The 46899-nt window shown below is 69.3% G+C and carries 38 protein-coding genes; 19 read left to right on the forward strand and 19 right to left on the reverse strand.

Annotation, left to right across the window (positions count from 1 at the left end; translation table 11 throughout):
• From EJK15_RS36055 to EJK15_RS36080, 6 genes are all read right to left on the reverse strand, one after another.
• Entirely contained in the window at nucleotides 1-1116 is a 1116-nt protein-coding gene (locus EJK15_RS36055; RefSeq protein WP_138714961.1) for a hypothetical protein, read from the reverse strand.
• On the reverse strand, nucleotides 1113-2426 hold the full coding sequence (locus EJK15_RS36060) for a tetratricopeptide repeat protein (protein WP_138714962.1): 1314 nt from the start codon (nucleotides 2424-2426) through the stop codon (nucleotides 1113-1115). The genes EJK15_RS36055 and EJK15_RS36060 overlap by 4 nt, the downstream gene beginning before the upstream one ends.
• A gap of 13 nt (nucleotides 2427-2439) precedes the next feature.
• Nucleotides 2440-3825, reverse strand: coding sequence for a DUF4331 domain-containing protein (locus EJK15_RS36065; RefSeq protein ID WP_138714963.1), 1386 nt, complete (start codon nucleotides 3823-3825; stop codon nucleotides 2440-2442).
• Between the two features lie 81 nt (nucleotides 3826-3906).
• On the reverse strand, nucleotides 3907-4566 hold the full coding sequence (locus EJK15_RS36070; protein ID WP_138714964.1) for a hypothetical protein: 660 nt from the start codon (nucleotides 4564-4566) through the stop codon (nucleotides 3907-3909).
• 124 nt (nucleotides 4567-4690) lie between these two features.
• Nucleotides 4691-5470, reverse strand: coding sequence for a hypothetical protein (locus tag EJK15_RS36075; RefSeq protein WP_138714965.1), 780 nt, complete (start codon nucleotides 5468-5470; stop codon nucleotides 4691-4693).
• 276 nt (nucleotides 5471-5746) lie between these two features.
• The gene (locus tag EJK15_RS36080) at nucleotides 5747-6322 is read right to left on the reverse strand and encodes a TetR/AcrR family transcriptional regulator (RefSeq protein ID WP_171074717.1); all 576 of its coding nucleotides are present in this window, start codon (nucleotides 6320-6322) and stop codon (nucleotides 5747-5749) included.
• 56 nt (nucleotides 6323-6378) lie between these two features.
• Between EJK15_RS36080 and EJK15_RS36085 the strand changes: the two genes are divergently transcribed.
• From EJK15_RS36085 to EJK15_RS36100, 4 genes are all read left to right on the forward strand, one after another.
• A complete protein-coding gene (locus EJK15_RS36085; protein WP_138714967.1) occupies nucleotides 6379-7209 on the forward strand; it encodes an SDR family NAD(P)-dependent oxidoreductase in 831 nt (276 codons plus the stop codon).
• A 23-nt stretch (nucleotides 7210-7232) separates the two neighbouring features.
• Nucleotides 7233-7649 (forward strand): nitroreductase family deazaflavin-dependent oxidoreductase, encoded by a 417-nt coding sequence (locus tag EJK15_RS36090; protein ID WP_138714968.1) that lies wholly within the window; start codon nucleotides 7233-7235, stop codon nucleotides 7647-7649.
• A 27-nt stretch (nucleotides 7650-7676) separates the two neighbouring features.
• Nucleotides 7677-8135 (forward strand): SRPBCC domain-containing protein, encoded by a 459-nt coding sequence (locus tag EJK15_RS36095; protein ID WP_138714969.1) that lies wholly within the window; start codon nucleotides 7677-7679, stop codon nucleotides 8133-8135.
• An 85-nt stretch (nucleotides 8136-8220) separates the two neighbouring features.
• Nucleotides 8221-8910 carry a peroxiredoxin-like family protein gene (locus EJK15_RS36100; RefSeq protein ID WP_138714970.1) on the forward strand — a complete coding sequence of 230 codons (690 nt, stop codon included), beginning with the start codon at nucleotides 8221-8223 and terminating at the stop codon, nucleotides 8908-8910.
• 110 nt (nucleotides 8911-9020) lie between these two features.
• On the opposite strand, the gene EJK15_RS36105 is transcribed toward EJK15_RS36100, so the two are convergent.
• Nucleotides 9021-10205 (reverse strand): beta propeller repeat protein, encoded by a 1185-nt coding sequence (locus tag EJK15_RS36105; protein ID WP_138714971.1) that lies wholly within the window; start codon nucleotides 10203-10205, stop codon nucleotides 9021-9023.
• Between the two features lie 145 nt (nucleotides 10206-10350).
• Between EJK15_RS36105 and EJK15_RS36110 the strand changes: the two genes are divergently transcribed.
• On the forward strand, nucleotides 10351-10830 hold the full coding sequence (locus tag EJK15_RS36110) for a TetR family transcriptional regulator C-terminal domain-containing protein (RefSeq protein WP_138714972.1): 480 nt from the start codon (nucleotides 10351-10353) through the stop codon (nucleotides 10828-10830).
• Between the two features lie 287 nt (nucleotides 10831-11117).
• Complete coding sequence (locus tag EJK15_RS36115) at nucleotides 11118-13871, forward strand: LuxR family transcriptional regulator (protein ID WP_138714973.1); 2754 nt, start codon at nucleotides 11118-11120, stop codon at nucleotides 13869-13871.
• Here the strand turns inward: EJK15_RS36115 and EJK15_RS36120 are convergent.
• Nucleotides 13859-18271: an RHS repeat protein gene (locus tag EJK15_RS36120; RefSeq protein ID WP_138714974.1), complete on the reverse strand. Its 4413-nt coding sequence runs from the start codon at nucleotides 18269-18271 to the stop codon at nucleotides 13859-13861. The two genes, EJK15_RS36115 and EJK15_RS36120, sit on opposite strands and share 13 nt — an antisense overlap.
• 259 nt (nucleotides 18272-18530) lie before the next feature.
• Entirely contained in the window at nucleotides 18531-19757 is a 1227-nt protein-coding gene (locus tag EJK15_RS36125) for an ROK family protein (protein ID WP_138714975.1), read from the reverse strand.
• 63 nt (nucleotides 19758-19820) lie between these two features.
• On the opposite strand from EJK15_RS36125, the gene EJK15_RS36130 reads away from it, so the two are divergent.
• Nucleotides 19821-21509: a cellulase family glycosylhydrolase gene (locus tag EJK15_RS36130; protein ID WP_206061302.1), complete on the forward strand. Its 1689-nt coding sequence runs from the start codon at nucleotides 19821-19823 to the stop codon at nucleotides 21507-21509.
• A gap of 322 nt (nucleotides 21510-21831) precedes the next feature.
• Nucleotides 21832-23820 carry an oxidoreductase gene (locus EJK15_RS36135; RefSeq protein ID WP_206061303.1) on the forward strand — a complete coding sequence of 663 codons (1989 nt, stop codon included), beginning with the start codon at nucleotides 21832-21834 and terminating at the stop codon, nucleotides 23818-23820.
• Nucleotides 23821-23825: 5 nt separating this feature from the next.
• Here EJK15_RS36135 and EJK15_RS36140 read toward each other — a convergent pair whose 3' ends face one another.
• Nucleotides 23826-26597 carry a TIM barrel protein gene (locus EJK15_RS36140; RefSeq protein WP_138714976.1) on the reverse strand — a complete coding sequence of 924 codons (2772 nt, stop codon included), beginning with the start codon at nucleotides 26595-26597 and terminating at the stop codon, nucleotides 23826-23828.
• Nucleotides 26598-26820: 223 nt separating this feature from the next.
• On the opposite strand from EJK15_RS36140, the gene EJK15_RS36145 reads away from it, so the two are divergent.
• Both EJK15_RS36145 and EJK15_RS36150 read left to right on the forward strand, forming a co-directional pair.
• Nucleotides 26821-28278: an alpha/beta hydrolase domain-containing protein gene (locus EJK15_RS36145; RefSeq protein WP_138714977.1), complete on the forward strand. Its 1458-nt coding sequence runs from the start codon at nucleotides 26821-26823 to the stop codon at nucleotides 28276-28278.
• Nucleotides 28279-28638: 360 nt separating this feature from the next.
• The gene (locus EJK15_RS36150) at nucleotides 28639-29118 is read left to right on the forward strand and encodes a DUF1801 domain-containing protein (RefSeq protein ID WP_138714978.1); all 480 of its coding nucleotides are present in this window, start codon (nucleotides 28639-28641) and stop codon (nucleotides 29116-29118) included.
• Between the two features lie 431 nt (nucleotides 29119-29549).
• Here the strand turns inward: EJK15_RS36150 and EJK15_RS36155 are convergent, their stop codons facing one another.
• From EJK15_RS36155 to EJK15_RS36180, 6 genes are all read right to left on the reverse strand, one after another.
• Nucleotides 29550-29888, reverse strand: coding sequence for a hypothetical protein (locus EJK15_RS36155; RefSeq protein ID WP_138714979.1), 339 nt, complete (start codon nucleotides 29886-29888; stop codon nucleotides 29550-29552).
• A gap of 213 nt (nucleotides 29889-30101) precedes the next feature.
• A complete protein-coding gene (locus EJK15_RS36165) occupies nucleotides 30102-30506 on the reverse strand; it encodes a hypothetical protein (RefSeq protein WP_138714981.1) in 405 nt (134 codons plus the stop codon).
• A 105-nt stretch (nucleotides 30507-30611) separates the two neighbouring features.
• Nucleotides 30612-31064, reverse strand: coding sequence for a hypothetical protein (locus EJK15_RS36170; protein ID WP_138714982.1), 453 nt, complete (start codon nucleotides 31062-31064; stop codon nucleotides 30612-30614).
• Nucleotides 31065-32082: 1018 nt separating this feature from the next.
• The gene (locus tag EJK15_RS36175; protein ID WP_206061304.1) at nucleotides 32083-32988 is read right to left on the reverse strand and encodes a helix-turn-helix domain-containing protein; all 906 of its coding nucleotides are present in this window, start codon (nucleotides 32986-32988) and stop codon (nucleotides 32083-32085) included.
• 13 nt (nucleotides 32989-33001) lie between these two features.
• Entirely contained in the window at nucleotides 33002-33136 is a 135-nt protein-coding gene (locus tag EJK15_RS76555; RefSeq protein ID WP_276615460.1) for a hypothetical protein, read from the reverse strand.
• A gap of 114 nt (nucleotides 33137-33250) precedes the next feature.
• The gene (locus EJK15_RS36180) at nucleotides 33251-33355 is read right to left on the reverse strand and encodes a helix-turn-helix domain-containing protein (RefSeq protein ID WP_138714984.1); all 105 of its coding nucleotides are present in this window, start codon (nucleotides 33353-33355) and stop codon (nucleotides 33251-33253) included.
• 166 nt (nucleotides 33356-33521) lie between these two features.
• Here EJK15_RS36180 and EJK15_RS36185 point away from each other — a divergent pair, with 166 nt between their 5' ends.
• Nucleotides 33522-34730 (forward strand): MFS transporter, encoded by a 1209-nt coding sequence (locus EJK15_RS36185; protein ID WP_138714985.1) that lies wholly within the window; start codon nucleotides 33522-33524, stop codon nucleotides 34728-34730.
• Nucleotides 34731-34989: 259 nt separating this feature from the next.
• Here EJK15_RS36185 and EJK15_RS36190 read toward each other — a convergent pair whose 3' ends face one another.
• On the reverse strand, nucleotides 34990-35616 hold the full coding sequence (locus EJK15_RS36190; protein WP_138714986.1) for a TetR/AcrR family transcriptional regulator: 627 nt from the start codon (nucleotides 35614-35616) through the stop codon (nucleotides 34990-34992).
• Nucleotides 35617-36260: 644 nt separating this feature from the next.
• Here EJK15_RS36190 and EJK15_RS36195 point away from each other — a divergent pair.
• The 6 genes from EJK15_RS36195 (at nucleotide 36261) to EJK15_RS36220 (ending at nucleotide 42525) form a co-directional block, all read left to right on the forward strand.
• The gene (locus EJK15_RS36195) at nucleotides 36261-37058 is read left to right on the forward strand and encodes an SGNH/GDSL hydrolase family protein (RefSeq protein WP_138714987.1); all 798 of its coding nucleotides are present in this window, start codon (nucleotides 36261-36263) and stop codon (nucleotides 37056-37058) included.
• A gap of 433 nt (nucleotides 37059-37491) precedes the next feature.
• The gene (locus EJK15_RS36200; RefSeq protein WP_138714988.1) at nucleotides 37492-38646 is read left to right on the forward strand and encodes a serine hydrolase domain-containing protein; all 1155 of its coding nucleotides are present in this window, start codon (nucleotides 37492-37494) and stop codon (nucleotides 38644-38646) included.
• A 79-nt stretch (nucleotides 38647-38725) separates the two neighbouring features.
• Nucleotides 38726-39952, forward strand: a complete 1227-nt coding sequence (locus EJK15_RS36205; protein WP_138714989.1) for an MFS transporter — start codon at nucleotides 38726-38728, stop codon at nucleotides 39950-39952.
• Complete coding sequence (locus tag EJK15_RS36210) at nucleotides 39934-40158, forward strand: MFS transporter (RefSeq protein WP_138714990.1); 225 nt, start codon at nucleotides 39934-39936, stop codon at nucleotides 40156-40158. Before EJK15_RS36205 ends, EJK15_RS36210 begins: the two co-directional genes overlap by 19 nt.
• Complete coding sequence (locus EJK15_RS36215; protein WP_240777436.1) at nucleotides 40159-41430, forward strand: glycoside hydrolase family 1 protein; 1272 nt, start codon at nucleotides 40159-40161, stop codon at nucleotides 41428-41430.
• A gap of 108 nt (nucleotides 41431-41538) precedes the next feature.
• The gene (locus tag EJK15_RS36220; RefSeq protein WP_171074718.1) at nucleotides 41539-42525 is read left to right on the forward strand and encodes a LacI family DNA-binding transcriptional regulator; all 987 of its coding nucleotides are present in this window, start codon (nucleotides 41539-41541) and stop codon (nucleotides 42523-42525) included.
• A gap of 24 nt (nucleotides 42526-42549) precedes the next feature.
• Here EJK15_RS36220 and EJK15_RS36225 read toward each other — a convergent pair whose 3' ends face one another.
• Nucleotides 42550-43977, reverse strand: coding sequence for a hypothetical protein (locus EJK15_RS36225; RefSeq protein WP_206061306.1), 1428 nt, complete (start codon nucleotides 43975-43977; stop codon nucleotides 42550-42552).
• A 36-nt stretch (nucleotides 43978-44013) separates the two neighbouring features.
• On the reverse strand, nucleotides 44014-45591 hold the full coding sequence (locus EJK15_RS36230) for an AMP-binding protein (protein ID WP_138714992.1): 1578 nt from the start codon (nucleotides 45589-45591) through the stop codon (nucleotides 44014-44016).
• Between the two features lie 55 nt (nucleotides 45592-45646).
• Here EJK15_RS36230 and EJK15_RS36235 point away from each other — a divergent pair, with 55 nt between their 5' ends.
• Both EJK15_RS36235 and EJK15_RS36240 read left to right on the forward strand, forming a co-directional pair.
• Nucleotides 45647-46492 carry a helix-turn-helix transcriptional regulator gene (locus EJK15_RS36235; RefSeq protein ID WP_138714993.1) on the forward strand — a complete coding sequence of 282 codons (846 nt, stop codon included), beginning with the start codon at nucleotides 45647-45649 and terminating at the stop codon, nucleotides 46490-46492.
• Between the two features lie 168 nt (nucleotides 46493-46660).
• Nucleotides 46661-46899, forward strand: a 239-nt coding sequence (locus tag EJK15_RS36240) for a serine hydrolase domain-containing protein (RefSeq protein WP_138714994.1), incomplete at its 3' end; no start/stop codon positions are given.

Raw genomic sequence — 46899 nt, forward strand, 5'->3', positions numbered from 1 at the left:
TCACCCTCTGTCGTGTATCAGAGACAGGAGCAAGGCGGTGCCGGTCAGGGCGATGATGATGCCGCTGATCAACCCTAGCCAGCCCAGCACCACGTCCCCTGCGATCGACGCGGTCACCGTGACCAGCACGCCGAGCACCAGCACCCCTGCCGTGTGGGTCAGCGTGACCGTGGCCGCCACCGTGCAGGCGTCCCGGAGCCGCCCGTCGCGCCCGGCCAGGTACGCGGCCATGACCGTCTTGCCGTGGCCCGGCATGGCGGCGTGCACGGCGCCGAGCACCAGCGACAGCAGCAGGGCCAGCAGTCCGAGCGGCACGGTCAGCCGGTCGGTTCTCAGCAGCCCGTTGAGCCGGTCGGCCAGCATGCCGGTGTAGCGGGTGACTATGTCCACGCCCGGCACGCTCACGGCCGTCTCCTCTTTTCCGGTGCCCGGTTCCGCCGTGAACCGTGCCTGCCTGATGTCGAGCGGCGAGCTGAGCAGGTCGGCCGGGTAGTGGCGCAGCCCGCCCGACACGCTCCGCGCGGGCACGTCGGACTGGCTGATCCGGACACCCTGGCCGCTCGCGGTGATCTCCCGCCAGCCGACGGTGTCGTCTCTGTAGTGATTGGCGAAGGTGAGGGCGAGCGGCCGGTCCACCCGGACGGACGCGGCCAGGCGGCACGTCAGCCTGCTGGTCTGTAGTCCTGCCGCCCCTGGCTGATAGGCGAAGGACGTCTCGGTGACACGCCAGGCCAGCGGCTGCCCGCCGGCCTCCGCGCGGACCGCGCCGCTCAGCTCGGCACAGGCGCGCCGCGCGTACGCGCTCGCCGGCTCGCCCGGCCGGGCGTTCTGCCGCTGCTGCAGGGTGGGGATCTCGGCGCTGTCCACGATCGCGGCGTCCTCGATCCGGTCCTGGTAGACCACCAGCGCGTCGTAGCGATTGACGCTGAAGTTCCCCAGCGGATGCGCCAATCGGCCGACGACGGCCCTGGAGGCGGCGGCTTGGCCGACGTCGGCATCAGAGGCGGCGGGAACGGCGAAAACTGCGGCGCCCAAGGCGATGACGGCCAGGACTGTGCCAGTGCGGGCGCCATTGGCCAGAACCGTGGCGGCGCGGACGCGCTGAGAGGCGATCATGCCGCGTGAGCCGATCCGGCGAACGCCGGGTGGGTCGATTCGGCGAGGGCTGCGCGGGTGCGGGCCGCTCCGATCGGCGAGAAGTGCGGGTTGATGGACAGGGCCTCGGTCAGATAGGCGTGCGCGGCGTCCCGGTGCCCGAGCGCCCGCTCGATCTCGCCCCGGTGATAGGCGAACAGCGCGTTGCGCCCGCCAAGCCGGGCGGCGCGCTCGGCGTACGTGGCGGCCTCGGCGTGGCGGCCCGCGCGGTGCAGTGCCCAGCCGAGGGCGTCGGCCACCTCCACGCTCTGCCGCCGTTTCCACTCCGCCCGCAAGCGCCGCACGGCAACGGCCGGATCACCGTGGTCGGCCTCGAACCGCCCCACGGCCAGGTCGTCGCCCACCCCACGCGCAGCCAGCAACTTCTCCTGCGCGGCGAACACCGCGTACTGCCGCCCCGCCCCGGCCCGGTCACCGAGGTGTTCCAGCAGTTCGCCGTATTCGACCACGTAGGAAGGTGCGCGGGCCACGGCGGCGGCGTAGTCGCGCAGTGCCTCGGCGGTACGGCCCAGCGCGGCCAGGGCGCGGCCCCGGCCCGCCAGCGACGGCGCATGCTGAGGCGAGGCGGCAAGGGCCTGGTCGTAGGCGGCGACGGCGCCGTGCGCGTCCCCCGAGCTCCAAGCCAGCTCGCCCAGTTGCCACAGGCAGAAGGCGTATTCGACGGAGTTCGCGGCGATCTCGCGGGCCCGCTCCAGCGCGAGCCGCGCGCGGCCGTCGTGCCCACGCAGGTGTTCGACGTGGGCGACGCGGGTGAAGGAGGCGAGGTCGGGCCGCCCGTCGAGCATGCGCCGGAGGCTGGCCTCGGCCCGTTCGTAGTCGCCCAGCTCCAGGTAGGCGTCGGTGAGCACGCCGTACAAAGGCCACCGGTACGGCGCCGCCGCCCGGGCCCGCGAACCCCAGCGCAGTCCCCCGGCGAAGTCGTGCCTGGCATTGGCCAGCGCCCCCATCCCGATCATGGCGTCGACGTCGCCGGGGGACAGGCGTAGGGAGCGTTCGAAGGCCCCTTGTGCCTTGCCGTGGTAGGCGGTGTCCCCGCTGCCGCGCGCCTGCTCCAGGTAGGTGTGGCCGAGGCTCGCCCAGGTCGCCGCGTCGTCCGGGTGGCGGCGCAGGTGCTCCTGGGCGAGGTCGATGTACGCCTCCGGAGACCGCCCCGCGGGCCGGCGCGGCGGCTCGTTTCCGCGCAGCAGGCCGCCGGGAGCGAACAGGGCCAGCAACGCGCCGCCCAGCAGCGCGCAGGCCAGCAGGGGCAGGAGTCTCCGTATGCGTGTCATGGGATCGTTCCGTTTAGACGATGACGCCCGGGAGTGCCAGGTACGGGAAGGCGTCGGTGATGGGCTGGGTGAGGAAAGTGGGATTGTCCTCGTCCACCACGTCAGGCTTGCCCCGTCCGGCTGGCTCGCCGAGCAGCATCCGCAGGTTGATGGTCACCACGTCGTCGGTGAGGCGGCGGCCGTTTGGATAGCCCTGCTTGTCGCCCCCGAGGTAGCCGTACTGGTTGGGCTTGGCGGCGACGGGGGTGCTCATGTTGAGCCGCAGTTCCTCGGCCCGCTGGATGCCCGACACGTCCCGGTTGAGGAGCTGGGAGTTGAGGTCGTCATCGATCGGCCCATTACGCCCGGTGCTCAGGCCGGTGAGATAGATCTCTTCCAGGTCCTTGCGCGGTGTGGCCGGAGTCGACGCGCCGGCCCTGGGGGCGACGACCTTGGCCTGCTCCGGGTCGAGCGTGGCGGGGACGACCGTGCCGCCGTTCTCGTCGCCCTCTGGCATGGTGCCGTTGAAGCGGTCGCGGGAGTTCTTGGGGATGATGACCTCGTTGTAGTTGGGGTTCCCCAGCCTTGAGACCTGCTTGTAGGCCCCAGAGCCGGAGCCGAGCAGGCCGGTGGACTTGCGCGCGGCCGTCGTCCAGACGCCGATGACCGGGTTGGCCGCCGGGTCGCCGCCGAGCGCCAGCTCCGACTTGGGCAGTTGCAGGGCGATGGAGTTGACGTTCATCGGCACGCCGGTCTTGATGTCGGGGAACGGCAGGCCGAAGCGCAGCAGCATGACCGCCTTGTTGTCGCCGAAGAACGGGTCGGCTGCGGCGCCGGTGAACACCTTCCCGCCGCCGGGCAGGTCGAGCACGGCCTTGCGGCGCATCGTCCCGTAGTTGGGCGTGACCAGGGAGCCCATGTTGGTGGGGGCCACGTACCCGTCCTTGATCAGGGTCTCCTCCGGCCGGCCGGGCCGCAGCCTGGTCAGCGTGAAGCCCTGCTCGACCAGGGAGTCCAACGGCCCGGCCTGGTGCTCGCGCTTGCGGACGAACGAGGGCACCGGCAGGCCCTTGTTGCGGAAGGTCCACCGGTAGGTGACGGCGGGCTTGCCGGTGCCGGTGTTGTCGACGTGGATCTCGTAACGGGCGTTCGTGTCGAACTGGTAGGGCTTGTGATCGAACTGGAACGGGACGTAGTTCGCGATGACGGTGACGGTGTCGGGCTTCTCGGGGCTGGTGAAGGCGTACAGGTCGGCGGCGTCGATCTGCTTGTTCGCCATCGTGTAGGGGGCGTCCCAGTGGCTGGTCGCCGTGCCGGGGGCCATGGCGGGCCCGAGCAGCACGGTGGCCGCCAGCACGGCCGTCGAGGCGGCGGCGACGGCGAGCCACGTCCACCTGCCGGGGTTTCCGGTGTGGCGCATCGTGTTCCTCTCTTCAGGGGGCGCGCCCGCAGCGCGGGCGGCGGGCGCGTGGTTCTCAGGGGACTGTGGGCGTCCGCAGGGTCACGGCACGTACTGGACGACCGCGTCGAGGTTGGCGAGGTAGTCACCCTCGTTCAGCTGGATGCCGGTGAGCTCCCTGACCTTCTCCGACAGGTAGGCGCTGACGTAGAAGGGCCAGTACTTGGGCCCGATGCCGCCTTCGAATGGACGGGGCGTGGGAACGTTCCAAGCGAACTCATGCAGCTTGTACGTGGCCACGAGCTGCTCGCCCTGCCCCTGGCCGTCGATCTCGACCTGCGCGTGGGCGCCGTCGGGGCGCAGGTAGACATCGTGGATGGCGACCCGGTGGCCGCTCTTGTCGTCGACCAGTGTGAATCCGCCCGGGTAGTAGACGCCGTTGCACGGGTCGATGTGGTCCTGCTTCCAGCCGATGGGCATGTAGACGCCCCTGTTGCCGGGCTTGGCCTGCATCGGCGCGATGCCTTCGACGCGCACGCCGCGCTCGTTCATCAGCCTGACGATCTCGTCGCCGAAGTCGAAGTCCGCGTGCCCCTTCGGCCCGAAGTACGGCAGCCTGAAGCATCCGGCGGTGGGCGGGTCGATGGATGGGGCTCCCGTAATCGGGGGGAACGGCCCGGCGGCGGCAGGGGAGGCCGGCGCCGCGAGGAAGAGCGCCGAGCCGAGGGCGAGCATGTGGGCGAGGCGTACGAGGACACGCATGCCTGATCACCTTTCCTGGGTGGAGGATTTGCAGGCCAACTCTGACCTGCGATGATTCACCCGCGATTGTGCGGGCGTGCCGAGCGGGCACCCCCTCGTGAGAGGCGCCCGCGGAAGGCGCGGGTCAGAACACGCTGCGCGGGTCCGGGAACCACGACGCGGGCCCGCCGCGCTGGATCGCGTTGGCGACGACGTTGAGCCCCACCATGCCGAGCGAGGTGCCGGACGGGATGGGCCTGCTCGGCGCTCCCCGCCACGCGATGTCCAGGTCAGCCCAGTGCAGGCCGCCGTGGAAGTCCGTGCCGAGCGTGCTGTTGAGGTCGTCGGCCCACACGGCGTCCATGGACAGGACGACCTTGAGCGGACCGATGCCGCCGTTGTGCGGGACGAAGTTCCCCGGGGCGAGCGCCGGCGGGACGCGGAAGTTGACCATGGTGAGCTCACCGCCCGGGCGGGGATTCCCGTTGACGAACGGGGTGGCGAGGAACTTGCTGTCGGCCACGGCCGCGAACAGCACCCAGAATGTGTCGATCTCGTAGACCGTGCCGGTCGACTCCTTGATGAACCGGAAGCCGCCGGGGTAACAGACCCGGCCGCTGGGCGTCTCGATGTTGTCGTAGCGCTCGCCGACCGGCAGCCAGGCGGCCGTGCCGCCGTCGACCATCCTGATGGGCTCGATCGCCTCCATCGTGACGCCTGCCCGTTTCAGCCCATCGAGGAATTCGCTGGAGAAGCCTGCCTTCGCACTGCCCTCCTTGGACAGGTAGCGGCCGATCTCGCCTTCGGCCAGGCACCCGCCTCCGGGAGTGCCGGGTGGGGGAGCCGCGGCGAGCGCCGCCTGACCGGACAGCAGCAGCGCGGCCATGGCGCCGCCGGCGACGAGTGAGACGCGCTTCAAGCGCATTCTTCTGCTCCTTCACGGAGGTTGCGGGGGACAAGCGCTGGCCAGCACCTCCATAAATACCTAGAGTAGTCATCCAACTACAAGAGGTAAGTGAAGAAAAATGCAAGACAGGGACCAGGCCCATCTCGGCCTCCGCGACATCGAACTCTTCACCAGCCTTCACCGGCCATCCCGCCTTCTCCGGGGCGGGCGGCCAGATCGGTGCACAGGCCGCGGGCGGAGATGATGGCTAGCTCGCCGGCACGCTTGCGTAGTAGCCAGAGCGTTACATACGGATCAGCGGGTGAGGATGCCGCGGATCGTCTGTTCGGTGAGCTGGTGACGGAAGGTGGCGTCGGTGGCGTCGGCTCCGGCCATCGACCGGCCGAGGACCGCCAGGAGAAGGCCGCCGAGCACGGCGTTGGCCGCGTCGGTGATGTCGTCGACGGCGAAGGCGCCGGCCTTTCGGCCCTCGGCGAGTAGATCGCGTAGCGGGCCGGCGATCCAGGTGTCGTTGGCCGCGAGGACCTCGCTCATGCGTCCACTGGCCCCCAGGGCACCGAGCAGGCCGGCGCATGTTCCGGGGTGGTGGCCGAGGTATTCGGCCAGTGCGGAGACCATGGCCCGTAGCTGCGGCTCGGGCGGCTCGCTGGGTGTCATCGCGGCCTGCACCGCCTGGGCTCCTCGCTTGGCGTGTGCGGTGAGCAGGAAGGTCAGCAGGTCTTCGCGGCCGGAGAAGTAGTAGTACAGCGTCGCACGCGACGCGCCCACCAGCTGTGCGACGTCCTCCAGTCGAGGCGGCGGGTCGTTGTGCAGCACGTGTTCGCTGACATCCAGCAGGCGTTGGGCCAGATCCGCGGGTGGGTTCTTCACGCCGAGAAAGCCTATCGTCTTGAGTTTCGACCTAAGTCTAGATTACAGTCTAAAACATGGTTGAAATCTTGTCCTATGGGCCGTGGGCAGTGATCACAGGAGCGTCCTCCGGCATCGGCAAAGCCTTCGCCGAACATCTCGCCGCAGCCGGTCTGGATCTGGTCCTGGCCGCTCGTTCCACCGACAAGCTCCAAGCAGTGGGCGAAACGCTGTCCCGCCGCTACGGCATCGCGCACCGGGTGGTCACCGTCGACCTCAGCCAACCGGCCGGAGCCTCGACCATCGTGGAGGCGACCGAAGACCTCGACGTCGGGCTGCTGGTCTCCAACGCCGGAGGCGGCCGCCCGGGGCGGCTGCTCGATCAATCACTGCCCGACCTGCACGACCGTCTCACCCTCAACGCCGTCACCCATCTGGACCTGGTCCACGCCTTCGCACCCCGGCTGATGGCCCGCGGCCACGTCCATCGCCGGGGCGGCATCGTGCTGGTCTCCGCGCACGGCGCGCTGCAGGGCCTGCCGAACATGGCACACGAGAGCGCGGCCAAGGCTTACGTGCTCAACCTGGGCGAGGCTCTGCACCACGAGCTCGCGCCCGCCGGCGTGAGCGTCACCGTGATGCTGCCCGGCAATGTCGACACCCCGATCATCGACGCCTTCGGCCTGGACCGCTCGACCCTTCCGATCCGCCCCCAGCCTGCCGACAGGGCCGTCGCCGAGTTCATGACGGCCTTCCTCAAAGGGCGGACCACGCACATCCCCGGCAGGTTGATGCGGGTGATGACCCGGCTCATGCCGCGCGCCCGAGCCGTGCGGATGAACGGCCGCATGCTCGGCCGGGCCGCCCGCAACCTCACCGACCGCGGCTCGGCCCGGGCCGAGCCGTGACCACCCCCAGCCTCTCGCCGCGGATGATCCGCCTCAGCCGCATCCCGCACCTGCTTCTCACCTGTGGCCTCCCCGTGGGACCGCTGGTACTGCTGCGCACCCGCGGCAGACACAGCGGACTACCCCGCACCGTCCCGGTCGCCACGCTGCGCCACGACGGCCACCAGTGGCTGGTCTCCCCCTTCGGCGACACCCACTGGGTTCGCAACCTCCGCGCCGACGGCCGAGCCGAACTCGGCCGCGGACACCGATTCCGCCCGGTACGGCTCGTCGAAGTAGATGACGACCGCAAGCCCGAGATCCTGCGCGCCTACCGCCGCGCCTTCGGCCTGGTGCCCTTCGTCCGAGACGCCTTCGACGCCGGTGCCGACGACCGGCCCCAGGTCTTCGCCATCGAGGTGCACCGCCACCCGGCCTTCCTCATCCAGCCCGCCGGCTGAGCCGTCTCAACACCAAGGAGCAGCCCCGTGACCACGACAGCCGCACCCGCTACGCAGACCTACCACCTCTTCATCCGGGCCACCCCACAGCAGATCTGGGACGCCGTCACCAAGCCCGAATACACCACCGGATACCTGTTCGGTGCCCTGGTCGAGACGACGGGCGACATCGGCTCACCGTTTCGCTACCACTCGCCGGATCGATCCAGCCTCTGGGGCGACGAGACCGTCCTGGACGCCGACCCGCCCCACCGGCTCGTCGTCGGCTACCGCGGCCTGTACAACCCCGAGCTGGCAGCCGAACCGGCCAGCCGGGTGTCCTGGCAGATCGAGCCCGGCGACAACGGCGTATGCCTGCTCACCGTCGTGCACGACCGGCTCGAAGCCGCCCCCAAGACGGCCGCCCAAGTGGACGGCCCCAGCTGGATGCGCGTACTGAGCGGCCTGAAGACCCTGCTCGAGACCGGCGAGCCCCTCAACGCCTAGCAGATCTCAACACTCCACCCTGGCAGCGTGCCGGCGCCCCGCGCCCGGCAGTCATGCGCCATGCACGATTACCGAAGGGGATCACGTGAACACGACAGATCAGACGTATGCCGAGCGACGTGCCACCTTCATCGCCGAACACGCAGACACGATTCCGCCGGATGTACGCGCCGCCCTGCTCGCCGAGCAGGCGGACCTGGACGCGGCCGATGTGCCCAGCACAGTTCTCCGCCCAGGTTCTGCCATGCCCGACGGTGACCTGCTGGACGTCCACGGCAAGACGACCACGCTGGAGCAGACGCGCGCCGGCCGGGCCGCCGTCGTCGTCTTCTACCGCGGCGACTGGTGCCCCTACTGCAACCTCGTGCTCCGCACCTACCAGCAGCAACTAGTGCCGTCCCTGGCCGCCCTCGACATCCCCCTGATTGCGATCAGCCCGCAAAAACCCGACCGCTCGATGTCGATGCGCCAGGTCAACGACCTGACCTTCACCGTGCTGTCCGACCCCGGCAACCAGATCGCACGGCAACTGGGGATCATCACCGCACCCAGCCGTGACGCCCGCGCCGCACAGCTCGCCATGGGCATCGACGTGGCCGCCGGAAACGCCGACGGCACCGCATCCATGCCCATGCCCACGATCGTCCTCACCAACGCCGACGGCGCCATCGCCTGGATCGACGTACATCCCGACTACAGCACCCGCACCGAACCCGCCGACATCCTCACCGCCATCACCACGGTCCTCGACCGACCCGTACCGGCCGCAGGCTGATCTTCGAAGTTCTTCGGGACATGTGAGGTGATCCGTACCACATGCATGGTGGTCAGGGCAGTTCGCGGGTGAGTGGTCACAAACGGGCCCGGTCACGGCCGGTGTTCAGGTCAGGAGAGCGCCGCTGATCGTTCAGCGTAGGTGCGCGAGTTGACGTTGTCGTTCGAAGGCATGTAGGAGCCGACCATCCAGACCCGGTTCCCGGTGATCGTCAGCCCTTCATGAGCCGGCCCTGCCCAGACCGACGGGTCCGCGCCCGCGATGAGCTGCCACGTGCCACCGGACAGCCGGGCGAAGCCCTCGCCAGTACGGCTGGAGCCGGTCAACCATACCTCGCCGTCCGGAGCGATGGCGACATCCCTCACGCTGGTGCCCTCGATGTCGAAGGAGGGCACGTTGACGTAGGCCCATCGGGTGCCGTCGTAGCGCATGACCGCGGCCTTGGCTGTCAGGCTGCCTGCCCAGGTGCGCCAGCGCCAGGCGCCGGTGGCGTAGACCTGGCCGGACGGGCCGACCGCCACGTCGGTCAGCCAGGTGCCGTTGGCACCGCCGTTCGGGGTGTCCACACGGGTCCACGACCGGCCGTCCCAGTGCACGACGTACGGCTCGATCTGGTGGCCGCTGATGCGGCTGGGCGCGTACCCGACCGCCCACACATCGTCGGAGGCACGCACGGCCACCCCCGACAGCACGCTGTGACCCGCTCCCGGCGAGGGCAGCGGCAGCAGCGTCCACGAGCGGCCGTCCCAATGCTGGGCGATGGGTCTGCTCACGGCGTTCTGGTGGGCGTAGCCGACCGCCCACACGTCGTCCGGCCCGGCGGCGGCGACCGCGGTCAGATGGTTGGGCGTGTTCTCATCGCCCACGTTCGGGCTCGGGGCGATCTTCCAGGAGGCGCCGTCCCAGTGGGTGATCAGGGTGGCGATGCGCAGATCGTACGTCGTGCCGGCGGTGCCGACCGCCCACGCGTCGTCCGGCGCGATCACGGCGACTCCAGCGAGGTCCACGTCGTTCTTGCCCGCGGGTATCGGGACGTCGACGTTGCGCCATGTGGCGCCGTCCCAGTGCGCGGCGAGCGCGTAGCGGGGCACGTGCGGCTTGACCTCGTACTGTCCGACCGCCCAGACATCATTGCCGGAGGTGCCGGACACGTCCAAGAAGACATTGTGCCCGGTGCCCGGATTCGGGGTGGACTGCGTCTCCCAGCCCGGCGTTCCAGCAACGGCCCGGCCGGGCGTCAGCATGATAAGAGCCGTCAAAGTCAAGCCGACGGCCACGCGTTTCCGTCCCGCCATCCGTGTCTCCTTCGCTTCGCGCACCAGTGATCTAGTTCCGCGCATGGAGCGTAGATCGCGTTCGCCTGCCAAGGGACATTCATGGTCATTACGGACCCCTTACGGAGGAGCGAATGTGGGACCGAAGGCCGGTCCTGCTTGACACATGACCACGGCTCCTCCTCTGCGGCCCGCGGCCGGTGCGAATCCGTTGCCTTCTCTGGCCGACATCGCCGAGGTGGTGCAGGCGGCGGCGCTGCGCCGCTATCTGGAACGGCAGTCGCGGCCGGTGTTCGACGCGCTGGCCGCCGACCGCCGTGGCCTTCCCGCCATCGCCGGCTTCTTCGAGCGGCTGGTGGCGGCACGCTGCACCGGCGAGCATGCCCGCTGGGGATGCCTGGTCACCAACACGCACGCCTCGGCCAGCCGGGGCCTGCCCGAGGTCGAGCAGACGTTGCAGGCTCACCATGACGCCCTGCGCGCGGCGATGCGCGCAGGGCTGGAGCCGGCGCGCGAGCGCGGCCACCTGCGGCCCGGGTTGGACGTGGAGGCAGCCGCGGACACGCTCGCACTGCCGGCCTACAGGTCGTTCGAACGGCTGCGGGAGCGGCTGTCCGGCGTGGCGCCGTGGACGCGTCAACGATGAAGAAGCCGCTGAGGGCTGGTGGGGCCCAATTGGCGGTCCGACGGCACTGAACTCCCCGCTGGCCGAAGATCTCCGCGATGAACCCCAGCTGCTGCCGGGTCGGCTTGTCGGGCAGTGGCACCCGCAGCCGCGCCGCCACCCGCCGCACATCGACCATGACGGCCGGCAGCAGGCCCTTGGTGACGTGTATGTTCCCGATCGAGTCGCGGCCGTGGCCGGTCGCGGACCGCTTGCCGTAATCACGCCGCCGTTGCAGGATGTGCTGCAAGTGAAGGCGAGGGCCTTGCGTGCTGCACGGGAGATCTCGGGAGACGGCGACCATCCAGCGGCTCCTCGCACAAGCACGAGCTGGCCGGAGCGGAGCCCTGGTGATCAGGGGGCGGCCGGGCAGCGGCAAGTCGGCGCTGCTCGACTACGCCGCCCACGCGGCCACCGGCGTGCTGCGGCTGTCCGCCGTAGGTGCCGAAGCGGAGGCCGGGCTGCCGTTCGCGGCCGCGCACCTGCTGCTACGGCCCGCGCTCGGGCATCTCCGCGCGCTGCCCGCCGTGCAGGCCGAGGCGATCAGGGGCGCGTTCGGGCAGTCGCACAGCCCGCGCAGGGACCGTTTCCTCATCGGGCTGGCCGCACTCAGCCTGCTGGCGGAGTACGCGGCGGCGGGGCCGCTGCTGTGCCTGGTGGACGACGCCCACTGGCTCGACCACGCCTCGGCCGACATGCTGCTGTTCGTGGCGCGCCGGCTCGATCAGGAGGGGATCACGCTGATCTGTGCGGCTCGTGACGGCGATCCCGTACTCGCCGGCCTGCCCGACCTGACCCTCGGCGCGCTTTCTGGTGCCGACGCCGCGAGCCTGCTCGACGAGCGGGTAGGGCCGCTGCCGGCACGGGCGCGCGAGCGGATCGTGGCGGAGTCAGAGGGCAACCCGCTGGCGCTGATCGAGCTCGCCGGGCACATGGACCCCGCGCAGCGGGCAGGCCGGATCACCCCGCTGCCCCTGTACGTCGCGGGTGGCGTGGAAAACAGGGTGCTGGCCGCCTTCCAGAAAAGGTTGCGCCGCCTGGCCGCGCCCACCCGGCTGTTGCTGCTGGTGGCCGCGGCCGACAGCACCCGCGATCTCAGCACCATCCTGCTGGCCGCCGCGCGGCTCGGCGCGTCGATGGACGACCTGGAGCCGGCCGAGCGGCAGGGGCTGGTGGAGGTCGCCGGCGCGGCGCTCACGTTCCGGCATCCGCTGATCAGGACCGCGGCCTATCGCTCCATGCCGTCCTCGCGGCGGGTGGCGGCGCACCTGGCGCTGGCCGAGATCCTGTCGTCCGACCCCGAGCGCCGCGCGTGGCACCTGGCAGCGACCGCCACGGGCCCGGACGAGCGGGTGGCCGCGGAGCTGCACGCGGCCGCGGAGCTGGCCGGGGCGCGCGACGGGCACGCGGACGCGGCCATCGCCTACGAGCGGGCGGCCGAGCTGACGCCCGACCCGGCGGCGCGGTCGAGGCGGCTGGGCACGGCGGCCGGCTCCGCGCGGACGGCCGGGCGGCTGGCCGGCGCGGCGGACCTGGCGGTCAGGGCCGCGGCCCTGACCTGCGATCCGGTCGAACTGGCCCGGCTTGCGCGCATTCAAGCGGATGTCGAGTTCGAGCAATCCTCGCCGCGGCTGGCCTGCCGCCATCTGCTGGACGGCGTGCGCCCGCTGGCGGCCAGCAACCCGCCGAGGGCGCTGCCCGTGCTGGTGGAGGCCGCCTGGCGGGTGTGGCTGGCCGGCGACCCGGAGATCGCGGAAGAGGTGGGAACCATGATCGCGGGGCTGGGCCTGCCCGCCGACCTCATGGCCCAGCCGCAGGTGCGGGTGGCGGCCGACCTGATCGACCTCACCACGGGGCGCAGCACGGCGGGCCTGCGCTCGCTGCACCTGGCCGTGCGCGGGACGCGGGAGGCGACCGCGCCGCCCGGGGAGTCGCTGCTGGCGGCGAGCATCATGGCGATGATGGTGGGCGACGACGTGGCCGCCGCGGAGCTGGCTGGGCGGCTCGCGGCCGGTCTGCGCGCCCGTGGCGGCATCGGCATGCTGCCGCACGCATTACAGGCGCTGGCGATGTCCCAGATCTTTCTGGGGGAGTATCTCGACGCGGTGACCAGCGCCAGCGAGGGCGTACGGCTGGCCAGGGACACCGGCCAGGGCCACCGGGAGGCGCACTGCGTCGCCCTGCTCGCCTGGCTGGCCGCCGTCCAGGGCGACGAGGCCCGCTGCAGGGAGCTCGCCACCGAGTCGACGGCGTACGGCCTCGCCCACGACATTCCGCCCACGGGAGCGCTGGCCGTCTGGGCACTGGCCATGCTGGAGCTCGGCGCCGACCGCTACGCGAAGGCGCTGCCGATGTTCGAGCAGTGGCCGTTGCAGGCGTTCCGGCCTGCGCTGGCGGCCATGGCCGCGCCCGACCACGTGGAGGCCGCGGTCCGCACCGGCCGGGCGGGGCTCGCCGCGGAGCCGATGGCCAGGTTCGCCGACTGGTCGGAGGAGAGCGGGCAGAGCTGGGCGAGCGCCGTACTGCTCCGCTGCCGGGCGCTGACCAGTGGTGGCGGCGCCGCGGAAGGCCACTACCTGGAGGCGACGCGACTGCACGAGGAGGGCGGCCGGCCGTTCGAGCGGGCCAGGACCGAGCTGCTGTTCGGCGAGTGGTTACGGCGGGCCCGGCGGCGCGCCGACGCCCGCACCCACCTGTGCGTGGCGCTGCGGATCTTCGACCAGCTCGGCGCCGCCCCGTGGAGCAGCCGGGCCAGGTCGGAGTTGGCCGCCACGGGCGGCTCCGAAGCCGGGCCGGAGAGGTCTCTCGCCGGCGGCCTGACCCCGCAGGAGCTCCAGATCGTCCGGCTGGCGGCGGCGGGCGCCTCCACCCGGGAGATCGCCGCCCAGCTCTTCCTCAGCCCGCGCACGGTCAGCTACCACCTCTACAAGGCGTATCCGAAGCTGGGCGTGACCTCCAGGGGTGAGCTGGCCCGGCTGGACCTCGGGGGAGGTCCGGCCGGGCCGTCCGATCACTTGCAGTAGCCACCGTGGTAGATCGAGGCGTTCATCCAGCCCCAGACGTAGGCGACGGCCGTGACGCAGCCCTTGGTCCGCACCGCGGTCCTCGCCAGGTAATGGACATGCCAGGCGAACGCGGCCAGCGACTCCCCCAACCCCCACGAGAACGGGATGAAGCGCCAGTAGTCCGTAAGCAGCTCCTGGAAGGCATCCCAGAAGTCACGCATCCGCTTGGTCTCGCGCCTGTTCCACCAGACCTGGAGCTTGTAGCGGACGAACCACTTCTTCGACCACTTGCGCTTGGCCAGACCGGAGATGTCCGCCTTGGTCAGCGGATCCTGGCCGGCGTAGTCGTAGGCGTTGTCGCTGCCACCGCGGATCGGGTCGGTCTGCAGGAACCTGCCGATCCGCGGCGCGTACAGCCGGGCGCCCATCACCATCGTCTGGCCGGGCGTCTCGGCCGAGCGCTGCTGCCCGCCCAGCCAGCCATACCTGCCGGCCGACGTGCCCGTGGCGTTGCCGTACTCGTCGAAGGCGTAGTGCTGGACGGTGCCGCCGGAGACGGCGAAGCTGCCGCCCACGTCGCCGTGCAGGTCGGTGAGCAGGAGCTCGACGGAGCCCGTCGCGCCGGTGCTCGCGGCCACGTCCCCTTCGAGCCCGGTCACGAACCTGGTGACCGTGCCTGAGCCGTTCTCGGCGATCCAGCTCGGCCGGTCGCCCTCGGCCCCGTAGTGGCCTGCCTTGGCGCCGCTCTGCTGCCACACGCCGTCGGCGCCGCGCGTCTCCGTGGTCCAGCCGGCCAGCCTGCCCGCGGCGTCGAGGCTCCACGTCTGCCTGGCCGAGCCCGTGGTCTGGCGGTTGACCAGGTTGTTGGCGTAGTAGTCGAACGTCGAGTCCGGCGTGGCCGTGGTGCGGCCGAAGCCGTCGTAGACGTAGCCGGTGGCGGTCAGCCGGTCGGCGGCGTCATAGGCGTAGGCGGTCGTGGCGCCGCTGCTTGCGCAGGACCCGGCCGTGGCGCTCGACGTGCGGTTGGAGTTGCGGTCGTAGGTGTAGTCGCGCCGCGCGCAGGTCGTGTCGGTGGAGTCCTGGGCCATGGTCAGGCGTCCGGCGGCGTCGTAGGTGTAGTCCTGCCAGCCGCCGCCGGTGCCGGTCCTGCTGACCCATTGGTCATGGATGGAGGCGTCCACCCAGTCGTAGAGCAGCAGTTCGCCGCCGGTGCGGCGGTAGTCGCGTTCGACGAGGTTACCCGCCTCGTCCCAGAACGACGTGTAGGTGACGCCACCCGGCAGCGTCTGCTTGTCCACCATGCCGTCGGAGTCGTATGTGGCGGTGAACGTGCCCGCCACCGAGTCCGTCATGGATATGGGCAGGCCGCGGGGCTCCTCGTCCACGTCGTAGACGTAGGTGGTCGAGGACGGCACATTGTCGCTCACCTTGACCGGGCGATCCAGCGCGTCGTACTCGGTCGTGGTGACACCGCCCCGTCCGTCGTCGTACCTGGTCCGGCGGCCGAGCGCGTCGAGCTCGGTGGTGATCGCGGAGCCGCCGCCGCTCACCTTGGCCGTCCTGCCGGTCGCCTGGTCGTAGGTCACCGTCTGGGTGGGCACCGCCGTCCCGAGCCCGCCGGTGATCGCCAGGGTCGCGGCCCGGCCCGCGGCATCGTAGCCGAACGTGCTGGTCCTGGTGGTGGTCCCGGAGGTCTCGGTGATCTTGGCTGGCTGGCCGTACCGGTTATACTCGGTGATCTTCACCGGCGCGCCTGCCGGGCTGACCCGGCAGGCCAGGTCGGCCCACTCCGGCAGGCCCGCGCACATGCCAGTGCCGGTGGCGCTCCAGTACGTGGTGGTCGTGGCGGCGCCGCTGGGCAGCTTCGTCTCGGTGACCCGGCCCTGGCCGTCGTAGGCGGTGGTGCGGACGATGTTCAGGCCGGCGGGGTCCTGGGCGGTGCTCGTCGCCTGGCCGGTGGACCAGTTGTACGCGGTGGTGGTGGTACGGGTGTCTCGGTCCCCGTCCTCGCCCGGCACGGCGGCGCCGACGGTGACCTTCGTGGGCAGGCCGCTCACCTTGGCCGTGTCCGGTCGGCCCGCGTCGTACTCGGTGACGGTGTGCTCACGCGCGGCCAGCCAGGCGCCGCCGGGCACGGAGACGGCGTGCAGGGGGCCGAAACGCTCGAGCTCGCGCTGGCCGTCGTCGCTGTAGACGTAGACGGTGGACAGCAGATCGGCGCGGACGGCCTGGTTGACGTCGGCCAGACCGAGATGGACGAGCCTGGGCTCCTCCTCGGGAGTACTGGTGGCCAGCTCGCGGTTGCGGGCGGTCAGGTTGCGGACCGGGTTGCCCCGGCTGTCGTACTCGGTGACGGACAGGTTGTAACCGGGCGCGAGGTTGTTGACCTCGTGGCCGGCGGCGTTCAGGTAGGAGACGCCGGCGTACCAGTAGTCCCCTTTGAACTCGACCTGGGTGCCGTCATGCGTGTCGGGATGCGGCCCCGACGGGAAGATCGCCGTGCCGGTCACGGCGGCGTCCACCTGTCCCCAGGCGTCCACGTCGTCGGCGCCCAGCTGGTACGGGGCGGTGTCCCCGGTGAGCGGCACGTCGTAGACCAGCCAGATGTCGGCGACGCCGGCCGTCTCCGTCCTGCTGCCCTGCTTCAGGGTGGGCCTGGACGCCTTGAGCAGCGCTCCGTCGGCGTCGTAGGTGAAAGTGAAGGGCAGCTCGCCGGGCGGCGTCAGCTGGGAGACCCGCCCTGCGGCGTCGTAGGCGTAGGCGGTCCGCAACGAGGGAGTGATCCGCGGGTCCCAGTGCGTGACCAGCCGTCCCGACGTGTCGTAGGCGTAGGCGGCCACGACGACCGCCGTGGCGGCGGCGGCCCCGGGGTCGGTGGCCCACTGCCGGAGCTGCTTGACCCGTCCCGTGTAGTCGCCCGGCACGCTCGACGTCGCGGTGGTCGCCGTGGCGTACACGAACTCCAGGACCCGGCAGCCCTTCGTCTGCGGCGCGGTTTCGCAGGTGGCGGTGGGGACGGCGGTGGTCGGGCCGATGATCAGGCGAGGCCGCACCAGGCCGCTGGAGGTCTCGCTGACGACCTTGGTGGCGGAGTTGTCCGAGGGCAGGTACGTCGCCGAGACCTGCCAGCCCGTGGCGCCCTTGGCGAACGTGGTCGTCGCGGCGTCGGCCGTGGTCAGCGTCAGCGCGCCGGTGAGCGTGCCGGTCAAGGTCAGGTACTCCGAGCCGGGCTGCGCCGTCCACGTTCCGTCGGCGTTCCTGGTGAAGTCGACCCAGCCGCCGTCCACCCGGGTGAGCTGCACGGACGTCGCGGAGGTCTGCCTGGCGCCGGTGTAGTCGGACAGCGTCTGCTGGGTGACCACGCCGCTGGACCACTGCGGCCCGAAGATCGGCGCCTGGCCCGCCTGCGTGCCCGCCAGGTCGGGGTGGCGAGAGGAGGCCGCGCGGGTGACGACGGCGCCGAACGCGGAGACGTCCTGGGCGTCGAGAGCGTAGTCGCCGGTCAGCAGGTTCACCTGGCCCGGCCCGGCCGAGGACGTGGTGGCCGCGCCGGCATCGCGGTCGAGGACCATCTCGACGGGATCTGAGTAGATCGAGCCGGTGTAGACGCCCCTGACCGAGATCGTGCCGTCCTCTGCGAGGCTCTTGGCGGCGTTCCAGACGACGGGGGTGGAGGAGCCGTTCGTCACCGCGACGGGCCAGGTGACGGCTGTGCCGTCGGTCCTGGTCACGTCGGCCGCGGGAACGGCCTTCCAGGTGTCACTCTCGCCGCGACGGTACTGGAAGGTGGCTCCGGCGGGGCCGGCGGTGCCCTTCGCGGCCAGGGTGACACGGTTGGTGACCTGCGCGCCGTCCTGCGGCGAGGTCACCGCCACGGGGGCGGCGGCGGTCACGGTGGCTTCGGCGGTGGCGGTGGTCGTGGTCGTGGCTGCTGCGGCGGTCTGCGGTCGTGCGGCGGACTTCACCAGGTCTGCGGTCGTGATGGTGCCCGCCGTCACCTCGGCCGCGCCCGACCAGGGTGAGACGCGCTCGCCGGCCCGCAAGCGGGCCCGGAAGGAGTACCCCGCACCCGCCTCCAGCCGGTCCAGGCCGAAGTCGGCCGGCAGCACGGTCACGGCCGCGCCGCTCCTGACCGTCCTGGTGAGCGTCAGCGCAGCCCGGCCCGTACGCCGTAGTTCGAAGTCGGCCTTGACCTCGGCCAGGTCGGGGACGGCGGCCACGGCGCGGAAGGCGGGGGTGAGGGTCGTGGTGCGGCGTGGCATACCCGAGGTGGTGGGCCCGACCTCGGCCCGGGGCGCGGGCAGCGGGCCCGGCGCCGTCGTGCCCTGCCACGCGCGCGTCGTCTCGGCCACCGCGGCCTGCTGGACGACGAGTAAGAGGGTGAGGGTGGAAACGATGGCGCCTGTAAGACGTCTCATGCATGCTCCTGCCCAGGAAATGAGTGTCCTGCGAGCAGTCCAGGCGAGCGCGATCTTGAGGTCAAGGGATCATCGCAGAGACCGGAAACGCGTGCCTAAGCCGTACCGGCGGGGTGGGCCGGCGATGCCTATCCAGCGGCCCGGGGATGCTGATCCGGGCGGCGATCGGCGGATGCGATGGAGGCGCGACCTCGATGGGGACCTTCACCCCGGTCAACGCCACGACGGCGGCCGTACCGGTCCGGACGAGCGGGCGACGTCACACGGCGGTTGCGTCCGCCGCCTCGCCCTCGGGGGACAGTGGTTGGGCGCTGTCGGTCGGACGGCCGTGGCCGAGAGTCAACTCGCTTTGCAGGACGAGGACCGCCCCACCGATCGCCGCGGCGTCCGACCCGCTGACCGATGGCACGACCCGCACCCGGTGAGCCCGCCGCGCGAAGGTGCGGCGGTCCACCTCCTCCTGGATCACCGACTGGTAGATCGAACCGGCGACCGCGAAACTCGGCCCGGCGAGGACGACTGTGTCGAGGTCGAACAGGGTGGTCATGGTGACCGCGGCATAACCCAGATAGCGGGCCGACCGTTCGACCAGGCCTCGGGCGGCCGGGTCGCCGGCGTTCGCCGCGGCTGCGAGCCGCGTGAACTCGGTGAGGAAGTCGTCTCCGGTCGTATCGAGCGCCAGCCGCTGGCCAAGCCCGGGCGTCGTCAGCGCCTGCTTGACCAACGCGGCCGGGCCGGCGTAGTTCTCCAGGCAACCGCGGTTGCCACAAGGACACTCGTCCCCGTTGACGTCGATGGAGATGTGGCCGATCTCCACGCTGTTCGAAGAGCTGCCGCGATAGACCTCTCCTGCGATCACCACGCCACCGCCGATCCCGGTGGCCATGTAGATGCAGCCGTAGGTGCTGCGTGGCTCTACCGCACCCATCCAGTACTCACCGATCGCGGCCGCCGCCGCGTCGTTGTCCAACAGGACCGGCAGACCGAGGCTCTCGGCGAGACGGTCCGCGATCGGGTAACCGAACCACTCCTCGGTGGGCTGCGGGGTCAGCAACACACCAGTCCGCCGATCCTGCGGCCCATAGCTGACCAAGCCGACTCCCAGCACCTTGTCACGATCGACGGCCGCCGTGTCGAGCAGCGCGTTTACCTGCGTGGCCACCGACGACAGACCGCGCTCCGGCGGCATCGACGACACTCCGCTGAACGACATCCTCGCGATCTGCCGGCCGGCCAGATCAACCACAACGATCACGCACGTATTGCGTTCCAGCTGCACCCCGACGCTGTAGCGGGCCGAAGGATTGAGCTGGACGAGCATCGGTCGCTTGCCACCCGTCGACGCCCCCAGCCCCGCCTCGACGACCAGACCGTCGACCATGAGCTCACGCACGACCTCGGAGATCGTCGGTGCAGTCAAACCGGTCGCCCCCACGAGCTCCACCCGGCTGATCGCCCGCGCCGCCCGGATCAAGTCGAGCACCATTCCGCGGGTCTTCGTCCGAGTTGCCCAGATGGGGCTCGTCACCGTGCCACCTCCCACACCCTGATGTACAAAAGCTACCTTATTTTCACCCACCCACCGGACGAGCAGCTCCACCGCCAAGCCCTTGAGCTGGGGTCCTATCCCGACCTCCAGGTGCTCTTCTTCCTGGATATACCTTCGCAATTGACTTTCATAACTTTGCTAACTAAGCATGCTGGAGCAGCTGTCCGCATCTATCTCGAACAGAGGGATCAGATGAAACATCGTCATGCGCTGCTCACGTTCGGCGCCGTCGGAGTCCTGGCACTGGGCAGCATGGCAGCGACCACGCTCCCCTCGTCGGCTGCCGCCACTGGCTGCTCCGTCACGTACACCGTCCAGAGCCAGTGGCCCAGCGGGTTCACCGCCGACGTGGCCATCACCAACCTCGGCTCCGCCGTCACGGGGTGGACCTTAACGTTCGACTTCCCCGACGCCGACCAGAAGGTCACCCAAGGCTGGAGCGCCACCTGGACGCAGTCCGGGGCTCACGTATCCGCCGCCGGCCTGAATTGGAACGGGTCACTGGACACCGGCGCGTCCGCCTCCATCGGCTTCGCCGGAGCATGGAAGGGCGCCAACCCGGTACCCACCTCGTTCGCGCTCAACGGCACAACCTGTACCGGCTCGGTGACCACGCCGACCCCCACCACAACCACCAGTCCCTCCCCCAGCCCCAGTGGTCCGGCACCACGCCTGCGGGTGTCCGGCAACAAGATCGTCACATCGGACGGCAAGCCTTACCGCCTGCTCGGCGTGGACCGCTCAAGCGGCGAATACGCCTGCGTGCAAGGCAAAGGCCAATGGGACAGCGGCCCGGTCGACCAAGCCTCGGTCGATGCCATGAAGAGCTGGAACATCCACGCGGTGCGCCTGCCGTTGAACGAAGAATGCTGGCTCGGCGTCAACGGCTCGCCCAGCGGCGCCACCTACCAGCAGGGCGTGAAGGCCTACGTCAACCTGCTGGTCGCCAACGGCATCACCCCGATCCTCGACCTGCACTGGACCTCGGGCGCCTACAGCAACGGGCCGGACTGGCACTGCAAGGACGCCACCGCGACGTGCCAGAAGCCGATGCCGGACGCGCAGTACGCCCCCCAGTTCTGGACCGGCGTCGCGAACACCTTCAAAGGCAACGACTCTGTCGTCTTCGATCTGTTCAACGAGCCGTACCCGGAGATCGGCAGCGACTGGAACAAGACCTTGGGCTGGCAGTGCCTGCGAGACGGCGGCACCTGCACCGGCATTCCCTATGAGGTGGCCGGCATGCAGGACCTGGTCGACGCGGTCCGGGCAACCGGCGCGACCAACGTCCTCATGGTGGGCGGCCTGGAGTGGGCCAACGACATGCGGGAGTGGCTGGCATACAAGCCGAACGACCCGCTGAACAACATCGCCGCGTCCTGGCATGCGTACAGCTTCAACGCCTGCGCCACCGCGTCCTGCTGGGACACCCAAATCGCCCCGCTCGCCCAGCAGGTACCTGTAGTGATCGGCGAGTTTGGCCAGGACAACTGCGGCTACGACTACATGGACACGCTGATGGACTGGGCCACCGCACACGGCCTGTCCCACCTGGCATGGACCTGGAACCCGTGGGGCTGCAGCACCGGCGGCGTCCTTATCAAGGACTGGAACGGTACCCCCGAACCCGGCGTCGGCGAAGGCTACAAGGCCCACTTGCTCACCCAAAATCCCTACACAACCCCGTAACCGACCACCCAATGCCAGGGCTGTCGAAATGCTGTGAGCAGAACGCTCGGCCGAGGCGCCGCCCCACCGCCCTGCCCCCACGGCAGCCTCCGGCGGGGCGGGCGCTGATCACATCCGCGCCCGCCCCGCCTTCTTATCTGAGTCACTCCACCGTCCTGCTTAACCCTGTTGCAGGTACGCGCGAAAGTGATCTACCCCTTGACTTCAACAGCATTACTGGCGCAGCTTATGCACTAACTAGTCCGTACTTTTTCGAACCGAGTCCACATCAGGACCATCCGCGACGCCGAACGCTCCGGCGTGGGCAGGTAAGAAGGTGTCCTTGCGGCGAAAGGGAGCGGTGGGGGCCGCGATCACGAGCGGGGACGGGCCGGCCGTGGGCCAGCCTCTGGCTCTGGGCCCCGCACGCCTGCGCAACCGATTCGTCTCGGCGCCAATGGAACGCAACTACTGCGAGATCGACGGCACCGTGACCCACCGCTACATCGAGTACTTGACCCGGCGGGCACGCGGCGGCGCGGCCCTGGTGTTCGCCGAGGCCGCCTACGTACGCGCGGACGGCAGGGGCCGGCTGCGCCAGATGGGCGTCGACGTCGACGCGCGCATCCCCGGCGTCGCCCGGCTGGCCGCCGCCGTGCACGCCGAGGGCGCTCTGTTCGGTGTCGAGCTGAACCACGGGGGCCGTACGGCCCAGGGCGCGGTCAGCGGGTTCCGGCCGGTCGCGCCTTCCCCCATGCCATGTCTGCCGGCCGGTGGCGAGATGCCACGAGAACTGGCCACCGCGGAGGTGCACGAGCTGGTCGAGGCCTACGCGGAAGGCGCCCGCCGCTGCCGCGAAGCGGACGTGGATGTGATCTCGATCCACGGCGCGCACGGCTACCTCGTGCACCAGTTCCTCTCCCCCGCATTCAACCTGCGTACCGACGAGTTCGCCGGCCCTCTCCGCTTCCTCGGCCTTGTCATCGAGGCGGTCCGGCAGCAGGCAGGAACCGATGTGGCCGTCGGTTTGAGGCTCTCCGCACACGAGGGATTCGAGGGTGGCCTGACAACAGAGCACACCTTCGAGCTGATCTCGCGCACCCGCCTGGACCTGCTGGACTTCCTCGACGTCTCGGCCGGGTCCTACGAGGCAGGGCAATGGATCATCCAGCCCGGCGAATGGGAGCGCGGCCTGCTCGCCCCGTACGCGGAGCGCTACCGCGCGCTGGGGCTGCCGGTCGGCGTCGCCGGCCGGATCAGCACCCCAGAGAGCGCCGAGGCGATCGTGGCCGGTGGCCGGGCCGACTTCGTCTCCCTGGCCCGTACGCTCCATGCCGACCCCGATTTTCCCCGCCACGCTCTCACCGGCGGCCTCTACCGGCCGTGCATCGCCTGCAATCACTGCATCGATCAGCTCGGCACCGGAGAGCCGATCCCCTGCTCGGTCAACCCTCTGGCGGGCCGCGAGTACCTCGGCGCGCCGAGCGCCCCCTCGAAGAAGGCGTCGGTGGTAGTGATCGGCGCGGGTCCGGCCGGCCTCGAAGCAGCACGGCAGTTGGCCCAGCAAGGTCAGAGTGTGCAGGTGCTGGAACGCGCGGGGCATGTCGGTGGCCAGTTCGCGCTCGCCGGCCGCCTCCATGCTTATCCGGAATATCACCGCATCCTGAGGTGGTGCACCGCCGAACTTGACCGGCTCGGTGTCACCGTCCGCACCAGCGTCCCCGTCACCGCGGAGGTGCTGGCACAACACGAGGCGGACGCCATCGTGCTGGCCACCGGCGGCACTGGCCGCATGCCGGACATCCCGGGCGTCCGCCTGCCCCATGTCTTCGACGTACGCCACTGGCTCGCCCTCGACGAGGACGTCCCCCATGCCTGTGTCGTCTGGGGCGCCGACCGCGAGGGCGTCGCCGTAGCCGACCACCTGGCCGCCGGCGGGGCCGAGGTGCTGCTCATCGGTTCTCAGCCGAGCCTCGCCCCCGACGTCGGCCGCCGCGCCAAGATTCTCATGGTGCCGAGGCTTACCGGGAATCCGAAGGTGCGCATCCTCCGGGCGTCTGCGATCTCGTCCATCGAACCCGATCGCCTGCTTGTCCGGTCCGACGGCCACGAAGAATGGCAGCCCGTGTCCGGACCTCTGCTGATTTCCCATGGTGTCGCCCCGCGCACCGACCTGCTCGCGGCCTGCGGGGCTCGGCGGCCGCGGCTCGGTGTCCACGTGATTGGAGACGCCGGGGGAAGCGGCGGCTCGATCCACCAGTGCTTCCTGGCGGCGGAGGAGGTGGCCCGTACCATCGGCCAGGCATGCGACGCCGGCGAGCACGCCCCCTGATCGATCTATGCGGCCTCAGTGGGGCCCGCTCGCCGGCCGACCGCATCGAGGTGGCGGCGCGCAGCGGTGATCGCGAGGCGGGCGTTCTCCTTGGCGCCTACCTGCGCCACGAGCGTGGCCCGCGGGATCTCCAGAGCGTACGGGATCCCGGGTGGCAGGGCGCCGAGGATGCCGCGCACGTCGATGCCGCCCTCGCCGGGGAACAGGCGCTCGAAGCGAGCGGCGTAGATGATTTCCTCCTGCGTGGCCGGCGCCTCGGCCGGTGCGTCGCAGACGTGGGCGAAGCGGAACCACTCGCGTGGCAGGTCCCGGAGCTCGGCCACGCTGGAGCCGGAGCGCGCGAAGTGGATCAGATCGACGAGGATTCCCGCGTTGGGCTGGCCGGCGTCCCGCAGGACGCGCACGGCTTCGGCGAGGTCGGGCGTCTGGGTCCACGACGGGAACTCCAGATCGATGGTGAGGCCGAGCGGCCTGGCCAGCTCGCAGAGCTGCGCAAACCGGTCGGCTTTGCGAGCGAAGTCGGGGTCCGGGAGCTGGGTGATGACATGGCGGGCCCCGAGCTCGGCTCCGGCCTCCAGGAAGCGCAGGAAGTCCGCGGGGTCGTCATCGGGTGCGATCCGGGCGAGCTCGATGTCGAGCACCTCGATTCCCGTGGCCGCGAGACGGACTTTGGTCGCTCGCATCAGAGCGGGGTCGGTGGCGAGGGGGTGGTGCGGCTCGTGCGGCGTGACCCGGGTCATGCGCACGCCCACGTATCGATAGCCCGCTTCAGCAGCGGCGCTCACCAGCTCGGGCGGAGACAGGCTCAGCGCCGTCAGATGCGCCAGTGAGTAGTCGTGCAGGTGGTCGCCGCTGACAAGCGCGGACGACTGCCTCAGCGTGGTCAGCCGGCGCCTCCGGTGCGCGGCCATGCGCACCGCCGCGCTGTTCGCGGCGCCGTAGCCGGAGTAATCGCCGATCCGCTGCACCACTTCGAAGAAGATCCGCGCGCCGAGCATCTCGGTGTAGAAATGAAGGTATTCGCCGTCTTGATCGCGGTCATAGAGGATGGAGTACTGCCTCATTGCCGTAAGGAGGTGCTGCGGCAGCGCCAGGCGGGCGTCGAGATCATCGTAGTAGTTGTCGGGGATCCTCAGCAGCGGTGCGCCGAGCGCCCGCATCGCCCTCGCGCCGGCGATCGCATCGTCGGCGGTGAAGGCGATGTGCTGAGGGCTCGGTACCGCCGGTGACCAGTCGCCCCGTCGCAGCGGCGCGGTGTTGAGGGTGATCCGGACGTGATGATCGGTCGCGGCCCGGCTGTGGATCAGTCCGAACGGCGCGGGCAGCGTGGTCGTCTGCGTTGCTTGCAGGCCGAGCACCGAACGATAGAAGAGCGCGGCCTGGTCGAAGTCATCGACCGACTCGGTGAGCGAGACGTGATCTGTTCCAGTCAGCAGGCCGTCGCTGGGAGCCTCGGCGCCGGTGGGAGCGAAATCGTTGAGCCAGTTGTCGTCCCCGCCTGTACGGCAGAAGAAGACGGCCGTTCCATCGGGTGCCGCCACGGAGTTGAGGTCGGCCTCCTCCACCTGCCGGGCGCGCGGTAACACGGGCGCCAGCAGCCGCTCGGCCCGCCGGGCCGAGCCGACCGGGTCAGCGCTCTCCACGGCCAGCGCGCAAATGGCCGCAGTGCCTGCCGGTACTGTTCTTTGCGGTGCGAAGTTCAGCAGAACTCGGGCCTTGCCCTGCGACCACAGCTGCACCGGCTTGGAGCGATGCTGGCCAGTATGGGTGAACCCCAGCGCGGCGAGCGCCCGCGCCACGATCGGGCCGGAGATCTGGTCCACGGCCAGCTCGGTGAACACGTGACCGTCGAGCTGCGGAGCCGGCGGCAGATTGGTCAACTGAATGCGCTCGCGGACCGCCACCGGGCCGAGCGTGCCGACTGTCTCTTCCAGCGACAGCAGTGAGCGCATCGCGTCGACGGCGACATGCCGGGGATCTGCCTGCCGGCAGACGTCGTTGAACACTTCGATCGAAAGTGGGCCGTCGTACCCGGTGGCCAGAACGTGGCCGAGGAAGTCAGTCAGATCGAAAACGCCTTGCCCGGGAAACAACCGGTGGTGCTCACTCCACTCCAGTAAGTCCATGTTCAGCCGCGGTGCGTCGGCAAGTTGCAGGTGAAACACCTTCGAACCCGGCACGGCTCGTATCTTGGCGGGGTCGTCGCCGCGGGAGAACACGTGGAAGCTGTCGAGGCATAAACCGAGCGCGGGATGGCCGGCGCGCCGGACGATCTGCCAGGCGTGTTCGACGGTGTTCACGAACCGGCCCCAGGCCAGGCCCTCGTAGGCGATGCGCAGGCCACGCCGCGCGGCCCGGCCGGCCAGCGCGTGGAGCTGCTCCGCGGCGAGGTCGTCGTCGTCGACAGCGTTCATGGATGTCGTCGAGCAGACCGCCATCGTGTTCGCGCCGAGTTGCTCCAGCACATCGAACTTCCGCTCCGCCCGACGGAGATTGGCCTCGAATGTCTCAGGGGGTACTGCCTCGAAGTCATGGAACGGCTGATAGAGGTGGATTGACAGGCCAAGCTCGGCGCACTCCTGCCGGATCCGGCTCGGTGACCAGCTCGACACGATGAGGTCGCCCTCATAGATCTCGATCCCGTCGAAGCCCGCCGCGGAGGCGGCCGTGAGCTTGTCCTCCAGGGTGCCGGAGAGGCAGACCGTCGCGAGTGCCAGAGGAGGACTCGCAGAGCGGCGGCTGACAGGACTTGCCATGCCATGATCGGCGGTGAGCATAGGCGTCTCACCTTCTTCGTGGCGATTAACGTACGAACTAGATACTTACTTATATGCCTTGTCGGCCGTCGGCGAAAGAGGCAATCCGGCCACCTTGTGGTCCGCTACGTGGATTGGATCACCCGACAGGTAGAACTTGACTGTTGACTGCCCGGCAGACACGGATCTATCGTGCAGCCCATTAAGCGGATCTATTAGTCCATCAGGCAGACCAAGGGCCGCCATGTCTCGACTGTCCCGCAGCACCACCCTCGCGTGCACGTTCATGCTCGTCTCGACGGCGCTGTCAGTACCCGCCACGGCGCACACAGCGACTCCGCCGAGGACGCCCATGCCCTCGCTGACCGGGCCCCTCCAGTCCACCGGCGATTCGCATCCGTTCAACGTCTCCACCGTGCCACTGGACGCATACGGCTACGTCGAGGAGGAATTCCTCGTGAGCGGGCGGGCCAATGTCTACGATTACGACGCCGCAGGCAAGGTCACGGTGGTGCGCACGGCCGTGCCGTACACGAACCGCATCATCGTGCGGCGGCCCGCCGATCGCAGAGCGTTCAGCGGGACGGTCGTCGCCGACATCATGAACATGACCAACGGTTGGGACCTCGACCGCATGTGGCTGACGTCCCACGATGAGTACCTGCGACGGGGGGACGCCTACGTGGGGATCACCAGCGCGCCCAACGCGGTCGCGTCGTTGAAGAAGTTCGACCCGTCCCGATACGGCTCGCTGTCCTGGCCGGACCGACGTGGCTGCACCGGACGGGCGCTCAACTCCGCCACCGACTCCGAGGGCGGGCTGGTGTGGGACATCCTCAGCCAGACTGGCGCGGCACTGAAGAGCCACGGGCGCGACAACCCTCTGCGCGGCTTGAAGGTCGACAAGGTCTACGCGACCGGATATTCCCAGTCGGGCGCCTACCTGACCCGCTACATCAACGCGGTGCATCCACTCGCGCGCGTCTACGACGGCTTTCTCGTCGCAGCCTCCGCGAGCGGTGTCAAGCCGCTCAACAAGTGCGGACCCACACCCGCCGACCATGACCTCATCCGGCCCACCGCCGAGCCGGTCATCAAGATGCAGACACAGACCGATTTCTTCATGGACCGGGGCGCCTCGCGCCGCGACGACTCCGACCAGCCCGACGACAAGTACCGCCTGTACGAGGTGCCCGGCTCAGCTCACGCCTACGCCTACACCTCCGGTTTCGCCCCGTCTCCTGAAGACCTGGCCAGGATCGGCGTCACCTACAACTACTTCAACTGCGACGGCGTCGGCACCACCTTCCCGATGCACTACCTGTACAACGCCGCCCACATGAATCTGGACCGCTGGGCCCGCAACCGAGCCACACCACCACGCGCACCGCGCATCCAGGTGGACGCCAGCGGCCAAACTGTTCTCGACGAGCACGGGAACGCAGTGGGCGGCGTCCGCACACCATGGGTGGACGCGCCCACCGCCACCTATCATCCGGCGAGCACCGGCCCGAACTGCTTCCTGTTCGGTCATATGACCCCGTTCACCCCGAGCAAGCTGCAGCAGCTCTACCCCGACCATGGTGTCTACGCGCGCGCTGTGGCCGGCCAGGTGTACAAGCTGGTCAAGGAAGGGTGGCTGACGCGGGAGGACGGGGCGGCGTCCGTCAACGAGACCGCAGGCGCGAGCGTGCCCAGGTAGGTGCTGGGCATGGCCCCCTTCTCTCTCTTGGTGTCTAACGACGCGGCAGGCTTCGCTTCCGCTACGGACCGCTCAGTTGCCCCCCAAAATGGGCTTTCGACGCTGGGCTTCGACCCGGCCCGTTTCCAGACCAAGCCGCCAGCCTGCTACCGGGCTCCCTGGCGATTACCCGGACCGGACTCACACCGGCAGGCGACGACGAGCTTGTGATCAGGTCATGGCCGCTGGACGACCACCTCCTTGATCTCTGGGCGCACCGGCTGGAGTACTAGATCGATCAGGAATCGAGAAGCCCCGATCTTGTCGTTGCGGTTAGCGTGAGAGCACCCTTAACCAGCGACTGACAAGGAGCAACACACGATGAGCGGCACATCGAGGGCCAGCGAGAAGAAGCGAAACGATTCCTCGGCGGAGGGGTTCTCCGAGGAGGAGCGCGCCGCGATAAAAGCGCGCACCACAGAGCTGAAGGTAGAGGCACGCGGCGGCCGTGGCTCGAAGAAGGCAGCCGCCGATGAGGCGGCGGTGCTGTCGACGATCGCTGAGATGGCGTCGCCGGACCGTGCGCTGGCCGAGCGCGTACACACCATCGTCACTGCTACTGCTCCAGAGCTGGCGCCGAAGCTGTGGTACGGCCAGCCCGCCTACGCCAAGGCTGGGAAGGTGGTGTGCTTCTTCCGCAGCGGGCAGGTGGACAAGGAGCGCTACTCGACGTTCAGGTTCAGCGTGGAGGCAAATCTCGATGAGGACAGTGGCATGTGGCCGACGTCTTACGCCCTGACAGAGTTGAGCGAAGCCGGCGAGGCGGCGATCAGAAAGCTTGTCAAGAAGGCCGTGAGCTGACGTCGCATCCAAATCCGGCGAAAGCGCCGGAGGACAACATTCAGGAGCCGGACGAACGGCGCACCACCGGCGGGATGTCTGCCTCGCCACAGCGCATAACTAGAGTAATAACTCTTGAGTCTTTGTATCGCTGCGTGACGCCGGTTCCGGCGTGAAAATGCGGCGCTGACCCGCCGTACCCAAGGGTCCGGCTTCGAGGTTGGGTCGGTTTCGGCGATCGTCGTGGTGGTGCCGGATTCCTGCGTCACGATGGTCGGACGCACCGTCGTGTTCAATGCCGAGACATGACGGCCGCCTGCGGCATGCTCCAACTCATCGCCCTGCTCACCCAGGCCCGCCCGTGAGCACGACGATGGCCCGCACACCGCGCGGGCCATCACCCCCGGCCTACACCTCCTCCACCGCCTCCACGGAGCGCGGCGCAGGGTCGCTCACGGCGTCAGCCCCAGCTCGCTGTAGTGCATCCGGATTGTTCTGCTCTGGCCTGCTGGTGCCCGCTGGATGATCAGCCGTGCCATACCGAGGTGCTGCTCGACGTCGCCGCCGGATCGCCACAGGCTGCGGCCGGTCAAGCCGCCGGCTGCGGAGGCCTCTGGCAGCCGCAGCGGCCGGTAGCCGTCAGCGTCGAGTTGGGCGAGCTCGCCGTCGATGTCGACGGATTGGATGCCGTAGAAGTGCACGTTCTCGTGGTGGGTGGGCCAGCGGCGGCGTTGCTCCAGGAGCCTCGACAGGTCCAAGGTGTGCGCGGCCAGCCCGGCATACCCGGCCACCTCGCGCAGGTGATCGGTGCGGGTCTACTCCCGCTCGCCGTAGCCGCGCAGTTCGCCCATCGGTATGGACAGCCGCTGCGACAGCCGGCCCACCGCGGCCGCGGGCGCCGCCGTCACGTCGTCCGGCGCGTACCGAGGCGCCACACGTCTACGAACACCTGGCGAACCTGTCGGCGTTCTGTGCGTCCGGGTGCGGGATGGACCCCACCGTGGTCAGGCTGTTGTCATCCGGGAGTTGACGTACTCGCACCGGTGGTTTGCCCTGTTAATCAGGCAGATTTGGACGAACACTCTCGTGCCTTCCGGAATATTCTTATAACTGACCTTGCACCCACCGCCCTCCGTGTCGAACCGTGTAAAGCGCTGGGTTCTCGCGAGCCGATCCTCCCAGCTGAGACGCCCCCGCGCATAGTGGCCGTCCCTAGCTCCGCTGAGATCGCATACCGTCAGGCTTTCACCCCTGCGGCTGTCGGCGTCGAAGAAGACTTTGCCGCCTGTCGGCAACCTGTCGGTGCTGTCCAGAGACACATCATCGCCGGCCGCTGCGCTGGGTGCCGTGAGCGCCACAGCGGCTACCGCTATCGCGACGATTGAGAGAATCCGGCGCCATCGTTTCATGAGCCACCTCCGCCGAGTGGTGAACTGAATGAGCCCTATTTCAACATCGGGAAACCGTTTCAAAGTGTGGTCAGCAGCGCCATACCGGAAGCAGCAGACGAACTGCTAATGGGGGCAGTTGTACCATATAGTCGCCACGACCTCCCATGGCTTGTGGTTCCACTTCCAGACGACTTTGGCCTGGTAATCCCATGCCCCAATGGGTTCACGTCGGCACTTTACGAGCGTGGGATGGTGTCCACGGACAGTATTGTCGCCCCACTTGAACGGGGTGGAGGAGACGAACTTGGGAGCGCCGTAGTCTCCTTTTCTCTCATAGAGATGAACGCTTATCCCCACAAGGTCGTGTCCGGAGGTCTTGTCTCTGACTATCCCGTGCGCGCGGATATGCACCCCGTCGTAGTTGATGTAAGCGCAGCGCGTTACGTTCGAGCCATGGACGCAGTGCTTCGCGACAGTCCTCGACGGAGCGGCGGAAGCGGCCTCCGGGGCCATTGCGAGGAGGCTGGTCACGGCCGTGGCGGTGAGGGTCGCGCCGACTGTCTTGTGTAACTTCATGGTTTGCCTCCCAGGTGATGTTGGGAACAGCGAAACTCGCGCGTGACGCCCTGAAAAGAGCGGCGTCTTGTCTCGGCCATAGCGACGCAACGGTCTCCGGTGCTGCCCAAGGGCACGGCGGAGCAGTAGATGCCGGTGGATCCCGTCCGGCCGGACGATCTCGTCTTCAAGCACCGTGCTATGGGCTGACGTGTGGCGCTAGGAGGGGAGTATCCGGCGTACGCGATCATGCTGACCAGCCAGTGCGCCGTCTCTTCTCGTGGCAAGTACGTACCTGGCCGAGTCAGGCACCATTACCATCAGCAGCGCACATCGGTCCGTTCGTTGCTCAAGTATTCCTCAGTTGCTGCAGTACCTGCAGCAACATTTCTCCAGCGGAATTGGGCTACATATCTTAGCCTGTCCCCACGTGAAATGTCCCTACAATACAAGAATTCTGAAGGTGCCCGATCTGAAGTGCCGTCGAAGTCGTTATCGATAACCGTCGAAGTGCCGACTAGGACAATCGCTACAACGTCGACGTTGTAGCGATTGTCCGCCGAGGCGTCATAGATGAGCCCCCACGCCCTGTACCTTCTATTCACGTCGTCGAAGCGCAATTCGATGCAGCGGCGCACCTGCTCGCCCACGCAACGGTAACCCGCTGGCACGACATCCGCCTTTGCCCCTGGCGCGAGTGTAGGTACCAATGCCCCGAGGAGGGCAAGCGATACGAGGAGTCGGAATTGGTCACGTAGCTTCATGGGCCACCTCCAGGAGGATTTGACCTGAACACGGACGCGGCGACAGGACCCTGAACACCCTCAACCTTTGGAACTACGAGTCTCGTAGCCGGTGCCGGGGCCTGTCTTGAAGGAATGCGAAGTCGAGACCGAGTGTCAGGGAATCCAGCGAAACCGTGGGTAAGCTGTTGCCCAGATCCAGATGGACATCGCCGCCGCGGCCGGTCTGCAGATGGCGGACTCTCCGCTACGCCGTCCCCACAGGGAGAGGCAGCCGCCGCTCCCCGGAGGGGAAATCACTCTCTGCTCACAAGCAGCGTCTCAGGTGCCAGCGGGATGCTTCTGAGCTGTCCGATCGCCCGCTCCGATGTCGCCACCGCGCCCAGCAAGCGGCTCGGAGCGCGGAGGTGGCCGGGAGTCAGGCCCGTCATCGCCCTGACCTCCCTGGTCAGGTGCGCCTGGTCGCTGAAGCCGCCGACGGCAGCCACGTCCGCTGGTAGCCAGCCGGCGGCGAGCCGCCGAACGGCGCGGTACAGCCGCAGCACGCGTGCCGCCGCTTTGGGCGGCAGGCCGATCTGCTCCCGGAAGCGGTACTCCAACTGGCGCGATGTCCAGCCGACGTCGTCGGCGAGGCGGCGCACCGGGATGCGTCCGCAACTGCGGCGCAGCGCCTCGTACGCCCACTCCACCCGCGGCGACCACGGGTGGCCGCGGCCGAGCCATTGCGGCAGCACCTCATCCAGCAGCGCGAACCGCTGCCGCCAGCCGGGCAGAGCGGCGAGGGCGCCGGTGAGCTGGTGCAGCCGGTCGCCGAGCAGTTCGTCCGGCTCGATGATGATCCCCGCGAGATCGTGCATGGCGACGCCGCACAGCGTGAACGCCGCCCACGGGGCGAGAACGGCCTCGATGCCGTAGGTGCTGCCGCGGTGAGCGCACAACCAGGAGCGGGTGCTCAGCCCGGTGAGCATCGAGACGTACGGGCGCTCGGCGGCACGGTCGGCCGGGGCGGTGAACCACAGCGCGCGCTCGTGGTCGAACCCGAAGAGCAGGGTCACCGCTCCGGACGGCACGCCCAGCCACCGCCCCGGCTGCTGGTCATCCAACCGGAAGCCCCGGTAGGCATGAACGATCCGGCGCAACCGGGGGCCGGGCTGTGCCACGGCGATCTCCCAGGTCCGTAACGGGCAGGCGTAACAGTGCACGATCCCCCCTCGGTCAGGCCCTGACGAGTACCGGCACCAGTGCAGCGATGCCCGGCAAGGTGATCAGCGTCCGCAGTCCGCGACCGGATGCCCTGCGCGCCGGGGCGGCGGGCTGGGGCCCACCGGGCCGGGTGATGGTCTGTCGCACGTATCCCTCCTTGAGACGGGCGGCCGGTTGAGGCACCGCCGAGAACGGGTTCTCCGCTGCCGACGGCGTTACGCGTGGCTTCATGCTGCAGAGCATGGTGATCTCGGCGGGGGTTCAGGGGGTCTTGGCGGCGCGTTCGAGGACGCGGTACACCGTGGCCCTCCCGATCGAGAACACCTCCATCAGTTCGGCGATGGTGTAGTCGCCGGTGCCGTGCATTCCGGCCACTCCCTATCGCGCGGACGCGATGGGGCGGGAGTGCCAAGTGAGGGCTTTGTCCCCATATGATCAGCTTCATCACCTCTACGCACGCTCGGTGGGCGCCGATGCCCAGACCTGCCGGAGATCCGAACTCCCACGGAGACCTATCTACATGGACCTTGCCATGCGTCGGCGCCGGCAGGCGCTGTTCTTGTTCTTCTTCCTCCCAGGAGTCGCGATGTCGTCGTGGGTGACCCGCACTCCGGACATCCGCGACCGGCTGGAGGCGTCCACCGGCCAGATGGGTTGGGTGCTGTTCGGCCTGTCGCTCGGCTCCATGATCGGGATTCTGTGCTCCGGACGTCTCGTCTCCCGTTACGGGACGAGACCCGTCATCGGCGTGGGAACCGCACTGGTCGTCGTGAGCATGGCCGTCATCAGCGCCGGCACCCTCATGTCGTCCGCGCCGATGGTCATGGCGGGCCTGTGCGCGTTCGGCGCGGGCATGGGAGCAGGTGACGTCGCCGTCAACGTCGACGGCGCCGACGTCGAACGGATCACTGACACGACGACGCTGCCCACCCTGCACGGCTGCTGGAGCCTGGGCGCCGTCATCGGTGCGTGCGCGGGCATCGCCGCCACGGCCGCCCATCTCCCGGTGCACTGGCATCTGGCAGTGGTCACCTTGATCGCAGCCGCGATCTTCTTCTATGCCCTCCGTTCCATCCCCTCAGGCACTGCAATCCTCGCACCAGCCAAAGCCGGCACCGCCGCCGACCGCAGACCGCCGAAAGTCTGGAAGGACCGCAAACTCCTCCTGATCGGCATGATCGTGCTGGCAATGGCCCTGGCCGAGGGATCCGCCAACGACTGGCTGCCACTGCTCATGGTGGACGGACACGGCCTGAACGCCGCCTCCGGCTCCCTCGTCTTCACGGGGTTCGCCGCCGCCATGACCATCGGCCGCTTCAGCGGCACGTGGTTTCTCAACCGTTTCGGCAGGACCACCGTCGTACGCGCCAGCGCCGTCTCGGGGGCGCTGGGCCTGATCCTGGTGATCTTCTCGGACAACGCCGTGCTGGCCGGAGCAGCGGTTCTGTTCTGGGGACTCGGCGCATCACTGGGCTTCCCCGTCGCGTTGTCAGCCGCGGGAGAATCGGGACCGGAACAGACCGCCCGCGTCAGCCTGGTGGCTGTGATCGGATATGCCGCCTTCCTCGTGGGCCCGCCCAGCCTCGGCTTCCTCGGCGAGCACTGGGGCCTGCGCTCAGCCATGCTGGTGGTGCTCGCCTTCGTCGCCTCCGTCGTCTTCCTGGCTCCTGCGGTCGACACACGCCGCCGTTCCGCCACGGCAGCAGGCGTACACGCTGACGACACTCCTTCAACCACGTGAGACGTTGACGGCCCCGTAGGTCGGGACCGTGTTCTTGCATCGGTGCGCGCTCCACGGCGGCCTCGGCAGAGCTGACACCCGGTGGCGAAAGATGAGTGGCCACCGAAGTGCTCCGCTCACCGAACGCCTGCGGGTGGCGTCGCCACCGACGATGAGGTTCCCCCCGTTGCACGGATACGTCCATCGTCGCCGACACGATCACACCTGCCAGCAGGTGTCATTCCAACTTCAAGATCCACCATTTGGTCGTACAGACCCGTCACGGCGTCAGGGTCTCAAGGTCAAGGTTGTGGAAGGCGTTCTCGACGAAGCGGGCCGCGAGGTGCCGGGCGGCGTTCAGATCGCCGCCGCGGTCGATGGTGTGCTCGCAGACTTGGAGGGCGACGCCCACGCACGCGGCGGCGAGGGCGTCAGCGACGGACCCGAGGTCGGGCCCGAACGCCTCCTGGCGGTGCTTGATGAGGCCGGTGAGCTGCTCGATCACGCTGTTGACGACCTCCTGCCTCAGGGCCGCCGGCCGGTCGCCGGTCTTCTCGCCCCGGAAGAGCAGGTTGAAGCCTTCGGTGCGCTCGGCCGCGAAGCGGAAGAGCGGCTCCATGCCGACCTCGGCCAGTTCTGCGAGGGGCAAGCGGCTCCCCTTCTCGTAGGCATCGGCGACCCACCCCCGGAAGACCTCTGCCTCACGTCGTACGACGTGTAGGTAGATCTGCTCCTTGTTGCCGAGCCGGGCGTAGAGGGTCGGCTTGGTCGTACCGGCTCGCTTGGCGATGTCCGCGATCTGCGCGGCGGCGTATCCCTCGGCGTGGAAGACGGCTCGCGCCGCGTCGAGGAGGTCGCCCTCCTCGAAGCGGCGGCCGCTGAGACTGCTCTGTGTGCGGGCGGACACCGTGCAAGTGTACGGAGGACAGAGGTAAAGACATTTCGGATTTACAGGACGTCAACCGGGCTGATGCCCAGCGACCGGCATTTCGATCCATCGCGGGACTGCCCTGTCACGACTGTCGGACCTGGTCGCCCTGAGGCACGAGCGACTCTCCACATCGCGATGCCGACGAGAAAGCTCCGCCGGCCGTCGGTCCTCCCGCAGACCGCCCGCGAGGACGAATGCGTCACGGCGAGGCGAGGCGCGAGCACGGCTTGGAATCGATCACCACCGACCAAGCGAGGAAGGCGGCTACACGGGCGCGCTGGACCGCGCTGCAACGCCAGGAGCCAGCGACCGCGATCTTCGCGAGCACCGACGCGGGTTTACGGGGGAGCCGGTCTAGCCGGCAACGCCCTGACGGCGGCGGAGGTCGACACGTCCGTCGCCGGCTACGTCTGGCTGCCGACCCCGTTCAAGGACGACATGCCGGTCCTCGACTGGCATGTCGCGTCGCGGATCGAGGACGCCCACTGAGGATGAACGGTGGGTGGCGAACAATACCTTGACCTCAAGTAAAGGTCGGTCTAGCTTTACTCCGCGTCAACCTCCGTCGTCGCGGTCGCACGACGCGAACGCGCACGCCCTCGCACCCCCTTGGAGGCACCATGCGGAAATTCGTCTGCTTACTCACCGCCCCGCTCCCCCTGCTGGCCGCCGTCGGCCTGCTCCCCGCGCCCGCTCACGCCGCGACCCCCGCCTACGACTCGACCACCCGGTACGTGGCGATGGGTGATTCCTTCTCCTCCGGTCTCGGCGCGCCGGGCGCCAGCCTCGACTGCGGCCGCAGCCCGCAGGGGTATCCCACGCTCTGGGCCCAGGCTCATGGCATCACCGCGTTCACCGACGTCACCTGTGGCGGCGCGGTGACCGATGACGTGCTGGCCGAGCAGATCTCGGGGCTGAACGCGGAGACCGATGTGGTCACCGTCACCATCGGCGGGAACGACGCCGGCTGGGGCCAGCAGGTGCTGACCTGCATGCAGTCCGGCGACACGGCCTGCACCAACGCGGTCGACCAGGTCGTGGCCGGCCTGCCCGCCATCGCGGCCAAGGTCGACACGACCTATGCCGCGATCCGCCAGGCGGCCCCGAACGCGGCGGTCTACGTGCTCGGCTACCCGCTCCTGTTCGAGGAGGCCGCCGGCTGCAGCGCCTGGATCGTCCCCAACCAGTACCAGCGCAAGCAGCTCAACCGGTTCGGCCGGGCCCTCAACCAGAGTCTCGCCCAGAGCGCGGCGAAATCGGGCTTCCAGTTCGTCGACGCCCAGTCGTTCTTCGCCGGGCACGCCGTCTGCTCCAGCCAGGCGTGGATCCACCCCGTTCTCAACCCCACTCCGCTCCACCCCAACGCCAACGGCTACCGGCTCGGCTATCTGGCCGCGCTCAACTCGGTCACCGGCTGATCCAGCATCCGCGCGGCGGGGCCCGGCTCGAACCGGGCCCCGCCGCGCGGCGGTTCCGGCACTCGGCGAGAGTCGGGAAGACGCGTTCCGCCGAGCACCTCCTCGACGTCACCGGGGGCCGGTTCACTGACGAGGCCTCGTCGTCGAGCCGTTCGCGGCGAGCATCGCGGATCCGAGACTGTTTCCGCCATGTGCCTAAAAACGTTTCAACAACCTCTTGTTCTCCGGGACACCAGCGGTTAAGTTGCTCTCCCAGAGCAACTGAGACGTATAAGTAGCGATGTGTGAGTCTCTACACGGCGTCCGTCCCGGCGTCTGGGCTGTGGCTTGCTTCGTCAGTCGTTTCCGCTGCGCAGCGGTGAAGCGTGGCCATCGACCGTGCCCTATCAGTGCGGGCCGCTGCCCCCAGCAACTATGAAGGAGACCAGAGTCGATGAACGTGACCGGCAGCCGGCCTCTGACGGTGATGCGCGACCACATTCAGAAGGCGGTCGATGACCGCGTCTGGCCGGCCGTGCAGTTCGCGGTCGCGCGGCACGGCGAGATCGTGGTGTTCGAGTCGTTCGGCGACGCCCGTGATTCCGACCGGTTCTGCCTGTTCTCGGCCACCAAGCCGGTCGTGGCCTCGCTGGTGTGGCAGTTGCTCGGTGAGGGCCTGATCGCCCTGGAGACCCGGGTGGCGGAGGTGTGGCCCGAGTTCGGCGCCTACGACAAGGGCGTGATCACCCTCGAACAGGTACTGCTGCACACCTGCGGCTTCCCCACCGCCACCATCAGCCGTGACGCCATCACCTCCCGCGACAAGCGGGCCACCGAGATGGAGGCGTGGCAGTTGGAGTGGCAGCCGGGCAGCCGGTTCTTCTACCACGGCATGTCGGCGCACTGGGTGCTGACGGAGGTGATCCACCGGCTGACCGGTCAGGACTTCCGGCAGGCACTGCGTGCCCGGGTGCTCGACCCGCTGGGCCTGGATCGGCTGGAGCTGGGCGTGCCGGTGGAGCGGCAGGGGAACCTCACGCGGGTCACCGCGACCGGGACCCGCTCGGTCGATGTGTTCGAGGCGCTGTTCGGGCAGCCGGTCGACGACGCCGCCGCGGAGTCCGAGCTGGCAGAGGTGCTGGCCATCGTCAACGACCCGGAGCTGCGCACCGTGGGCGTGCCGGGCGCGGGCGGATTCTCCGACGCGGCCAGTATGGCCCTGTTCTACCAGGAGCTGCTGCACAACACCGCGGGGCTGTGGCGGCCGGACGTCCTGGCGACGGCCACCGGCGAGATCCGCAACACCTTCCCCGACCCCATCCGCATGGGAGCCCCCGCCAACCGCAGCATCGGCCTCGTCATCGCCGACCCGGACGACGGCGCGTCCCTGAAGATCCCGTCACACGGCATCGAGGTGCCACTGCAGCCCTTCGGGTCGCGGGTGTCGCCCGGCGCGTTCGGCCACGGCGGAGGAGGCGGGCAGTCCGCCTGGGCGGACCCGGCGACCGGCCTGTCGTTCTGCCTGGTCACCAGCGGGATGGACCGCGACGTGGTGGCCGACCTGGAACGGCACCTCGCCATCGAGTCGCAGGTACCGGCACTGGCGTGACAGCCGGCAGCGGCGGGCCACCCCGGCCGATGGACGGCGCCGCTTCCCACCCTCCGCGCTCTCGTGAGGAGCCACTGCGATGACCACAGCCCAACCCCTCCCGCCTCACCTCGCCGAACCCTCGGTGCCGGGCACGTCGATGACCTACCTCGGCGGGCCGCCCTTCCGCCGCTACCTGCTCGTGTACATCCTCGCGATGGCGGGCATCACAGCGGCCTACGGTGGTATCGGCTCCATCATCCTGCCGCTGCACATCCAGGACATCGAGTTCGCCATCTGGTTCACCGGGCCGGACGCCACCGCCGACCTGCATCAGCTGACCAACCTCAAGGCGCAGATCGAGGCGGGCACCGCTACGGCGACCGCCCAGCAGCAGCACCAGCTCGGCCTGCTCGCCTCCTACGAGGCGGCCCGGGCGAGCAGCCTGTCGATCGTCACCGCCGTCGGCGCCATCGCCACCATGCTCGTTCAGCCCGTCGCCGGGCTGCTGTCGGACCGCACCCGCTCCCGCTGGGGACGGCGCGCTCCCTACATCGCCGGCGGAGCGGTGCTCGGTGCCGCCCTGCTGATCGGGGTGCGTTACTCGGCTGGCATCGGCCTGATGATCGCGCTCTGGTCCCTCGCCCAGGTGGCGATCAACCTGGCACAGGGGCCGCTGAACACGACCGTGCCCGACCGGATACCGGAGAACAAGCTCGCCACCGTTTCCGCGCTGTCCGGGATCGGCACGTCGGTCGGGGCTCTGCTCGGCGCCGTCGCCGTCGGCATCGTCTTCGGTGTCATGGGCCTGGACAGCTACTACCCCTTCGCCCTGGCCCTGGCCGTCACCGGCCTGCTGTTCGTGCTGGTCGCCCGCGACCGGTCCTCGCTCGCGCTCCAGGCGCCAGATGCCAACTGGGCGGGCTTGCTGAAGTCGTTCCTGGTCCCGCTGCGCTCGGCCGACTTCCGCTGGGTCTGGATCGCCTCACTGACGATGGCGATCAGCTACGCCGTGTCGAACGCCTTCGGCCTCTACATGCTGCAGAGCTACGTCCAGCCCGCGCTCAGCGCCGCCGAGGCCACCCGGATCATCCCGGTCCTGTCGATCGTCACCCTTCCGGGCATGCTCGTCTCGATGCTCGTGACCGGCAGGTGGTCGGACCGGATCGGCCGCCGCAAGCCCTTCGTCATCGGCGCCTCGATCCTGTTCGCCGCTTCCATGCTGGTGCCGCTGGTGTGGCCGGCGCTGCCGGCCATGTTCGTCCAGGCCATCGTGTCGGCGGCCTGGCCATCGGCTGCTACCTGGCCGTGGACCGGGCGCTGCTGATCGACGTGCTGCCTGACCGGCAGGGCGCCGCCGGTCGCGACCTCGGCCTGGGCGGCATGGGCTTCAGCCTCGGCGGGGCGATCGGTCCGGTCCTGGCGGGCCAGGTCGTCGGCCTGACCGGCGGCTACGGCCTGGTCTGGGTGATGGCGATCCTGATCGCGCTGGTGGCGACCGTGGCGATCGTCCCGGTCAAGAAGGTCAAGTGAATGGAGAACCGCATGCCCGCCTTCCCCGACTCCTTCCTGTGGGGAGCCGCGACCTCGGGACACCAGGTCGAAGGGAACAACACCGCCAGCGACATCTGGGCGATGGAGCACGTGCCGAACAGCACCTTCGCCGCCCCCTCCGGCGACGCCTGCGACAGCTACCACCGCTACCCGGAGGACATCCACCTGCTGGCCGACGCCGGTCTCAACGCCTACCGCTTCAGCGTCGAATGGTCGCGCGTCGAACCGGAGAAGGACCGCTTCTCCCGCGCCGAGCTCGACCACTACCTGCGCATGGCCGCCACCTGCCACGAACGCGGCCTCACCCCCATTGTCACGCTCAGCCACTTCACCGTCCCCGCCTGGTTCGCCCGTGACGGAGCCTGGAACCAGCCGGAGGCGCCCGAGCTGTTCGAACGCTACTGCCGCCAGGTCGTCACCCACTTCGCCGGCGAGGTCACCTGGTGGGTCACGCTGAACGAGCCGAACGTGGGCGCGCTGCTGACCGCGACGGGCCTGCTCGCCTACGGCGGACCGGCCGAGGCCGCGCAGGAGGACCCGGCGGAGGCGTTCGCCCGCCGCGTCGGCGGCGAGCCGGGCACCGCCACCGTCGCCCTGCCCGTCACCACCCCCGAGGGCGTCGCGAACCTCTGCGAGGCGCACCGCCGCGCCCGCACCGCCGTCAAGGAACTCCAGCCGAAGGCCCGCGTGGGCTGGTCGCTCACCATCCAGGACTTCCAGGCGGCGGAGGGCGGTGAGCAGAAGACGGCCGACATGCTGCGGCAGATCGCAGAACCGTTCCTGGAGCTGTCCAAGGACGACGACTTCGTCGGCGTGCAGACCTACACCCGGATGGTCTTCGGACCGGACGCCCCGCTCAGGCAACCCCGCACCGAGCGCACCTTCCAGACCGGCTGGGAGTACTACCCGCAAGCCCTGGGCAACGCCGTCCGCCTCGCGGCCGGCTTCACCGGCGTGCCCGTCCTGGTCACCGAGAACGGCATCGCCACCGCCGACGACGACCTGCGCATCACCTACACCCGCGAGGCCATCACCAGCCTGCGCGAGGCCATCGCCGACGGCACCGACGTGCTGGGCTACCTGCACTGGACGCTGCTGGACAACTGGGAATGGCACGCCGGCTACGCCATGACGTTCGGCCTGGCCACCGTGGACCGCGAAACCTTCGAACGCACCCCGAAGCCGAGCCTGCACTGGCTGGGACAGGTGGCCGCGACCAACGGAGCCTGCCTGGACACCGGCCGTCCCTGACCAAATGGAGCAGGGATGGCGCACCGCCATGCTGGAGCCGCCGGACGACTCCTGGCCCGCACCGCTGATACGATTCAGTACGGTGGCAGGCTGGACCAGGGAGACTCGATGGCCAAAGCGCGGCGAGTCACGTCCATCGACGTGGCCAGGGAGGCCGGAGTCTCGCAGACCACGGTCAGCTACGTGCTCAACAACGTGTCGCACCAGAAGATCTCCGGGGAAACCCGGCAGCGCATCTTCGCGGCCGTGGAAAAGCTGGGTTACACTCCCTCGGCCGCGGCCCGCACCCTGCGCCTGGGCCGCAGCGACATCGTGCTGCTGCTCATCGCGAACATCCCGCTCGGCGCCACGGCCATCGAGCTGATCGAACACCTCACCGCCGACCTGGAACGGCACGGGCTCAGCGTCATCACCCGCATCGAGAGCGGACGCACCGCCGCCACCCTGTGGAAGGACCTGACACCGGCCGCCGTGGTCTCCTTCGCCCCCGTCGCCAAGGAGCACCGCGCCGACATGCGTGCCGCAGGCACGTACGTGGTCAACGTCTGGGGCGACAGCGAGGGCGAGCCGAACGTGATGACCCGCGGGCAGATCCGCATCGGGCGGATGCAGCTCGATCACCTGGTGTCGCAGGGGCATGTCCGGATGGGCTACGCCGCCCCGGCCGATTCCCGCATGCGCGCCTTCTTCGACCCGCGTCTGGAGGGCGTCCGGCAGGGCTGCGCCGAGCACGGCCTGACGCCGCCGTCGGTGCGGGAGGTCGTGCTGGACGCCGAGGCCGCGGCAGCGGCGGCGCGGGCCTGGCGGGCGGAAGGCGTCACGGCCGTGTGCGCCTTCAACGACGACGTGGCCATCGCCCTGCTGGCCGGCCTGCGCGCCGCCGGGCTGTCGGCGCCCGGCGACCTGGCCGTCATCGGGGTGGACGACATCCCCATGGCCCGCTTCGCGGAACCGCCCCTGACCACGATCAACCAGCACATGGAGGCCGTCGCCGCCAAACTGGCCGACGCGGTGCTCAACGGCCTGGAAAGACCGGACGCCCGCCGCTCCGCGCCGCCGGAGAGCGCGACCTTGGTGATCCGCCGCTCCGCCTGAGCCGTCGGCGAATCCCCTGGGGCCTCAGCACGCCACCACGCCGTGCGCCCACCCGACCCAGGTCCCGCGCGCCATGGATCGGATGGGCGTGCTTGCCGTTCCGGTCAGCGAGGGGTGCCCGGGGCATGCCTCGTAGAACGGCCGGGTCGCAGCGGGGTCGGTGAAGCGGCAGCCGAACGTGGGCGAGGCGACGTTCCGCGGGTTCAGGAAGTCGTCTCCGGCCGGACGGGCGCCGGCGCGCGCCCGGTGCCCGGGTGCCTCGACCCACGCGCGCAGGTCGTTCCACGCTGTGATCACCTCGGCAGAGGTGAAATCACAGTGCATTGCGCTGCGGATCGCGCGCTGCACGAGCAGGTCGGACTGACCGTGGCGGGCGACCGCACGCGCGTAGATCTGCTCCATCGACAACGGCACGAGCAGGTCGCCCAGGTTGTGCAGGCTGAGCACGGGTACCCGGGGCTTGCCGACGATCCGCGGGACGGCGTTCAACGCCATGCTGTTGCGTTCCTCGACGCTGGCCGGGGCGACGCGCTCGACGATCGGATTGATGTCGATGGGCGTGGTGGGGGTGTAACGGGTGGTCACGTTCTGGGCCAAGCCGGGTCCGGTGGGCGCCAAGGTCAGCATGGCGTTCGCGTACAGGGAGAACGATGCGTCGGCACCCGGCCGTGGGCCGCCGGACAGCTGTGTGATGATCTGCTGGAATTGCCGACCGGGTTCGCCCGCGGGGTTCTGGCCGGGCTGCAGGCCGGTGAGCCCGAGCTTGGACTGGATCTGCGGCAGCAGGGCGCTCGCGTAGTCCGCCGGTGCCGGGTAGGCGTCCACGCCGGACAGGGCCTGTGCCGCCAGGTTGGCATCGAGGAAGAAGTCGAACACGCGGTTGTCGCCCAGCTGACCGCACAGCGACAGGGCGCCCGCGTAATAGCCGGGGTATTCCTCCAGGGATCGGGCAAGGACATGCCCGCCCATCGAGCCGCCGGTGAAGTAGATGCGGCTGGGCCGGTGGGGAAGAAGCCGGGCGGCATGGCGGGCCAGGTTCCGGGTGCTGGTCACGCCGTCACCGGCGTCGTAGCCGTTCTTGGTGTAGCTGGACGCCGCCCAGGCGTAGCCCTGCTCGATGAAGGTCTCGCGCAGCCCGAAGGGCGGGACGTCGACGGTGAGGACGGTGCTGTCACCGCGGAGCCCGTGCGCGAACATCGCCAGCTGTCCGTTCCACTTCGGCGGGATCTCGATGGTGTAGGCCGCGTGCCGGTGAATGCCCTGGAGAACGCGGGTCGGCCGGCCGCCGACCGTCAGCGGGGGCAACTGGGGGTTGTCCGCCGTGTAGCCGGGCAGCGGCTGATTCGGATCCATGTCGCGTGCGGTGGCCGGGATCGCGACCGACAGGGCGAGTGCGCAGGCGGCGACCATCACGGCGGTGGTACGGCGCAGGCGGGGGATGCGTCGGAACAAGTGATCCTCCAATGGATCGGGGGCGCTCGTTCAGGGTCAGGGCCGGCCGGGGGCGCCGGACTGGCGGAGGAGGTAGCGCTGGATCTTTCCGCTGGGGGTCTTGGGCAGCGCGTCCATGAAGTGCACGCGGCGCGGGTAGGCATGGGCGGAGTAGCCGGTACGGACGAGTTGCTGCAGTTCGGCGACCAGCTCCGGCGAGCCGGCGACCCCGTCGGCCAGGACGACGAACGCTTCGACGACCTCGCCGCGCAGCTCGTCGGGCCGTCCCGTCACGGCCAGCTCGGCGACGGCCGGGTGGGTGGCCAGCACGCTTTCTACGTCGAAGGGCGCGATGCGGTAGCCGGCCATCAGGATGAGGTCGTCGTCGCGGGAGGAGAAGAAGTAGTACCCGTCGTCGTCCACGGATCCCGCGTCGCCGGTCAGGTACCAGCGCCCGTCGGACGTGAACCGTTCGGCGGTCCTGTCGGGGGCGTCGGTGTAGCCGGTGAACCACATCAGCGGGCTGGCGGTGACGTCGAGCGCCACCTTGCCGTCGATGATGCCGGCGGCGAAGCCGGGCAGCGGCTTGCCCATCGAGCCGGGCCGGGTGGGTTCGGCGAGGTCGGGGTGCCAGGCGTTCACGATCATCATGCCGTGCTCGGTCTGCCCGTAGTGGTCGCGTACCTCGACGCCGAGCGCGCCGGGAGCCCATGCGGTGATGTCGGGCGTGAGCGGCTCGCCGGCCGACGAGGCGCGGCGCAGGGAGAGGCCGTCCACCATGCCGCTGCGCCTCAGGCCGCGGTACACGGTCGGCGCGGCGGCGAAGTTCGTGACTCCGAACGCCCGGAAGACGGCGAGGGTGGATTCGGCGGTGAACCCGGCGTTCAGCAGCAGGTTGCGCCGGCCTGTGGCCAGCGGCCCGAGGATGCCGTAGTACAGGCCGTAGGCCCAGCCGGGGTCGGCGGCGTTCCAGAACACGTCCTCGGCGGTGACGTCCAGCCCGTAGTGCATGTAACAGGCGAAGGAGGCCAGCGCCTTGACCGGGACGGGAACGGCCTTCGGCGCCCCGGTGGTGCCGCTGGTGAACAGGCGGATCAACGGCCCCTCTCCCCCGACGGCCACCGCGTCACGCATCGGTTCGCACCCGGCGATGAGCTCGTCCAGCTCCGGCCCGGCCACGAGCACCGTGAGATCCGAGAGAGGAGCGATCTTGTCCTGCTGGCCCGGCTCGGTGACGACGAACCGGGCGCCGCTCGCCCGGATGCGCATCTCGATCGCGGGCGTCGCGAACGCGGTGAACAACGGCACGTGCACCGCGCCGAGCCGCCAGATCGCCAGCAGGGTCACCATCAGTTCCCTGCGCTTGCCCATCAGCACGGCGACGCTGTCGCCGGCGGCGACTCCGGACAGCGCCAGCACCGTCGCCAGCCTCCTGGACGCGTCCGCCAGCTCTGCGTAGGTCAGATCGCGGGCGCTGAGGTCGGGTTCGACGAAGGTGAAGGCGACCGCGGACGGGTCGTGACGGTCGCACAACAGCTCTGCCGCGCACGCCTCGGCGCCGCCGAAAGCGACCTGCCAGGACTCGATCTGCGCCTTCACCGAGGAGTGGCAGGCCCTGTGATCCGCGTATGACATGGGCCATACTCTGCGCCGTGATGTTCAACACGCGTACCCTCCGAAGAGGGTACCGATGGTGACCCGGAAGCCGCAGGCCGGGCGCGTGCAGGCCACGCTGGCCAGAATCAGGTCCCTCACCGGGGTCTCCCTGGCGTTCGCCGGGCCGGTCGATCGTGACGGCGTGCTCCTCGAACGCTTCGACGGCCCGGTCGTGGGCCCTTTGTCCGGGGTGAAGCTCTCCTTCGGGCACGGCCTCGGCGGGAAGGCCGCCTCGATCCAGCGGCCCGTCGTCGTCAACGACTACGTCCGCGCTCCGCACATCACGCACCAGTACGACCGCATCATCCAGGCTGAAGGGCTGCGCGCGATGGTGGCGGTCCCGGTGGTGGTCGCCAAGCGGACGGTCGCCGTCATCTACGCCGCGTTCCGCGACGCGCAGATCATCGGCGGCCGCATCTATGACGTCGTCGCCGACGAGACGAGAGCGCTCGAGCACGATCTCGTCGTCGCGCAGGCACTGGAGACGATCGAGCGGCCGCAGGGCGGCGATGAGGCGGTCATCGAGGAGAACCGCCGGCTTCGCACATCCCTGCGCGACACCTACACACAGTTGCGTCTTCTCGCCGCCCGGACCACCGATCCGGTGACCCGCGAGGAGCTCTTGCGGGAGGCCGAGCGGTTCACCGCCCGCAGCCACGTCGATCAGGACGCCGAGCCGGCGGCGCTCATGCTGACGGCCCGCGAGAGCGACGTGCTCGCCCTGGTGGCGGGCGGCCTGACGAACGCGCAGATCGCCTCGGCCCTCGGCCTGACGACCTTCACGGTCAAGAGCTACATGAAGTCCCTCATGGGCAAGCTCGGCGCCGGGTCCCGGCACGAGGCCGTGGTCATCGCCCGGAGGCTGGGCCGCCTGCCCTGATGGCCATCGAGGTGGCGGTGTCGCGCCTGTTTCCGAACGTGGCTAAAAAACGTTTCAACAAGCTCTTGTTCCGCAGTTCACCAGCGGTTAAGTTGCTCTCCCAGAGACACTGAGACGTATAAGTAACGCTCCGTGTAGATTTGTGTGCCTTTTGTGCGAGGAGACGCAATGAAGCCCACTGGCCGAGCTCTCATGCGCGACCACATTCAGAGAGCGGTTGACGACGGTGTCTGGCCGGCCGTGCAGTTCGCCGTCGCCCGGCACGGCGAGATCGTGGTGTTCGAGTCGTTCGGCGACGCCCGTGATTCCGACCGGTTCTGCCTGTTCTCGGCCACCAAGCCGGTCGTGGCCTCGCTGGTGTGGCAGTTGCTCGGTGAGGGCCTGATCGCCCTGGAGACCCGGGTGGC

The sequence above is a fragment of the Nonomuraea basaltis genome (assembly GCF_005893125.1).
Classification (GTDB): Bacteria; Actinomycetota; Actinomycetes; order Streptosporangiales; family Streptosporangiaceae; genus Nonomuraea; species Nonomuraea basaltis.

Bases quoted from the DNA above. Each gene is read 5' to 3' on its own strand.
- EJK15_RS36060 (WP_138714962.1), bottom strand. From the start codon at position 2,426: ATGACACGCATACGGAGACTCCTGCCCCTGCTGGCCTGCGCGCTGCTG.
- EJK15_RS36085 (WP_138714967.1), top strand. From the start codon at position 6,379: ATGGTTGAAATCTTGTCCTATGGGCCGTGGGCAGTGATCACAGGAGCG.
- EJK15_RS36180 (WP_138714984.1), bottom strand. From the start codon at position 33,355: ATGCACGGCACCGGCGACTACACCATCGCCGAACTGATGGAGGTGTTC.
- EJK15_RS36220 (WP_171074718.1), top strand. From the start codon at position 41,539: ATGGCCAAAGCGCGGCGAGTCACGTCCATCGACGTGGCCAGGGAGGCC.
- EJK15_RS36170 (WP_138714982.1), bottom strand. From the start codon at position 31,064: ATGAAGTTACACAAGACAGTCGGCGCGACCCTCACCGCCACGGCCGTG.
- EJK15_RS36065 (WP_138714963.1), bottom strand. From the start codon at position 3,825: ATGCGCCACACCGGAAACCCCGGCAGGTGGACGTGGCTCGCCGTCGCC.
- EJK15_RS36215 (WP_240777436.1), top strand. From the start codon at position 40,159: ATGGAGAACCGCATGCCCGCCTTCCCCGACTCCTTCCTGTGGGGAGCC.
- EJK15_RS36150 (WP_138714978.1), top strand. From the start codon at position 28,639: ATGAGCGGCACATCGAGGGCCAGCGAGAAGAAGCGAAACGATTCCTCG.
- EJK15_RS36145 (WP_138714977.1), top strand. From the start codon at position 26,821: ATGTCTCGACTGTCCCGCAGCACCACCCTCGCGTGCACGTTCATGCTC.
- EJK15_RS36205 (WP_138714989.1), top strand. From the start codon at position 38,726: ATGACCACAGCCCAACCCCTCCCGCCTCACCTCGCCGAACCCTCGGTG.
- EJK15_RS36185 (WP_138714985.1), top strand. From the start codon at position 33,522: ATGCGTCGGCGCCGGCAGGCGCTGTTCTTGTTCTTCTTCCTCCCAGGA.
- EJK15_RS36195 (WP_138714987.1), top strand. From the start codon at position 36,261: ATGCGGAAATTCGTCTGCTTACTCACCGCCCCGCTCCCCCTGCTGGCC.
- EJK15_RS36165 (WP_138714981.1), bottom strand. From the start codon at position 30,506: ATGAAACGATGGCGCCGGATTCTCTCAATCGTCGCGATAGCGGTAGCC.
- EJK15_RS36140 (WP_138714976.1), bottom strand. From the start codon at position 26,597: ATGCTCACCGCCGATCATGGCATGGCAAGTCCTGTCAGCCGCCGCTCT.
- EJK15_RS36105 (WP_138714971.1), bottom strand. From the start codon at position 10,205: ATGGCGGGACGGAAACGCGTGGCCGTCGGCTTGACTTTGACGGCTCTT.
- EJK15_RS36055 (WP_138714961.1), bottom strand. From the start codon at position 1,116: ATGATCGCCTCTCAGCGCGTCCGCGCCGCCACGGTTCTGGCCAATGGC.
- EJK15_RS36235 (WP_138714993.1), top strand. From the start codon at position 45,647: ATGGTGACCCGGAAGCCGCAGGCCGGGCGCGTGCAGGCCACGCTGGCC.
- EJK15_RS36075 (WP_138714965.1), bottom strand. From the start codon at position 5,470: ATGCGCTTGAAGCGCGTCTCACTCGTCGCCGGCGGCGCCATGGCCGCG.
- EJK15_RS36090 (WP_138714968.1), top strand. From the start codon at position 7,233: ATGATCCGCCTCAGCCGCATCCCGCACCTGCTTCTCACCTGTGGCCTC.
- EJK15_RS36125 (WP_138714975.1), bottom strand. From the start codon at position 19,757: ATGGTGCTCGACTTGATCCGGGCGGCGCGGGCGATCAGCCGGGTGGAG.
- EJK15_RS36070 (WP_138714964.1), bottom strand. From the start codon at position 4,566: ATGCGTGTCCTCGTACGCCTCGCCCACATGCTCGCCCTCGGCTCGGCG.
- EJK15_RS36120 (WP_138714974.1), bottom strand. From the start codon at position 18,271: ATGAGACGTCTTACAGGCGCCATCGTTTCCACCCTCACCCTCTTACTC.
- EJK15_RS36200 (WP_138714988.1), top strand. From the start codon at position 37,492: ATGAACGTGACCGGCAGCCGGCCTCTGACGGTGATGCGCGACCACATT.
- EJK15_RS36130 (WP_206061302.1), top strand. From the start codon at position 19,821: ATGTACAAAAGCTACCTTATTTTCACCCACCCACCGGACGAGCAGCTC.
- EJK15_RS36230 (WP_138714992.1), bottom strand. From the start codon at position 45,591: ATGTCATACGCGGATCACAGGGCCTGCCACTCCTCGGTGAAGGCGCAG.
- EJK15_RS36110 (WP_138714972.1), top strand. From the start codon at position 10,351: ATGACCACGGCTCCTCCTCTGCGGCCCGCGGCCGGTGCGAATCCGTTG.